Below are 50,867 nucleotides of genomic sequence, written 5' to 3'. Positions count from 1 at the left end.
GCCGGTCGGCGGCGGGCCCGGCGGAGATCGCCTGGGACCCGGCGCGCGGCGCGCTCGATCCCGCCGGGCTGGAGGATCTCGCGGCCCTCGTGCACCTGGGCGGCGCCGGCATCGCCGAGGGGCGCTGGACTCCGGCGCGCAAGCGCCTGCTGCGGGAGAGCCGCCTCGCCAGCACGGCCCTGCTCGCCGAGACTCTCGCGCGCCTGGCCCGGCCGCCGCGCGCGTTTCTCTGCGCCTCGGCGGTGGGCATCTACGGCGACGCCGGAGAGACGCCGGTCGACGAGGGGAGTCCACCCGGCCGGGGTTTCCTCGCCGAACTCGCGCGCGACTGGGAGGCCGCTTGCGCGCCGGCCCGCGCGGCGGGAATCCGCGTGGTCAACCTGCGCCTGGGCACCGTGCTCGCCCGGGAGGGTGGCGCCCTCGCGCGGCTCGCGCCGCTCGCCCGCCTGGGGCTCGGCGGGCCGCTGGGCAGCGGGCGGCAGTACCTGAGCTGGATCGCACTCGAGGACCTCGTCGCCGCCCTGCGCTTCTGCCTGGAGCGGGAGGACATCGCCGGTCCGGTGAATCTCGTCGCGCCGGACCCGCGCCGGCAGGTCGACTTCGCGCGGGCCCTGGGGCGGACGCTGGGGCGGCCGGCGCTCGTGCCGGCGCCGGGCTTCGCGCTCCGGCTGCTCCTCGGCGAGATGGCCGGGGAGCTGCTGCTCACGGGAGCCGCCGTGCGGCCGGCCCGCCTGGAGGCGGCCGGCTTCCGGTGGCGCTGGCCGCGCCTGGAAGGCGCCCTCGCCGACCTGCTGGGCCGCCCCTGACGCCGCCGGCGTCGCGCGGGCGCCGGGTTGGCGCCGCCGTGGGCAGCCCCTGAGCCCGCCACTGAGGGAATCACGCTAACTAATTGTCATCATGGTAGTTACCTTGGCTTACCCGTTGGTACGCTGGCTGCTCGCGCGCCGGCTGAGGTCTCGCCGTGCATCCCACTCCCGAGCAACTGGAGCTGGCCCACAGGCTCCTGTATCGCCCCGAGCGCCTGGCGGCCTTGGCCGGGGCCGGCGGCACGGGCGCGGACTGGCTGGCTGCCCTGCGCGCCGAAGACGCAGCCAGCGACCTGCCCTCGCCCGGCGCGCTGGCCGCCCAGAGAGCCTGCTGCCGCAGCCTGGACATCCGCGCCGTGCCCTTCGAGGCGGCGACCTACCCGGCGGCCCTGCGCCTGCTGCGCGAGCCGCCGCCGCTGCTCTTCTACAGGGGCCGGCTGCCGGCGGCGGCGGAGAGCCTGCTCGCTGTCGTCGGCAGTCGGCGCGCGAGCGCCGCCGGTCTCGAGATGGCGCGGCGCCTCGGCCGCGCCGCGGCGGCGGCGGGGCATCCCGTCGTCAGCGGCCTCGCGCGGGGCATCGACCAGGCCGCGCAGCGCGGTAGTCTGGAGCTGGGGCCGAGCTGGGCCGTGCTCGGCTGCGGGCTCGACCGGATCTACCCGCCCGAGGCGCGCAGCCTCGCCGAGGCCCTGGTCGCCGCCGGCCCCCTGCTCAGCGAGTTCCCGCCCGGCACGCCGCCCCTGCCCTTCCACTTTCCGCGCCGCAATCGCCTGATCGCCGCTCTCGGCGTGGGGCTGCTCGTCGTCGAGGCGGGGGCGGCCAGCGGCGCCTTGCACACCGCTCGCGAGAGCCAGGGCCTGGGGCGCGAGCTGGGCGCCGTGCCGGCGAATCCGCTGAACCCCTCGGCCGCAGGCAGCAACCGGTTGCTCGCCGAAGGCTGCCAGCTCATTCTCGGTCCGGAGGACCTGCCGCGCCTCTGGGGCGAGGCGGGCGCCGCGCCGGCGGGCGCGGGGACGGCGCCGGAGGCCTGGACGCCCGAGCGCTGCGGGCGCGAGGGCCTCCTCGACGCCGAGCGCCTTTCCGCGCGCGCCGGCTGGCTGCTGACGGAGACGCTCGCCCGGCTCGCCGAGTGGGAGCGCGAGGGCAGCATCGAGCGCCTGGCGGGCGGGCGCTTCCGCCTGGTCGCGGTTGCGGGGGAGGAAGCGGGGGGCTAGACTGCCGCCGCCATGCGCCTGAAGCACCGCATCGAAGCCGCGCTGGTCCGCGGCGGTCTCAGCCTGGGCAGTCTCTTCCCCTGGGGCTGGATCAGCGCCGAGGGCGCGGCGCTCGGCCAGCTCGCCTGGTGGCTGGGTATCCGCCGCGGCGTGACCCTGGCCAACCTGCGCCTCGCCCTCGGCGACGAGCGCAGCGAGCGCGAGCGCCGGCGCATCGGCGCCGCCTGCTACCGCCAGTTCGGGCGCAGCTATCTGGAGTACTTCGCACTGCCCGCCTTCCGGCGCCGCCGCCTGCTGGCGCGAATCGACTACGAGGGCCTCGACGAGCTCGCCGCCGCCCGGGCGGCCGGCAAGGGCGTGCTCTTCCTCGCCGCGCACTTCGGCAACTGGGAGCTGCTCGCCCTCGCGACGCAGGCGCGCGGCGTGCCCGTCCACCTGCTCGTGGGGGACCTCGCGAACCCGGCCGTCGACGCGGCGATGAACGACCTGCGCCGCTCGCTCGGCTTTTCTGTCGAGCACCGCGGCATGGGCCTGCGCGGGGTGATGAAGGCCCTGCGCGCGGGCGGCGGCATCGGTGTCCAGGGCGACCAGGAGGCGCGCTGGCCCGGCATCCTCGTGCCCTTCTTCGGGCGCGAGAGCCTGACGCATCCGGGCACGGCCTTCCTCAGCCTGAAGACGGGCGCGCCGATCGTCCCCAGCTACCTGCTGCGCGAAGGCCGGCGCTTCCGCGTCGTCTACGAGGCGCCGCTCTGGCCGGCGGGCGAGGCGGACGCCGACGCCGTCGCCCGCCTGACCGCCGCGCACACGGCGCGCTGGGAAGCGATCATCCGCCGCCATCCCGAGCACTGGTTCTGGCTGCACCGGCGCTGGAAGCGCGCCCCGCGCGGGGAGGATGGCCTGCCGCGTCGCGCGGCGAGCCCGGGCGCCGCGGCCTAGGCGCGGCCCGTCTCGGGACCGAAGCCCACCGTCGGCGGCTGCACCGCCGGTTCGGGCAAGGCGCCGTGCAGTTCCTCGAAGCGCTGCACGTGCTGGGCGAGGCCGCGCAGGAGGGCCTTCACGTTGGCCGGCGCCATGATCACGCGCGCGCTCACCGTGGCCTTGGGCCGGCCCGGCATCAGCCGCGCGAAGTCGAGGATGAACTCGTTGCTCGACTGATTGATCAGGGTGATGTTCGCGTAGTGCTCGGTCGCGGACTCGAGATCGATCTCGATGCGCTTGACGGGGCCGGTCGTCTTCGTCGGCTCGCTCATGACGTCCTCTCGGTGCGGGGTGGCAGGGGCCGGGCGGCCCACCGCGCGGGGATGAAAGCACGCGCGCTGGGCCCGCGCCAGCCCCTTTCTTGACACCCCCTGGGGCCGATGATAGCTTGCGCCGCAGCCGCGCCCGCGCCGCCCGCCACCGACGCCATTCCCGAGGCCGACATGGAGCCCGTCACCCCCAGCCTGGATCGCCTGCGCCGACTGCTGGACGCCATGCAGGGTCTGCCCGTGCTCGTCCTCGGCGACCTGATGCTGGACCGCTACCTCAAGGGCAGCGTCGAGCGGATCAGTCCCGAGGCGCCCGTGCCCGTGGTCGCCGTGCGCGAGCGCGAGCAGCGCCTGGGCGGGGCGGCCAACGTGGCGCGCAACCTGGCCGCTCTGGGGGGCGCGCCGCGCCTCGTCGGTCTGCGCGGCGCGGACGAGGCGGGCGCTGAGCTGGTCGCAGCCCTCGCGGCCGCCGGCATCCCCGCCGAGGACCTCGTCGTCGAGTCCGGCCGGCCGACGACGGTCAAGACGCGCATCCTCGGCGCCGGCCAGCAGATCTGCCGCGTGGACAGCGAGGAGCGCCGTCCGGCGACGGGCGAGGCGCTCGCCGCCCTCGAGGCCCGCGCCTGCGCGCTGCTGGGCGAGGCGCGCGCCCTCGTGCTCTCGGACTACGGCAAGGGTGTGCTCGTCGACGCGCTCGTCACGGCCCTCGTCGCGGCGGCGCGCGCGCGCGGCGTGCCGGTGATCGTCGATCCGAAGGAGGGGCACTTCGCCGCCTATCGCGGCGTCGACCTCGTGACGCCGAACAAGGCCGAGGCGGGCGGCTCCTTCGGCCTGCCCATCCGCAGCGAGGCCGACCTGGAGCGCGTCGGCGCCGGCCTCATGGCGCGCCTGGAGCTGAAGGCGCTGATGATCACGCTCGGGGAGGGGGGCATTGCCCTCTTCACGGCGGCCGGTCCGTCCCGCCGTTTCCCGGCCAAGGCGCGGCGGGTCTTCGACGTCACGGGCGCCGGCGACACGGTGGTGGCCACGCTCGCACTCGCCCTGGCGGCGGGCGCCAGCCTCGAGGAGGGCGCCGTGCTCGCCAACCACGCGGCGGGCGTCGTCGTCGGCGAGGTCGGCACCGCGGCGGTGACGCCCGGCGAGCTGCTCGCCGCCCTCCTCGACGACGCCCTGCGCGAGGCCGGGGCGCCGGAGAGCGAGGCCCCCGTCCTCGGCCGCGCCGCGGCGGTGGCCTGGGCCGAGCAGGCGCGGGCGCGCGGGCAGCGGGTCGTCTTCACCAACGGCTGCTTCGACGTGCTGCACGCCGGACACCGGGCGCTGCTCGCCGAGGCGGCGGCGCAGGGCGAGCGGCTGATCGTCGGCCTGAACAGCGACGCTTCCGTGCGGCGGCTCAAGGGCCCGACCCGGCCCGTGAACGGCGAGGCGGATCGCGCGGCGCTGCTCGCGCACCTGCGCTCGGTGGACGCCGTGACCCTCTTCGACGAGGACACGCCGCTCGCGCTCATCGAAGCGCTGCGCCCGGACGTGCTGGTCAAGGGCGGCGAGTACGCGGAAGCCGAGATCGTCGGCGCCACCGCGGTGAAGGGCTGGGGCGGGCGCGTGCACCGGGCGGGCATGCTGACGGGCTACTCGAGCACGGCGACGATCGCGAAACAGAAGGACGGCCAGGCGCGCGGCTCAGGCTAGCCGCCGCGCGGGTCCCAACGCAGGAGCGACGAGTGAAGATCCACGAGTACCGGGCCAAGGAGCTCTTCCGGCGCCAGGGCATCCCCGTGCCCGACGGCTTCGTCGTGGGCACGCCGGAGGAGGCCAAGGAGCGCGCGCGCGAGCTCGGCGGGCCGGTCGTCATCAAGGCCCAGGTCCTGGTCGGCGGCCGCGGCAAGGCGGGCGGCGTCAAGCTGGCCAGGCAGCACGACGAGGTGCGCGACAAGGCCGACCAGATCCTCGGCATGGAGATCAAGGGCCTCACCGTGCGTCGCCTGCTCGTGACGCGGGCGGTGGACATCGCCCAGGAGTACTACCTCGGCATCGTCCAGGACCGCGCGGCGCAGCGGGCGACCTTGATGGTCTCCGCCGCGGGCGGCGTCGACATCGAGGAGGTGGCGGCGAAGACGCCGGAGCAGATCATCAAGCTGCGCCTCGATCCGGTCGCCGGCCTCAGCCCGCACGAGGCGCGGCACGTGGCCTTCCAGGTCGCCTCGGGTCGCATCGCGCTGCGGATGGCCGACGTGCTGACGCGCCTCTGGCAGGCCTACGCCGACAGCGACGCCACGCTGGCGGAGATCAACCCCCTCGTCGTCACGCCCACGGGCGAGGTCTGGGCCGTCGACGGCAAGATGGTCCTGGACGACAACGCCCTCTACCGCCAGAGCGAGATCGCCGGCTGGCGCGATCCCGCCGAGGCGACGCCCGAGGAGGACGAGGCCCGCCTGGCCGGTCTCAGCTTCGTCAAGCTCGAAGGGGACGTCGGCTGCCTCGTCAACGGCGCCGGCCTCGCGATGGCGACGATGGACCTCGTCGCCCACTACGGCGGCCAGCCGGCGAACTTCCTCGACATCGGCGGCAGCTCGCACCCGGACAAGGTGGTGCGCGCCCTGGACATCATCACCCGCGACCGCAACGTGAAGGCGATCCTCTTCAACATCTTCGGCGGCATCACCCGCTGCGACGACGTCGCGCGCGGCATCATCGAGGCGAAGGCGAAGACGGGCATCCACCTGCCCATCGTCGTGCGTCTGGTCGGCACGAACGAGGACGAGGCGCGGCGCCTCCTCGCCGAGACGGATCTGGTCGCCGCCGAGAGCATGGACGAGGCGGTGCAGAAGGCGATCGCCCTCGCCAAGGGGGCTGCGGCATGAGCATCTTCGTGGACCAGGCGACGCGCCTGATCGTGCAGGGGATCACCGGCCGCGACGGGGGCTTCCACACCGAGCAGATGCAGGCCTACGGCACCCGGGTCGTCGGCGGCGTCACGCCGGGCAAGGGCGGCCAGCAGGCCTGCGGCGTCCCCGTCTTCGACACCGTCAGCGAGGCCGTGCGCGCGACGGGCGCCAACGCGAGCGTCATCTTCGTGCCGGCGAACGTGGCCGCCGACGCCATCCTCGAGGCGGTGGCGGGGGGCATCCGAACCGTCGTCTGCATCACCGAGGGCATTCCGGTGCGCGACATGAACGCGGTGATGCCGCGCGTGCGCGCGGCGGGCGTGCGGCTCATCGGCCCCAACTGCCCGGGCCTGATCTCGCCGGGCCAGTGCAAGGTGGGCATCCTGCCCGGCAACATCGTCAGGCCGGGCAAGGTGGGCCTCGTCAGCCGCTCGGGCACCCTGACCTACGAGGTGGTCTACCACCTGACCGCGGCCGGGCTCGGCCAGTCGACCTGCATCGGCATCGGCGGCGACCCGGTGATCGGCACGAACTTCATCGACTGCCTGGCCGCCTTCCAGGCCGATCCGGCCACCGCAGCCGTCGTCATGATCGGCGAGATCGGCGGCACGGACGAGGAGGAGGCCGCCGCCCACATCAAGGAGAAGGTGACGCTGCCGGTCGTCGCCTTCATCGCCGGTCGCACGGCGCCGCCCGGCAAGCGGATGGGCCACGCGGGCGCCATCATCGCCGGGGGCTCGGGCACCGCGGCCGACAAGATCGCCAGCCTGCGCGCGGCGGGTGTGCCCGTGGCCGAGATCCCCAGCCAGATCGTGCCGCTGCTGGCCGCTCAATACAAACCCTGACCCCTGCCCGCGAGGAGAATCCGTGAGCCAGACCTATCTAATGATCAAGCCCGAGCTGGTGGCGGCCCAGACCATCGGCGAGATCCTCGCCATGCTCACCGCCAACCGCTTCCGGATCACGGGCCTGGAGCTGAAGCGCCTGACGGCCGCACAGGTGGGGGCCTTCTACGCCGAGCACCAGGGCAAGGCCTTCTACGGGGACCTCGTCGCCTACATCACGAGCGGACCCATCGTGGCGGTCCGACTCGAGAAAGACAATGCGGTCAAGGACTTACGTCTTCTAGTCGGGGCCACGAACCCGGCCGAGGCGGCGCCGGGCACGATCCGCTACCTCTATGGCCAGAGCCTGCAGACCAACGGCGTGCACGCCAGCGACTCGGACGCCTCGGCGGCGCGGGAGCTGGGCATCGTCTTCGGCGGCTGAACCGGCCTGCGGGGCAAGGCCTTGACAATGGGGGAGTTGCGGACTAAGATGCGCCATCTTGCCCGGACCGGCAGGCGCCCGTGAGAATCCTGCTCAGCGGCATCAGGGAACACCGCGAGGAGTTCCGCTTCACCGCGCCCCTGTGCCTGGAAGACCTGGGCGACCGCGCGGGCGAAGGCGAAGCCGAGTTGCGGGTGACCGTGGATCCGGCCGGGCAGCGCTGGACGGTGCGCGGCGAGGTGGAAGCGCGCTTCCCCTTTCGCTGTGACCGCTGCGATCGGCCCTTCACCGGCCGGCTGACGGGCGACTTCCAGCTTCTGGTGCTGGCGGCGGCTACCCCGGATCTCGACCCCGAGGAGTCCGACGAGGTCGTGGTCCTGCCCGCGGGCAGCCAGGAGTTGGATCTGACGGGTCCGCTGCGCGAAGCGCTCTGGCTGGATCTGCCGATCCAGCTCAGCTGCGAGGCGGCAGGCGCCGGTCCCTGCCCCGGCCCGCCGGGCGCCGCGACCGGCGAGGGCCGCGCGGATGAGGAGCGGGACCCCCGCTGGGGGCCGCTCGCGGAACTGAAGCGGCGTCTGGAAGCCGAGCGCGAAGGCGAGGCGCTTCCCGGCGACGACACCGGAAAGGACTGAACGATGGGTCTCCCCAAGAAGCGCAAGAGCCGCTCGCGCTCGCGCATGACGCGGGCCGTCTGGCTCGCCGCCGCGCGCACGCCCAGCCTGGTGCGCTGCAAGCACTGCAGTCAGATGAAGCCCAGCCACCGGATCTGCCCGAACTGCGGCTGGTACGCGGGCCGCCAGGTGCAGACGGTCGAGGCGGACTAGGCGGCGTGAAGCTCGCCCTGGATGTGATGGGAGGCGATCACGGGCCGGCGGTGCTGGTTCGCGGCGCCCTCCGCGCCCGGCGCGAGCTGGAGCCGGCGCCGACGCTGCGGCTCTACGGCGAGCCGACAGCCATCGCCGAAATCCTGAGGTCGGCGGGCGAGTCGGCGGACAGTTTCGAGATCGTGCCCACCAGCGAGTCCATCGAGATGCACGAGTCGCCGGCCACGGCGGTGCGGCGCAAGAAGGACTCGCCGATCGTGCGCGGCATGCAGGACCTCAAGGCCGGCGCCGTGGACGGCATTGTGAGCGCCGGCTCGACGGGCGCGATGGTGGCCGGGGCGATGCTCTACCTCGGCGCGCTGCCGGGCGTGCTGCGGCCGGCCATCGCCACCTGGTTCCCGAGCAAGGCGGGCGGCTGCGTCCTGCTCGACGTGGGCGCCAACTCCGACAACAAGCCCGAGCACCTCGCGCAGTTCGGCGTCATGGGGCGGCTCTTCGCCGAGGCCGTGCTACGCCGCGAGAATCCGCGCGTCGGCCTGCTCAACATCGGCGAGGAAGCGAGCAAGGGCAGCGAACTCTACACGCGGGCCCATGAGCTGCTCGGCCGCGCGCCCGTCGACTTCGTCGGCAACGTGGAGGGCGCCGGCATCCTCGCGGGCGAGGCCGACGTGATCGTTTGCGACGGCTTCACCGGCAATGTCGTCCTCAAGCTCGCCGAGAGCATGGTCGGCTACACGACGCGCCTGCTGATGGGCCGGATGAAAGAGACCGTGCTCACCAGCTTCGCCGGCAAGCTCGGCGTCCTCCTGGCCCGCGGCGGCCTGCGCGAGGGCGAGCGGCGCATCCGCAAGGACCTCGACTACGCCGAGCACGGCGGCGCGCCCCTGATGGGCGTGGCCGGCACGGTCATCATCAGCCACGGCAAGAGCAACGAGCTGGCGATCATGAACGCCCTGCGCACGGCGCTGCGTTTCCAGGAACTGCACACCGCCGAGCGCACGCAGGGGCTGCTGGGCAAGCTCCAGGGGGAGAGCCTTGGCGCCTAGACTCAGCGCGCAACTCGTCGGCACCGGCAGCGCGGTGCCTGAACGCGTCCTCGGTAACGAGGAGCTGAGCCGCCTGGTCGAGACCAGCGACGAGTGGATCACCACGCGCACCGGCATCAAGACGCGCCACATCGCGGCCGATCACGAACGCAACAGCGACTTCGCCGCCCTCGCCTGCGAGCGCGCCCTCGCGGACGCCGGCTGCCCGGCCGAGACGGTGGATTACGTCTTCGTCGGCACGGTGACGGGCGATCTCATCTTTCCGAGCACGGCCTGCCTCGTGCAGGCGAAGATCGGGGCCCACAACGCGGCGGCCTGGGACCTCTCCGCCGCCTGCAGCGGCTTCCTCTTCGGGCTCGAGCAGGCCGCCGCCCTGCTCGAGACGGGCCGCGGCAGGCGGGCGCTGGTCGTCGGTTCGGAGCTGCTCAGCCGCCTCACCAACTGGCAGGACCGCGCGACCTGCGTGCTCTTCGGCGACGGGGCCGGCGCCGTCCTCCTCGAAGCACGGCCGGTCGACGGCCGCGGCATCCTCGCCAGCGTCAGCCGGAGCGACGGTCGCCTCGCCGAGCTCCTGAACGCTCCCCAGGGCGGCAGCGCGGAGCCGCCGACGCCGGCGATCATCGCGGCGCGGACGAACAAGATCCAGATGAAGGGCAACGAGGTCTTCAAGCACGCCGTGCGCAACATGGCCGCCGCCGCGCAGCAGACCCTCGCGGCCGCCGGTCTGAGCGCGGCGGACCTCGCGCTCTTCATCCCGCACCAGGCGAACATGCGCATCATCGACGCGATCGGCGAGCGGCTGGCGATCCCCGCCGAGCGGGTCTACGTCAACATCGCGGAGTACGGCAACACGAGCGCGGCCTCGATCCCGATCGCGTTGGACGAGGCGCGGCGGTCAGGCCGCATCGGTCCCGGGGACTACGTGCTGATGGCGACCTTCGGCGGCGGCCTCACCTGGGGCGCCACGCTGATGAAGCTGTGAGGGAGGGCACCGTGCGCAGACCGCTCCTGTTCCCCGGGCAGGCCTCGCAGTTCGTGGGCATGGGCCGGGAGCTGAACGACGAGGACCCCGAGAGCGCCCGCTTCTTCGCCGAGGCCGAGGGCGTGACGGGCCTGCCCCTGCGCGACCTCTGTTTCGCGGGGCCGCTGGAGCGCCTCACCGAGACGCGCCACGCGCAGCCGGCCATCCTGATGGTCAGTCTCGCCTGCCACGCCTATCTCGCCCGCCGCGGCCTCGCGCCCTCGGTGGTGGCAGGCCACAGCCTGGGCGAGTACAGCGCCCTCGTCGCGGCCGGCGTGCTGGCGCCCCTGGACGCCCTGCGCCTGGTCGCCCTGCGCGGGCGCTTGATGTTCGCCAGCGGCGAGGCCGTGCCCGGCACGATGGCCGCCGTGCTCGGCCTCACGCGCGAGGCGGTCGCGCGCTGCTGCGCCGAGGCGGCCGCGGGCGAAGTGCTCGCGCTCGCCAACCTGAACAGCCCGGACCAGCTCGTGATCAGCGGCGCCGTCGCCGCGGTCGAGCGCGGCATGGCGGCCTGCAGTGCGGCGGGGGCGCAGAAGGTGGTCCCGCTCACGGTGAGCGGCGCCTTTCACTCCGCCCTGATGGCGCCGGCGGCAGCGGCGCTCGGCGAGGCCCTGCGCGCGACACCCTTCGCGGATGCGCAGTCGCCAGTGATCCCCAACGTCACGGCCCAGCCGGAGACCCGCGGCGAGCGCCTGCGCGCTCTGCTCAGCGAGCAGCTGACACGTCCCGTGCTCTGGTCGGACTCCATGCTGGCGCTGCGCCGGCTCGACGGCGCGGATCCCCTGGAGATCGGTCCGGGCAAGGTGCTCATGGGCCTCATGCGCAAGATCGACCGCGAGACGCGCGTGACGGCGCTGGGCGACAAGGCCGCGCTGGACGCCTGGCTGGCCGGCGCGAGCGCCGGCGCGGCCTAGGTCGAGGAGGGGGCATGGACAGCGGCATTGCGGGCAAGCTCGCCCTCGTGACCGGGGGTTCGCGCGGCATCGGCCGGGCCATCGTCGTCGCCCTGCGCGGCGAGGGCTGTCGCGTCGCGCTCGTCGCCAGCAGCGAGGAACGCGGCCGGGCAGCGGCCGCCGAGCTCGGCGGCGGGCCCGACCTCGGCGGCTACGGCGGCGACATCGGCGACGGCGAGGCGGTGGCCGCGCTCGTCGCGCGCATCCGCGAGGAGATGGGCGAGGTCGACTTCCTCGTCAACAACGCCGGCCTCACCCAGGACAACCTGCTCGCGCGGATGAAGGCCGCGGAGTGGGAGCGCGTGCTGGCCGTCAATCTCGGCGGCGCCTTCCACTTCGCGCGGGCGCTGGCGCGGCCCTTCCTGAAGCGAGGCGGGCGCATCGTCAACATCACGAGCGTGGTCGGCCAGATCGGCAATGCGGGCCAGGCCAACTACGCGGCGAGCAAGGCCGGCCTGATCGGGCTGACGAAGAGCCTGGCCAAGGAGCTGGCGCCGCGCGGGGTGACCGTGAACGCGGTGGCGCCGGGCTTCATCCGCACGGACATGACGGCGACGCTCAGCGCAGAGGTGCAGAAGCAGCTCCTCGCCGGGATTCCGCTCGCCAGTCTGGGCGAACCGGAGGACGTGGCCGCTGCCGTGCTCTTCCTGCTCGGCCCCGGCGGGCGCTACATCACGGGGCAGGTCATCGCCGTCAACGGCGGCATGGCGATGTGAGGTTTTGCATTTGACAGGGGGATGGCGATCCCCTAAGCAGTTGGCAATTCCAGACGGGGGGCGGAGGCTCCCCGCGGACCCGAGGAGGTTCGTCCCATGGCTTCGATCGCAGAGCGCGTCCACCAGATCATCGAGAAGGAACTGGGCGTCAATCCGGAGCAGATCACGCCGAGCGCCTCCTTCATCGAGGACCTGGGCGCCGATTCCCTCGACACCGTCGAGCTGGTGATGGCCTTCGAGGAGGAATTCGGCATGGAGATCTCCGACGAGGACGCCGAGAAGCTGACGAACGTGCAGGCGGTGATCGACTATCTCACGGCCGCCCTGCCCGAGGCCTAGTCCCGCCGCCGCCCGCCGCCCGAGCGGCGGGAAGCCGCGGACCGGAGGGGATGTCGCATGGACCGCCGCGTCGTCATCACGGGCCTGGGCCTGATCAGCCCGGTCGGCAAGGACCGCGAGGCCACCTGGCAGGGGCTGCTGGCCGGCCGTTCGGGCATCGGACGGATCACGGCCTTCGACACCGAGGGCTACGCGTCCCGCCTGGGCGCCGAAGTCAAGGACTTCGACCCCGGCGAGATCGTCGAGCCCAAGGAGCGCAAGAAGACCGACCGCTACGCGCAGTTCGCGCTCGTGGCCGCCGAGGAGGCGATGGCCCAGGCCGGGCTGCTCGCCGAGCCACCGGCCGGCGAGCGCATGGGCGTCATCATCGGCTCTGGCATCGGCGGCATGCTCACCTTCGAGGAGGAGCACAGCACCCTCATCGCGAAGGGCCCGCGCCGCGTGAGCCCCTTCTTCATCCCGATGATGATCGGCGACATCGCCACCGGTCTCGTCTCGATGCGCTACGGCCTGCGGGGGCCCAACTTCGGCGTCGTCAGCGCCTGCGCGACGGGCGCGCACGCGATCGCCGACGCGGCGCTGCAGATCCGCGCGGGCCGTGCGGACCTGATGCTGGCCGGCGGCGCCGAGGCGACGATCTCGCCGATGGCCCTGGCCGGCTTCGGCAACATGAAGGCCCTCTCGACGCGCAACGAGGAGCCCGGGAAGGCCTGCCGCCCCTTCGACGCCGAGCGCGACGGCTTCGTGATGGGCGAGGGCGCGGGCGTCCTCGTGCTCGAGGACTACGCGCACGCCAAGGCGCGCGGCGTGCGCATCTTCGCCGAGCTGCTCGGCGCCGGGCTCACGGCGGACGCGCACCACATCACGGCGCCCGACCCCGAGGGCCGCGGCGCGACGCAGGCGATGCGCCTGGCGCTCGCCGAGGCCGGCCTGCCGGGGGCGAGCGTCGGCTACGTCAACGCGCACGGGACGAGCACGCCCTACAACGACCGCATCGAGACGCTGGCGATCAGGACGGCGTTCGGCGCCCACGCCGAGCGGCTCAAGATCAGCAGCACGAAATCGATGACGGGCCACCTGCTCGGCGCGGCCGGCGGGCTCGAGGCGGGGATCACGGTCCTCGCGCTGGAGCGCGGCGAGATTCCGCCGACCGTCAACTACGAGCACCCCGATCCCGACTGCGACCTCGACTACACGCCCAACCGCGCCGTCAAGCAGGCGGTGGAGACGGCGATCAGCACCTCGCTCGGCTTCGGCGGCCACAACATCGTGCTCCTGCTGGGGCGGGCGCCCGGCGAGCGCTAGGGGCGCCCGGTTCCCGCCGGCCGGAACGGCAAGGAAGGCCCGCCATTCGCGCCTGGTTCCGCAAGCTCTTCCCGGGGAAGCTCCCGCCCACGCTCGAGGAGGCCGATCGCGCGCCCCTCGCCGCCTTCCAGGAGCGCCTCGGCTACCGCTTCAAGGATCCCGCGCTGCTGCTGCTCGCCCTCACCCACCGCTCCTGGGCCTTCCAGGAGGGGATGGAGCGCGAGGCGAGCAACGAGCGCCTGGAGTTCCTCGGTGACGCGGTGCTCGGACTGGCGATCAACGTCGCCCTCGTCGCCGAATTCCCGGAGGAGAACGAGGGCACCCTGACCAAGCTCAAGAGCCTGCTCGCGAGCCGCGTGGTGCTGGCCAGCGTCGCCGGCGACCTCGGCCTGGGCGCCGTGCTGCGCCTGAGCGCCAACGAGGAGGAGACGGGCGGCCGCACGCGCGACTCGATTCTCGCCGACGCCTTCGAGGCCGTCCTCGGCGCGGTCTACCTGGACGGCGGCCTGCTCCCGGCCCGCAAGCTGGTTGCCTCCCGCGTGCTCGCCCGCAAGGAGGAGTTCCTGGCCGACGACAGCCACCGCAACTTCAAGTCCCTGCTCCAGGAGCGCGTGCAGTCGGTCTACAAGCTGCCGCCGCGCTACCGCGTCGAAGCGACCTGGGGGCCGGACCATTCCAAGGACTTCGAGGTGGAGGTGCTCGTGCAGGGGCAGGTCGTGGGCCGGGGCAGTGGCCGCAGCAAGAAGGACGCGGAGCAGGACGCGGCCCGGGCCGCGCTCGCCCGCCTCGGCGAGGGCGAGGCGGGCTTCCCCGAGTTGCCGCCGGCGGCGACGGAGTCCGGGGAATTCTCTTGACGGCGCCTGCGGCGCTTCGACAAGCTTTTGCGAGGTCGCGCCGGCGGGAGGACGGCCGGCCAGCGTCGAAGTGAGATCAGCGTGAACAGAGCCACACTCCGCCAGCACGTCCTCGTTCTGGACGCCGGCTATCAGCCCGTGAACATCGTCAGCGCGCGGCGCGCCCTGGTGCTCCTGGTGAGCGGGCGGGCGGTGGCGGTGGAGGAGTCCGCCCTCGTCGTGCGCTCGGCGGCGGCCGAGTGGCGCCTGCCGCGCATCATCCGCCTCTTCATCGCCATCGCGCACCGGGTCTACAAGGTGGTGCGCGTGCAGCTCAACCGGCGCAACCTCTACGCGCGGGACCGCTGCAGCTGCCAGTACTGCGGTGGCACGGCGGGGCCCTTCACGATCGACCACGTCGTTCCGCGCAGCCGCCAGACGCCGGAGTTCCCCCGGGGCGGCGCGACGAGCTGGGAGAACTGCGTGACCTGCTGCGTGAGCTGCAACCACCGCAAGGGCAACCGCCTGCCGGCCGAGGCCGGGATGCGCCTGCTCGCGGCGCCGCGCGAGCCGCGCTGGCTGCCGCCCCTGCTCTTCCGGCGCTTCCTCGGCGACGCGATGCACCAGAGCTGGGAAGCCTACCTCTACCAGCGATGAGGGTCGCACGCCGGCGGTGGACCGCCGCCGCGGTTGCCGCGGCGCTCCTGGCCGAACCGTCCGGCCGCGGGTCCCTCCGCGCGCAGGACCTGGTGCGCTTCCAGATCTGGACCGCCGACTCGCTCGCCCTCGTCGGCGGCTACCTGCGCACGCCCTCCGGCGCGCAGCCGCGGCCCATCGCCCTGCTCCTGCACGATCGCGGCGTCGCGGGTGGCTCCCTGGCGAGCCTCGGCGGGACCTTCCAGGCCCTCGGCGTCGAGGTCCTCCTGCCCGACCTCCGGGGCGAAGGCCAGAGTCGGGTCAGCGTTGCCGGGCCCGTGCCGCCAGCCCCGCGCTGGGATGGGCCCGCCCGCGCCCTCCTCGCTCGCGATCTCGAGGCCCTCTTCGCCTTCGTCGATCAGCAGCCGGGTCTGGCCGGCCGCCCCTGGCTGCTGGCCGCCGAGGGCGAAGCAACGGCGCTGGCGCTCGAGCTGCTCGCGGGGCCCCGGGGCGGCCGCTTCGCGGGCGCCCTGCTGCTGTCGCCCCTGGCGCCGGCCGATCTCGACTCCCAGGCCGCCCGCGCGCCGCAGCCCGTCCTGCTCGCGGTCTGCGACCAGGACGCCGAGTCCCTCGCCGCGGCGCGAGCCCTCGCGGCAGCGCAGCCGGGCCCGGCCCGGCGCTTGGAGCGGCTCGACTGCCGCAGCCGCGGCGCGTGGCTCCTCGCGGCGCGGCCGGCGCTGCCGGCCGAGTTCCTCCGCTGGCTGGCAGGCGAGCAACCCTAGCGCGGCGCGGGGGCCGCCGGTCCCGCAGCGACGAAGTCGGCCAGAGCCTCGGCGAGGGAGGCCAGGCGTCCGACGAGGATCCGCTCGGGGCGATCGTGCACCGTGTTGTAGTCGGCGTGGAAGCCGCCGAAGAGGAAGTGCGCCGGGACGCCGGCCTCCACGAAGGCGCGGTGATCGCCACCGAGGGCGAACATTGGGCCCTCGCCCCGCTGCACCTGGAAGCCCCGGGCGGCCAGGGCTGCGTCCAGGGCACTGTCGCCGGACGCCGAGGTCCAGTGGATCATCAGGCGTGGGTTGGCGGCGGCCGGATCGCGGAGCTGACGGTAGCTCATCGCGCCGGCGCGGCCCACGGAGTCGAGATTGATCGCGAGCGCGGGCGGGTCCCAGCGCGCGAGGTAGGCCTTGGCGCCGAGCATGCCGAGCTCCTCGGCATCGGTGAATAGGAAGCGGACCTCGGCCGCCAGGGGCCGGCCGGCGAGCAGGCGCGCGACTTCGAGGAGGACGGCCACCCCGCTCGCGTTGTCGTCGGCGCCCGGGAAGACGCCCTCGGGACCCTCGCCGAGATGGTCGTGGTGGGCGCAGAGCAGCACGACGGGCGCCGTCTCCGCCGGCGCCGCCGAGGCGCGCAGGCGCCCGGGGGGAGTGACGCCCCGGTGAGCGAGAGCCTGCCCGCCGGGCAGCGCGAGCCGCCAGCCGATCGGCTGGGCGGTCGCGCCGGCGAAGACGCCGGGCGCGGCCGGACCGTCGGCGAAGGCGAGCAGGGGCGCCGGCGCTTCGCCCGCGAGGGCGTAGACCCGCGGGTCGCGGCCCTGGCTGCGCGCCCGATGCCGGGCCAGGATGCCGGCGGAATCGGCCGGGTGCGGCACGAGCAGCAGGCCGAGGGCGCCCGCGGCCCGCACCTCTTCCAGGAGGGCGTTTGGTGAGAAGCTCTCGGCGCCGGCCGAGGCGGCCGGACCCTGGCGCACGACGAGGGCGCCGCGCGCGGTGAGCGGGAGCGGCCCGCCGGCGGGCCAGGGCGCGAGCCGGACAGCGCCGAGGGGGGCGCCAGGTGCGGAGGGGCTGAGCTGAAGCGGCGTCACCTTGCCTTCCGGATCGAGCAGGCGGCCGCGCAGGCTGTCCAGCGCCAGGCCCTGGACGGCGAAGGGGGCCGCGTAGGTCTCGGCTCCCGGCAGCGGCTCCAGGCCGAGCGCGACCAGGCGCGCCGTCAGCGCGCGGCGCGCGGCCTCGATGCCCGGGCTGCCGCTGCGGCGACCGGCGCAGGCGGGCGCGCAGAGTTCGTCGAGGGTGGCGCGCAGACGAAGCGTGTCGGCGGCGAGCGGCTGGGCCGCCGAGGGGCGGGCGGCGAGGGCGCCGAGCAGGGCGAGGCTGAGCGCGAGGCGGCGGGCGGGGGCGGCAGGCGGCTGGACCATGGCGCGGCTCCGGCTGGGGTGGATCCCGAATGCCTAGCGCAAGGCGGGCGCGCCCGCAAGTGGTGAAAATCCCCCTTGCTCGGAGCGCGGACGGGCAATAGACTGCTTGGGTCCCCACGGCTCCGAAAACGATGGTACGGCGCGCGTTTGCGCGCCCGGCAACGAGGTGGATGGCGATGCGGCCGAGTCTCCTCTGGCGGCGCCCCGGTCTGACGGGGGCTTTCGTCCTGTTCGCGCTGCTCCTGGCGCTCGGCGCCTGCTCCGACGACGAGTCGAAGGGGCCCACGGGCGCGGGCGGCACGGGGCTCGCGCCCCTCAGCGCGAACTTCCTGCCCCTCGCCGCCGGCGAGTGGTGGAACTTCGTCCGCAAGGAGGAGGGGGTCTTCAGCCCCGACACCACGCTCGACTACTTCGATCCCCGCCTGCCGTCGGGCAACACCCGCTGGGAGTGCAGCGCGGGCGGCGCCGGGGGCGACCTCGCCCTCCTGGGGCGCACGACCGGGCGGGCGGATCTCGGCGGCCAGCTCCGGCACGAGCTGACCGTGTACCTCGATGCGACCAGCGGCGGCTACGATGTCGTCGGCGAAGGGGGCGCCACCGACAGCAGCTTCGCCTTCGGCGAGGGCCTGCCCTACGCGTGGATTCGCTTCGGCACGCTGCGCTGGGAGGCCTTGCTCGCCGACTACAGCGACGAGAGCATGCCGGTGGACTACGCCGGCGATGAAGTCGGCAAGGTCCTCGTCAACGAGGCGGTCGGCTTCGACTATCCGCGCCGCCTCTACGACGGCACCAACCAGCCCGGCAACACGCCCTGGGATCCCTCGGACGTCGATCACGACACCTACGTCGACGGCATCGCTGCCGTGCGCATCGTCGGCGAGGTCATCGCCGCGGAGAATTTCGCCTACGCTTCGGTCGGCGCCGAGGTGGACTCGCTCTTTCCCGATCTCGCGGACACGGTGATTCCGAGCTGCCGCTGGGTGCGCGTCAGCCTCGAGGCGGATCTCCACCTGAGCAACCAGCGCAATCCGAACACCGAGCCCGGCGAGAGCGCGATCCCGGAGGAGTACATTCCCGAGCGCGCCCGCACGCGCATCGCCCGCCGCGACCTCGGGCTCTACCTCCTCGCCCCCGATCTCGGCCCCGTCGTCGTGATCACCTTCCGGGATCTCGACAAGACGGTGAAGGTGGGGGATCCGGACGAGCCGGACCTGGTCTTCCAGCCCGACCTCGCCCAGTTCGACTACCTGCTGGACAGCAGCCTGCTCGACTAGTCCCCGGACCCGCTCGCCAGCGGTAGGGGCCTGAAGGGCGAAGGGCCGCGGACGATGTCCGCGGCCTTCGCGTTGAAGGCCGCCCAGTTCGCCGCGCCCTTCTCCGGCGAGCACGGCATCGGCATCCGGGTGCATGGGGCGCTTCTAGCGCGGCAGGGGGGGGGCCAGATCCGCTTCTTGTTTACTCCGGTCGCAGGACTCGCTATGCTCCCCTGCTTGCCAGCGCGGAAGGGGTGCGGACATGGCGATCTCGGAGCGCAGGGACCTGGTACCGGCGGCGGCGATCCTCGCCCTCGGTCTCGTCGTCGGCCTCGCCCTGGCAGGGCGCTTCATCGGCGGCGGGGTCGCGCGCTTTCGCTCCGAGACGCGAACGGTGACCGTCAAGGGACTGGTCGAGAAAGAGGTCAAGGCCGACCAGGCGACCTGGACCCTCTACTTCCGGCGCGCCGGCGCGGACCTCAAGGAAGCCCACGCCCGCATCAGCGCCGACCGGGAAGCCGCTGTCGCCTTCCTGGTTGCGCAGGGCTTTCCCTCCGAGGCGATCAGCCGTCAGGGCACGCGGATCATCGACAAGCTGGCTCGCGAGTACGGCGAGAACCAGGCCGGCGATCGCTTCCGCTACGTGCTGACCAGCTCCGTCCAGGTGACGACGCCGGATGTCGACCGCATCGCGAAGGCGGTCGGGGCGACGGAGAGCCTCGTCGCGTCGGGCGTCGTCCTGGACGGCGAGCAAGGAGGCTTCGCCAATCCGCGCTACGCCGTCACCGCCTTCGGCGCCCTGCGGCCACAGCTCCTCGCCGAGGCGACCGCCAACGCCCGCGAGACGGCGCGCCAGTTCGCGGCCGACGCGGGGGCCGCGGTGGGCCGCATTCGCACGGCGAACCAGGGCGCGATCCAGATCTTCGGCAGCGACGGCAACGACGAGTCGGCGCCCTACAGCCCGACGAGCACGCCGCTCAAGAAGATCCGCGTGGTCAGCACCTTCGAGTTCGAGCTGCGCTGAGGCGCGCGGTGGGCGAGGCCTGCAGCTTCTGCGGCAGCCGCGAGTCAGCGGCCTTCTGCCAGCTGGCCGGCCTGGATCCGGGCCAGGATCGGGCCGCGATTTCCGTCAGCCGCTACGGGGATCGGCAGACCGTCTTCCAGGAAGGGAATCCGGCGCTGGCCGTCTTCTGCGTGCGCTCGGGCATCGTCAAGCTGAGCAAGACCAGCGCGACGGGCGATCCCCTGATCATCCGCCTGCTCGGGCGGGGCCGCCTGCTCGGCTATCGGCCGCTGCTGAGCGGGGAGCCCTTCGCCGCCAGCGCCGAGGCGGTGGGCGAGCTCGAGCTCTGCACCATCCCCGGCGACTACTTCCATCGGCTCCTCGCGCAGTCGCCCGGCTTCTGCGCCCGCCTGCTCGCCCTGATGGCCAGGGAGCTGCGCGTCTCCGAGGAGCTGCTGCTGGCCCTCGCCCACGAAAACGTGCGCACGCGGACCGTGCGGCAGCTCCTGGCCTTCCTGGCCGACACGGGGATGGGCCTGGAGAGCGGCGCGGCGGTCACCGTGCCCCTCTTGCGCCGCGAGCTGGCGCAGATGGTCGGCACGAGCCCGGAGACGCTCTCGCGCGTCCTGCATCGGCTCGCCCGAGAAGGCGCGCTGCGTCTGACGCGCTCGGGGATCTGGGTGCAGAACCCACGCCGCCTGCGGGCGATTCTCGGCGATCGGGCCTAGAGCAGGAGGGCGGCCTCCAGGCGCAGGCTGCCGCCGAGTTCGTGGAAGAGATAGGCGGCGTCGAACTGGAAGCGACGGCCGCCCTCGAGGCCGGCGCCCAGACCGAGGCCGGCGCTGAGGAAGCGCTGCTCCTGGGTCGCGAGGCGCTGGCTCAGCCCCCCGCGCAGCGCGAGCACCGCATGCGGCCGCCACTCGACGCCGAGGGCCGCCTTGTGCGCGCGCTCGGCCTCGAGGGCGACTTCGAGGTCTGCGGCGAGGCTGAGGGCGCCCGCGTCGACGCCGAGGCCCGCGCGCAGCGTCGGCGGCACGCCCTCGTGATAGGCGCCCAGGCCGCTGCTCTGCCAGCGCAGGTCGCTGGCGAGTTCCTCCACGAAGAGCCCGTAGCGGGCGCTGCCGCGCCGGAGCTGGAGACCCAGGTCGATGGCGCCCCCGTAGGCGCTGCCCTCGATGCCCGGTAGATCGCCCTCCGGTCCGAAGGCGGCGTGGCGCAGCTTGAGCGCCAGCCCGAGCGCGAGCGCGCCGAAGCGGCCGTCGCCGAGGGGACGGCCGCCGGCAATCAGCAGCGTGTTCTCGCGCAGGAGCGCGTCGCCGCTCGACAGCAGGCCGAGGCCGAAGCCGGCGCCGCCGAGGCGGCGCGCCGCGGCGAGGTAGTAGGTCGGCACGAGGCCGAACTGCTCGGTCTGCAGCGCGGAGAGCTCGGGCCGGACGAGGCCGCCGAGCCCTGCGGGATTGCCGCTGAGATCCGCGGCGCGGCCGAAGCCGGCCGCCGCGGCGCCGCCCATGCCCATCGCGCGGGCGCTGAGGCCGATGTCGGCGAAGGCGCCGGGCAGGGCGCTCTGGCCGGCGCGCGCGGCCGGCGCGAGCGCAAGCAGGAAAGCGAACGCGGCGACGCCGCGCCGCAAGGTTCCGTAGGCGAGCATGGCGTGGGGCCTCCTCGTCATTTCACCAGGACGACCTGCAGGATGCGCTCGGCTGCCTCGCCGCCGTCCTCGACGCGGATGCGCAGCAGGTAGCGGCCGTTCCGGGCCAGCTCGCCGGCCTGTGTGAGGCCGTCCCAAGCGAGCCTGTGCTCGACGCCGACGGCCAGGGCCTGCCTGCGCAGGAGTCGGCACACGGGGTCGCCGAGCAGGTTGAAGACCTCCACGTCGACGAGGGGTGCGGCCATCGTTTGGCTGCTCACCGTGAAGCGCAGCTCGAGGGGAGCGAGGGCCGGACTGAAGGGATTCGCGGAGAGTCGAGCCTCGCCGACCCCGAGGGGCGCGTTGGCGACGAGCAGAGCGTAATCGGAGAAGTGCGCCAGCGCGCGGCTGAGCCCCTGGGTGCCCTTCGTGCCCGGCAGCGCCGTCCACGCGAGGCCGCTCGGGTCCCACCAGCCCAGCGCGAGGCGCTCGTTGAACAGCGGATTGGGAACGGGCAGCGTTAGAGTCGGCTGCGCGCTGTCCGCGAACGCGAGCCCGCTGGGGAGGAAGCGGTAGAGCTCGCCCTCAACACGATAGCTCCCGGCGCGCCGCTTGAGCGGCGTCGGCGTCTCGCGCCGCAGGCCGATGCGGGTCGCCTGGCCGAGAGCGCCCGCAGGCACGCGCAGGCGCAGGCCGGCGCCGTCGTCCAGCGCGCGCGCCGTCTGCGGTGTCAGGCGGGCGCCGACGGTGACCGCGCGTGCGGCCCCGAGACCGCTGGCCGCATGCCGAGCGCGCAGCGTGGCGGTGCCCAGGAAGTCGGCGCGCGCCGCGAAACGGCCGCTGGCCGTATCGAAGGTGCCGGCGCCAGGCGGCTCCAGGCTCCAGATGAGCGGGTAGTCCAGCGACTCGCCGTCGGCAGCCCGCTGCGCGCCCTGGTAGATCGCGCTCTGGCCGCCCTCGAGCTCCTCGAGGCCGCTGATCGCGAGGCTCGCGAGCGGAGTCGGCACCAACTCGAAGTCATAGGGACCGAGCACCTGGCCTTCGTCGACGCGCACGCTCTGCTGGCGCGGGAGCGTCAGGCAGCCGTCGACGCGGCAGACCAGCAGGAAGTCTCCGGGCGGCAGCGCCTCGAGGCTGTACTCGCCCAGGGCGCTCAGCGCGAGCGCGCGCAGGGGACCGCCCTCGGCGGGGATGGCCTGCAGCGCGCTGCCGAGCGGCAGCCGGCCGCTGCCCGGAGTGTCGGCGACGAGGCTGCCGTAGACGGTCGCGCCGGCCGGCTCGAGGCTGAGGGCGAGCGGCGCGCCGTCGGGCGCGAGGCCGGCGACGCTGAGTGCCGCCCAGCCGGGCCCGTCGGCGTGCAGGGTGTAGAGCGAAGCGCGCGGCAGGGCGCCGATCGCAAAGGCGCCCCCGGCATCGCTGCGCGTTTCGGCGTAGACCCCGGCGCCGTCGACCGCGCTCACGAGGGCGCCGGCGACGGGCGCGCCGTCAGTCGCGCTGGTCAGGCTGCCGCGCAGCCGGCCATCGTCCGGGACGAGCCGCAGCAGGAGCGGCTCGCCCCCCGGCAGGAGGTCTCGCAGCGGGTTGCCGCCGAGGACGGAGTGGCCGGCCAGGCTGAGATAGAGATCCAGCGGCGCGAGCGGGTCCAGGCCGCCGAGCGCGAAGTCGCCGTTCGCCGCGCTGAGCGTCTGGGCGACGAGCGCCGCGCCCGCCCGGAGCTGCAGGCTGGCGCCGCCCAGGCCGGCGCCCGCGGAATCGAGCACGCGCCCCGCGAGCGTGCCGAGCAGGCGCTCGAGGGCAAGGGACAGCGCAGCGTCCTCTTCCTCGGCGAGCGCGAGGCTCTGGCTGAGCGGCGCGTACCCGAGCTTGCTGGCGCTGAGGGTCGAGGCGCCGGCCAGGAGACGCGGCAGCAGGAAGGCGCCAGTCGCGTCGCTGAGCGCCGACCCGCTCGCGGCGCCGCTCACCGTGAGGAGGACCCCGGCCAGCGGCGCGCCTTCGCCATCCCGGATGCTGCCGGCGAGGCGCGCGAAGCGCGCGTCGAGGACGATGTCCAGGCTGCTCGCGCCGTCCGGCAGGGCGAGCGCGCTGCTGTAGGGCGCGTAGCCCGGGGCGCCGACGCTGAGGGTCGCCGGGCCCGTCGCGCAGGCGAAGGCATACCGGCCGGCGGCGTCCGTCAGGCACTGCAGGCTGTCGCCTGCGCTCGGCCGCAGCGCGATGCGCAGCCCCGCCAGGGCGAGGCCGCTCTCGTCGCGCACGCAGCCGCCAAGCGCTGCGGCCTGGGGGCTGAGCGCGAAGTCGCCGCTCCAGGCGCTGCCATCGGCGAGCAAGGGAGTCTGCGCGGTGGCGGTGGCGTGCCCGCTCTTCAGCGCGCTCAGCGCCCAGTTCTGGCCGCCCGGCAGGAGCAGGGCCCAGCTGCCGTCGGCCGCGCTGCTGGTCGTGAAGTCGCCCTGGGCGGAGGCGGCCGCCAGCAGCGCGCCGCCGAGTGCGGCGCCGCTGCCCGCGACCACCACGCGTCCGGCGAGCCGCGCCCCGGCGGGCGTGAGGAGGAGGTCCTGTCCCGGCAGGGTCTGCCCGGCGGCCAGCGTGAGGGCGAGGGGCGCGCCGGCGATGAAGCAGCTCTTGCTCGCACTGAGGGTGTAGGCGCCCGGCGGAGCGCTGATCGCGAAGTCGCCAGCGGCGCCGCTCGTGCGCTCGGCGGTGAACGCCGGGCCCGCGAGCTGCAGCAGGGCCCCGGCCACCGGCGCTCCCTCCGCCAACACGCGGCCACTCACCGTGGCGGCGCCGGGCGTGAGGGCGAGCGCAACCCCGTTCACGGTCTGCCCCAACGCCAGGCTCAGGAGCACCGCCGCGCTCGTGTAGCCCGTGCGGAAGGCCTCGAGCCGGTGTTCCCCAGCAGCGAGGGTGAGGCTGAAGCCGCCGTCCCAGGCACTGGTGGCGGTGGCCGCCCCGGCGCTGACCGTGGCCCCCGCCAGCGGCTGGGTCCCGTCCGTGACCTGGCCGCTGACGGCGCAGGGATCGGCGACCAGCAGAAGGGCGAGGCCGCTCTGCTCCGCGCCGGCGGCGAGGGTGAGCTGCAGGGGCGCGGCGCCGCTGTAGCCGGCCTTGCTTGCCGTCAGCGTCCAGGTACCAGCCGGCAGGCTGAGCAGCCAGGCGCCCTGCGCGTTCGCGGTGACGGCCCGCGGCAGTCCGCTCGCCGGCGTTGCCGTGACGAGCGCGCCGCCGACGACACCCGCGGCCCCGCGCGTGTAGCCGCTGAGGATGGCCGCCTGGGCGTCCAGGCCGAGCGGGGGCGCGAGGCTCAGCTGCTGGCCAGGCGCGAGGCTGATCGGGCGCGGCGCCGGCGGAACGTAGCCGGGCTTGCTCGCCGTCAGCGTCCAGCTGCCGGCAGCGAGGTTGAACTGGAAGTTGCCGTCGGCGCCCGTGAGCGCGCTCTGGCTCCCCTCCGCGCCGGCGACGGTCACCGTGGCAGCGAGGATCGGCTGGCCGCCGGTGTTCCGCACGCTGCCGGCGAGCGAGCAGGCACTGGGGGCGAGGTGCAGCGGCGCCGGCAGCGTCTGGTAGGCGCCGGCCTGCGCGCTGAGGAGCAGGCTGTCGGCGCTCTGGTAGCCCGCGGCGGTGGCGCGCAGGCCCCACTGGCCGGGGGTCACGCCGAGCGAGAAGGCGCCACCGGCCGTGCTCGTGGCCAGGCGCAGCTCGCCCGTCTGCAGGTTGCGCGCGCGAACCTGGGCATGGGCGAAGGGCTGGCCGGCAGTGTCGCGCACGCCGCCGGCCAGGGTGGCCGGGCTCGCGGGCAGCACGAGCACCCGCTCGCAGGTGCCGTTCGCGTCGAGGGAGAACTCGGCGCTGGCGGTCTCGTGGCCGCCCTTGCTGGCCTCGACGCGGTAGGCCCCGGCGACGAGCTCCTCCTCCCAGCCGCCGCTGCTGCCGGTGATCACCGGCAGCGCGCTGCCGCCGCCGCCCAGCGGGGTGAGGACGACCTGCACGTAGGGGAGGGGCTGGCCGTGGCCGTCCTGCGTGTAGAGCGTCACCTGACCCATGGCGACGCGGTAGTGGAACTCGCGCGGGCTGCTCGCGGCGCCCTGGCCCGTGGCGTCGAGCGCGTAGACCTTCCAGCGGTAGCGCGAGTCGACGAGGAGATCGGCGGCCGGCAGGCTGAGCTGGGTCTGGCTCGTCACCTGTTCGAAGACGCTCACCGCGCCCTCGTTGCCGTCTTCGTCGACGATGCGGGTGAGGGTGAACTGGTAGTGCGACGCGCCCGTTGCGACAGTCCAGGCGAACTCGAGGGCCGGGGCGGCGAGGCTGTCGCCGGCCGCCGGCGCGAGCAGCTCCGGCGCCGCGAGACCGGCGCGCAGCGCGATGCGGAAGGCCGCCACCCCGGCCTGGCGGGTGCTCGTCAGGGCCGGGTTGTTGCCGTAGTTGTTGAGGACGAGCCAGTTGTACTCGGGTCCGGCGACCAGGGGCGGCGCATTGCCATTCGGGGCCGTGAAGACGCCGCTGGGATCGGCGGCGCCGTAGGCGATGGCGGTGCTCGGGGTGATCGCCTGCCAGATCAAGGAGGCGCCGACGATCACCGGGTCGCCCTCGGCGTTCTCCTCGATGAGGATCTCCTGGTCGCTGAAGAGCACGTGATAGTAAGGAACGCCGAGCACGGGCTCCCAGCGCAGCTGGACGCCCCCGGGCTCGAGCTCGCTGCCGTTGCCCGGGGCGATCAGGTTGGGCGCCGTCGCGGACTCGACGATGAGCGTGAAGGGCAGGCTGCTGCTCTCGCCGTCGAGGCTGACCAGGCGCGCGGCCCAGACACCCGCGCCCAGACCGAGGGCCGCGGGCACGAAGGCCAGGCGCCCCGGACCGCCAGCCGCGCCGGCCAGGGGCGACAGGGCATCCGGCGCGGGTCCCAGCTCCAGCTGGCAGCGCAGGGCTTCGGACCAGGCGATGATCACGCTGTCGGTCTGCGCGAGGAGACCCTGGGGCAGGCTCGTCGGGTGGAGGTCGCCGGCTGCGGCGGGCGCGGCGGCCGCGAGCGCGAGGCAGGCGGCGAGGCAGGCGGTGCGCGAGCTGGGCATGGGCATCTCCGGCGGTCCTAGAGGAGCAACGCGGCGCTGAGCCGCAGAGAGGGCAGGGGCGCGGCGCCGAGCGCAGCGTCCAGGCGCAGGTGCTGGCCGAAGCGGCAGCCGCCGCCGATGCCGAGCAGCGGCAGGGGCAGCGGGTCGAGGCTCTCCGTCTCGCCGTCGAGGCTGAGGCGGGGCCGCACGAGCAGCACGCCGGCCGACAGGGCCAGCGGCCCGGTCGCGAGGCCGAGCTTGGCGAGGCCGGCGGGCCGCAGACTTCCGGCGGCGTCGAGGTAGGCGACGCGCAGGTCGCCCTGGAAGAGGCTGCCGTCCAGGGTCAGCGTGAGCGGACCGAGGAAGCCGGCGAGGCCGAGGCTGAGGCTGCTCGGCAGCTCGACGGCGATCGCGTCGTCCACCGGGCTCGCGACGGCCACCGTCTCGGTCGGCCGGGAGAGCGAGAGCTGGCTGGGATCGATGCCGCCGTCCGCGTAGGCGGCGAGGCGGCGCAGCGAGAGCGCGGCCTCGCCGGCGAGCGTGAGCGAGGGCGTGCGCTGGTAGACGAGGCCGATGGCCAGCCGCGAGAAGGGCCGCCAACCCAGGCCGCCGCGCAGGGTCCAGCCCTGGCCGGCGTAGTCGCCCGTGAGCTCTTGATCCAGGGAGTTCTCCCAGGGGTCCTCCGGATCGCCGAAGCTGAACTCGCGGCCGTTGGTCGCCATGACGCCCTCGGTGTCGGCGAGGGCGTCCACGCGCGCGCTCAGCGCCAGCCAGTCGAGGCCGGCGCCCAGCCAGAAGCCGGGCGCGAGTTCGCTGCCGACGGCGAGACTGTAGCGGCGGGCGTGGAGGGCGAGGCGCAGGGCGGCGTCGAGATCCGCGCGCAGGGCGACGATCTCCGTCTCCTCGCCCACGGTCTTCTCGATGTCGGCCCAGGCCTGGATGCCGGTGGCGAGCAGGTCGAGGTCCAGCCGGAAGGGCGCGTCGATGGCGAGGGCGAGCGCGCCGTGGCGACCGGGCAGCGCGAGACCGGCCGCGCTGAGGCCGCCCGGGTGCCGGACCGCCGCCTCGCCGCGGCTCGCGACGAGAAGGCCGTCTTCGGCCATCTGGTCGGCGAGCAGCGCGTTCGTCTCGTCGCGGAGCCGCTCGTCGAGGTCGAGGCGGGCGCCCAGGTCCAGCTCGAGGGGGGGCGCGAGATCCGCCGCGAAGAGCGGGCGGCGCAGCATGCCGAGCAGAGCCGGGTTGTGGAGCTGGCGTCCCGGCCCGGGATAGACGGGGGCCACGCTGCCCAGTTGGCTCGCGATCCCCGGCCCGAGCAGGGCGAGGCTGGCCGCGCCGACTTCGAGGCGGTACCGACCGCCCTCGAGGCGCTGGATTTTTGCAAGACCGCCATCATCTTGCGCCGTGGCCGGCGCCGCGAGGGCCGAAAGGATCGAGAGCGCTGAGGCGGCGAGGCGGGCGCTGCGGATCATCGGGAAAGGCTCCTTCCTGTCTTCCCGTCCTGTGTTGCAAGTTCGTCTCCGTCAGGCGGGCCGGAAGTGCTAGAGTGGCGCGCCCGCCGCGAAGGGAGTTCCCGGGATGAGGGTGCCCCAGCTCGATCTGCCCGCCCAGTACGCGGCCCTGCGCGAGGACATCCGCGCGCGCGTCGACGCGCTCTTCGCTGCGCAGAGCTTCATCCTCGGCGCTGCGGTGAGCGACTTCGAGGCCGCGATGGCGGAGTTCCTCGGCGTGCCGGCCACGGTGGGCGTCGCCAGCGGCAGCGAGGCGCTGATCATCGCGCTCGCGGTGCTCGACATCGGTCCCGGCGACGAGGTGCTGCTGCCGGCCTTCACTTTCTTCGCCACCGCCGGCGCGGTCGTGCAGCGCGGGGCGACGCCCGTCTTCGTCGACGTCGACGAGGACTTCCTCATGGATCCCGCGGACGCCCAGGCGCTGATCACGCCGCGCACGAAGGCGGCGATCGGCGTCCACCTCTACGGCCGGCAGATGGACTGGCGGCCCTGGCGCGCCCTGGCCGCCGCTCAGGGGCTGCGGCTGATCGAGGACGCCGCCCAGTCGGTGGGTGCGCGCGACGCCCTCGGCGCGAGCGGCAGTCTCGGTGACATCGGCGCCTTCTCCTTCTTTCCGAGCAAGAACCTGGGCGGCGCCGGCGACGGCGGCCTGCTCGCAGGCCCGGATGCCGCGCTGCTCGAGCGCGCCCGCCGCTACCGAAACCACGGCGAGACCCGGCGCTACCACCACGCGGAAGTCGGCGTGAACGGGCGCCTGGATGCCCTGCAGGCAACGGTGCTGCACGCGAAACTCCCGCATCTGCCGGAGTGGAACCGCGAGCGGCGCGCGATCGCGCGCCGCTACGCCGAGGGCATCGCCGCGCGCGGCCTCGCCGATCGCCTGCGCGCGCCCCGCCTGCCCGCGCCCGACAGCGAGGAGCACGTCTTCCACCAGTTCACGCTGCGGGTGCTGGACGGCACGCGCGACGCCCTGCTCGCGCACCTGCAGGCGGCGGGCATCGGCGCCGCCGTCTATTACCCCGTGCCCCTGCACCGGCAGCCCTGCTTCGCGGGGCTCGCCGGCGCGCGGCGGCCGCTGCCGGTGACGGAGCGCCTCGCGCGCGAGGTCCTCTCCCTGCCGATCTATCCGGAGCTGGGGGCGGCGCGGGAGCAGCGCGTGCTGGACAGCCTGGCCGCGTTCTACGGACGGGGCTAGCCGCGCTTGATCATCTCCCGCGCCTCGCGGACGATCTCCGGGCGCACGCCGCTGCTTCCGCGAGCGAGAGCGCTCAGCTCGTGGTGGGAGATGTAGCGGGGGCCGAAGAAGGGGCGCAGCGCCGAGAGCGGGATCCCGGTGGGATTCTCGAGCAGGGCGATCGGTACGCCGCGGTTGGCCGCGCCGGAGTGCAGGCGCCGTTCGCGGGCGATGCGCAGCAGGATCTTCAGGCTGCGGCTGGCGCGGGCGATGATCGCCACGGTGCCGTTGCGCGCGCACCACTTCGGGTTGTCGAGGATGGTCTCGCAGAAGGCGTCGTCCTGGACGCGGCTGCGCAGCAGCGCGAGCGGCGAGTCGGGCGCTCGCCAGGCTGCGGGGCTCGCCGGGCGGCCGTCGGGGCTCACCCAGTCGGCCCAGAGCAGGGCGTCGAGGTCGACCCAGTAGAGGCCCTCGGTCTGCAGCACGGCCGGGCCGCGAAAGAGTTCGGCGGGCGGGCGCGCGTCGAGACCCAGACGCCGCTGTCGCCAGCGCAGGGGCAGCAGCAGCGCGGCGTAGATCGTCTTGCGATAGCGGCGGCCGCCGAGCGTGCGCAGGAGCCCGACCCAGGCCGCCGGTTCGTTGCCCACCATCTCCGTCTCGCTCATCCAGCGCACCCAGCCGGCGACCAGGCGCGCGGGCAGGCGCTCCTCGCCGGCGAGGCTGCGCTGCCAGCCGGCGAGTTCCTCCTCGCCGAGGAACTGCTCGAGCGGGTGGCGGAGGCCGCGCGCACCCTGCGCGACGAGGTTCTGCAGGTCGCCCTGCCACTCGTCGAGCGCGACGACGAGGGGCAGCAGGCGCGCGAGCGCCGCCGGATCGTACTCGCCGACCTGATCGACGAGGCGGGCGCCGCGCAGGCTGGCCGCACGGCCCTCGAGGGCGATCAGATCCGCGTAGGGCGAGGGCAGAGGCGGCGTCAGCGTCTCGGCGCGGGCGAGAAAGCCGACCAGGGACTGACGGAGCGGGCCGAGGACGTCCGGGAACTCTGCCGGCGCGTGGCGCGCGAGCAGGCCCTGCAGGGCTTCGAGCCAGGCGAGCTCCTCGTCGCTGCGCGGGGGTTGACTGAAGAGGAGGCGCCGGCCGAGGCGCTCCGTGTGGCGCAGCGAGGCAATGCGCTCCGGATAGAGGAAGCTGCGCGGCCGGCCGCAGAGGAAGCTGAAGAGCAGGCGCAGGCCGCCCTGGTCCTCGCGCTGCGCGGCGCCGATCACCGCCTCGAGGCTGCGCTGGCGGCTGGCGCGCTCCTGGCTCGCGAGCAGTTCCCAGAGACCCTGGCGGCGGCGGAGGAAGTGCTCCTCGTCGGCCAGGCGGGCGAGCGCGCCGTCCAGAGGCGGCGCATCGGGTGCCCAGCGATCGAGGTCCGCGACCAGCGCGCGCTCCTCGGCATCCGGCGTGCGCCCGAGGCGGGTGTCATTCGCGAGTTGCTCGAGGAGCATCGGCACCCTCACGCGGCAGGATCAGGCAGCCCGGGCCGCCGCGCGCCATGACGCGGCCGCTCGCAGGCCGAACTTGCAAGGATGGGTCCGAAGCGCGGCTAGGCCTCGGCGGCGCCGAGATACTGGAGACGGTGCAGGCGGGCATAGAGGCCGCCCAGGGCGAGCAGGGCATCGTGCCGGCCGCTCTCGACGATGCGCCCGCGCTGGACGACGAGGATGCGGTCGGCTCCGCGCACGGTCGAGAGCCGGTGCGCGACCACCACGCTCGTGCGCCCGGCGAGCAGGCGTTCGAGGCCGCGCTGCAGGAGCGCTTCCGTCTCCGTGTCGACGGCGCTCGTCGCCTCGTCGAGGATGAGCAGGGCGGGATCGTGGGCGAGCGCGCGGGCGAAGGCGATCAGCTGCTTCTGGCCGGTGGAGAGGCCGCCGCCCCCCGCGAGGAGGGGGGTCGCGAAGCCCTGCGGCAGGCGCTCGATGAAGTCGAGCGCACCGACCGCCGCGACCGCTTCGCGCAGGCGGCGATCGTCGATGGCCGGATTGCCCAGGCGGATGTTCTCGGCGATGCTGCCCGGGAAGAGGAAGATCTCCTGCTGGACGAGCGCGACCTGAGCGCGCAGCAGGGCGTCCGGCAGCGCGGCGAGGTCGATGCCGTCGAGGCGGATGCGCCCTGCCTGCGGCCGGTAGAAGCGCAGCAGCAAGCCGAGGAGGCTGGACTTGCCGCCGCCCGTCGGTCCGACGAGGGCGATGCGCTCGCCGGGCGCGACTGTGAAGTCGATGTCCTGCAGCACGGGGCGCTCGGGGTCGTAACCGAAGCGGACCCGCTCGAAGCGGATCTCTCCGCGCAGGCGGGAGGGGGCCGCGACCGCGGCGGGGACCGCCGGCTCGGGCTCCGTGTCGAGCAGCCGGAAGATGCGCTCGCTGGAGGCCATCGCCGCCTGCATGATGTTGAACTTCTCGCTCAGGTCGCTGATCGGCTGGAAGAAGCGCCGCGCGTAGAGGATGAAGGCGGCCAGGTCGCCGAGGCTGAGCGCGCCCCCGGCCGCGTACCAGGCGCCACCGACGCCGAGGCTGAGCGTGATCGAGAGCACGGCGACCAGCTCCACCAGCGGGTAGAAGAGCCCGAAGTTGAAGACGCTGTCCAGGTGGGCGCGGGTATGGGCGCGGTTGAGGGTCTCGAACTGCGCCGCGGTGCGCGGCTCGCGGCCGTAGGCCTGGACGACCTCGATCCCGCTGAGCTGCTCCTGGAGGAAGGCGTTCAGCGCGGCCACGCGCTGCTGGACGTCGCGGAAGTTGCGGCGCAGGCGGCCGCGGAAGTAGAGCGTGATCAGGGCGAGCAGCGGCAGGAGGGCGAAGGTGATCAGCGCGAGGCGCACGTTGAGGGCGAGCAGGTAGCCGAGGATCACGGCGAGCGTGAGCAAGTCGCCGATGATCGCCACGAGGCCGGAGCTGAACATCTCGTTGAGCAGCTCGACGTCGCTCGTCAGGCGCGTCATCAGGCGGCCGACCGGATTGCGGTCGAAGAAGCGCACGGGCAGGCGCTGGACGTGCGCGAAGAGCTGCAGGCGCAGGTCGAGCATGAAGCGCTGGCCAAGGCGGCCGACCGGATTGCGGTCGAAGAAGCGCACGGGCAGGCGCTGGACGTGCGCGAAGAGCTGCAGGCGCAGGTCGAGCATGAAGCGCTGGCCGAGGCGGGCGACGATGAGCGTCTGCCAGTAGCCGAGGCCGAACTCGGCGACCTGGAGGAGAGCGAAGAGCAGCGCGAGCTGGAGAAGGCGGCCGCCGTCGCCGCCGACGATGCCCTGATCGATGCCGAGCTTGACGAGGTAGGGGCCGGCCAGCCCGGCCAGCGAGGCGGCGACGAGCAGCAGCACCCCGAGCAGGACCTGGAGCCGGTAGGGCCGCAGGTAGCCCAGGGCGCGGCGCATCAGGTGCGCGTCGTAGACCTGCTGCGGGGCCTGATCGGGCTGGCCGAACTCGGGTGCGCTCATGCCAGCTCGCCCTCCGCGCGCAGGCCGTCCAGCTCGTCCTCGAGGAGCTGCCGCTCGTGGAGGCGGGCGTAGAGCCCGCCGGTGGCGAGCAGGCCGGCGTGGTCGCCGCGCTCGACGATCCGCCCGCCCTCGAGGACGAGAATCTGATCGCAGTGGCGCACCGTCGATACGCGGTGACTGACGAGGATCAGCGAGCGCGCGCCGGCCGTCTGGCGGAGGGCTGTGAGGATGCGCTCCTCGGTCTGCGTGTCGACGCTGGCGAAGGGAGCGTCGAGGATGAGCAGGGGCGCCTCGCGCAGGAGCGCGCGCGCCAGGCTGACCCGCTGCTGCTGACCGCCGGAGAGGGTCACGCCGCGCTCGCCGATCGGCGTGTCCCAGCCCTGGGGAAAGCCGGCGATCTCCTCGAGCACCGCCGCTGCCGCTGCCGCGCGGTCGCGCGCCGCCGGGGGGATCGCCAGGTCGCCCTGGCGGACGTTGGCGTCGAGGCTCTCGCTGAAGAGCAGCGGTTCCTGCCCGGCCCAGGCGATCGAGGCGCGCAGCTGGGCGAGCGGCAGCCCGGTGATGTCCCGGCCGGCGAGGAAGACCGTGCCGGGCGGCGGATCGACGAGGCGCGGCAGCAGGCGAAGCAGGGTCGTCTTGCCGCTGCCCGTCGGCCCGACGATGCCCAGGCTGCCGCCGGCCGGCAGGCGGAAGCTGAGGTCCCGCAGCACGGGCCGGCCGCCGAGCGCGAGACTGAGCCCGCGCACATCGAGATCGCCGCGCAAGGGTGCGTCGCCGGCGGCCGGGGGCGGCCCCTGGATCGCCGGCTCGCGGTCGAGCACGGCGAGCAAGCGCTGCCAGGAGGCACTGCCGCGCTGGATGATGCCGGTCACCCAGCCGAGGGCGGCCATCGGCCAGCTCAGGCGCAGCATGTACTGGATGAAGGCCACCAGGTCGCCCAGGCTGAGCCGCTGGGCCGCCACCGCTCGCCCGCCGTAGAGCAGGATGAGCACGATCGAGAGCCCGCTCAGCAGCTTCAGCGAGGGCATGAAGAGCGCCATCATCCGGTAGAGGCGCAGGTTGGCCTCGGTGTAGGCGATGCCCTCAGCGCGGAAGCGGGCCTGCTCGCTCGCCTCGCGGCCGAAGGCCTTGATGACGCGGATGCCGGCGAGCGCCTCCTGGGCGCGCGTGCTGAGGCGCCCGAACTGCTCCTGGATCGCGGTATAGCCGTGGTGGAAGCGGCTGCTGATGAAGTAGATCATCACGCTGAGCAGGGGCAGGGGACTGAGGCCGAGCAGCGTGAGGCGCCAGTCCGTGGCCACCATGAGCGCGAGGGTCATCACGAGCGCCGCCGCGGTGTTCAGCGTGTACATGATGCCGGGGCCCAGGAGCATCCGCACGTTGCCGATGTCGCTGCTGCTGCGCGCCATCAGGTCGCCGACGGACTGCTGCTGGTGGTAGGGCGGGTCGAGGCGGAGGAGCTGGGCGAAGAAGTCGCGGCGCAGCTCGTACTCGATGTCCCGGCTGATGCCGATGAGCAGCCAGCGCATGCCGAACATGAAGGCGCCCCCCAGGAGCGAGAGCGCGGTGAGCTGGAGCACGCTGCGACTGAGAAACCCGGGCGGCAACGCGCCCCCCGCGAGCTGCGCCTGGCGGAGGCCGTCGACGATCCGCCCGACGAGCCAGGGCACGGCGGTGGCGGCGGCGTTCGCCAGGAGCAGGCAGACGAGGCCGAGGGCGAAGCGTCCCTTGTGGCGGGCCAGGTAGGGGCGCAGGCGGATGAGGAGTCGGATCCCACACCTCCGGGCGAGGGCACAGTCTAGGTGGGCGCGCCCCGCGGGGCAAGGCGGCAGCCGGCGCGCTTTTTGAATGGACAGCACTGCGGACGCAGCCTATGTTGTCTTCGCTAACTAAAGCGTCCAATAGGAGTTGCCATGTTCGCTGCGATCGGACAGATGGAGATCATCCTCATCGTGCTGGCCATCCTGCTCCTCTTCGGCGGCCGGAAGATCCCCGAGCTGGCCCGCGGACTCGGTTCCGGCATCCGGGAGTTCCAGCAGGGGATGCGCGGCGAGGCGAAGGGCGACGCCAAGGGACAGGGCCAGACGCCGGCGAAGAGCGGCAAGCCGGACGACGATGCCCCGAAGGACTCGGCCTGAGCGCAGGCGCTCGCCGGGCCTGACCGCAGTCCTCCTGCTCGGGCTGTGCTGTCTGGCGGGCGCCGCGGAGGCGGCGCCCCTGGCGCGCGGCGGCGCGCTCAGCGGGCGCTACCGGGCGGGCGTGGGCGCCCTCCACCGAGGCGGTCGCTTCGCGTTGCGGGCGCTGGATGCGCAGCGGGTCTCCCTGCGTCTGGAACTGCCCGACCAGCCGCTGCTGGCCCGGCGCCAGTACCTGGTCAAGGAGGGCGGGGCACTGCTGAGCTGGAGCGAGCCCCTGGGGGGCGGCGAACTGCTCCCGGCGGCCAGCCCCTGGCGCGAACTGCTGGCGGCGCTGCCCGCGGCAGCCTGGACGGCGCTGCTGCTGGGGGACGGTGAGGCGCTGAGCGCCTGCCTGGAACCCGGCTCCGGGGCGCCCGACCCCGGGGAGGCGCGCCGGCGGGGGCGCCTCGCGGGCCGCGAGGCGACTGTCCGCCTGCGCGGCGGCCGCCTCCTGGCGCTGCGCTGGTCCTCGCCGCAGGGCGAGCTGCGCTTCAGCTGGCAGGAGCTGGCCGGCGGGGGTGGCTGGCTGCTCAGGGTGCGCGGCGCCCAGGCGGGCTGGTTGAGGATCACCGCGCGGCGGCCGCGCGAGGGGGGCGTGGACAGCGCGGACTGGCTCTTTCTCGACGCGACCGGGAACCGGGCCCGGGAGGCGGGCGTTCCAGCCGCCCATCCCTGAGGTCGCGGAGCGTCGAGATGCAGATCAGGCAACGGCAGGAGGCGCACGGCGTGCTCAGCGACGAGGAGCTCATCCTCGCCGTCCAGGCGGGAGACAAGCGGGCTTTCGACGAGCTCGTGGGCCGCTTCAAGCGCCGTCTCTACAACTTCGTCCTGCGGATGGTCGCGGACCCGGAGTTGGCCGAGGAGATCACCCAGGACGCCTTGGTGCGCGCCTACATCCACGCGGACAAGTACCGCACCATCGCCAAGTTCAGCACCTGGCTCTACACGATCGCAATCAACCTGGTGCGCAACCATGCGCGGCGCAAGAAGCGCAGCCCGATCCTGCGCATTCCGCTGATCGGCCAGGGCGAGGACAAGGTCGAAATGGAGGCGCCCGATCCCGGCGAGCTGCAGGACCGCGGCTTGGAGCGACGGGAGGAGAGCCGCAGCATCTCCGAGATCATGGTCAAGATCCCCGCGCACTACCGGGAACCCTTCATCCTGCGCGAGGTTCACGACCTCAGTTACGAAGAGATCGCCGCCGCGACCGGCCTCAAGCTCGGCACGGTGCGCAGTCGCATCAATCGGGCCCGCTCCCACTTCCGCCGCCACTGGCTGGCCCGCTTTCCCGAAGAGGACCCGCAACACGCCGCCGATGGAGGAGGCCCCCTGCGATGACCTGCAAGCGCGCTCAAGCGCTGATCTCCCTCTTCCTGGACGATCAGCTCACGCCCGCGGATCAAACCCGACTGAATCGTCACCTGGCGGACTGCCTGGATTGCGCGGCCTACCTGCGCGATCTGCAGGCGGGGCTCGGCGCCCTGCGCGCAGAGCCGCTGGTCGAGCCGTCCGTCAACTTCGACTGGAATCTCCGGCGCAAGCTGCAGCAGGCCCAGTTCGAGAGCTGGCGCTACGCCGAGGACGCTGAGGGCTCCCGCTTCTGGCCGCGCTTCCTGCTCTCGGCGGCCGCTGCGCTGCTGCTCGCCCTCGGCGGCGGCTACACCGCCTACCGGATCGCCCAGGCCCCCGCCGAGCCGCCGGCGCCTGTCGCGGTCAGCCCGCGCCCGACAGCGCTGGCGAACCGCGAGCTCGGAATCCCGTCGCATCCGCAGCCCTTCCCGGGCGCGCAGCTCGAGCAGCCCGGCTTCCAGACCGTCGGCGGCCGGGAGGCGCGGCCCCTGGGCGGCGAAGGGCGCGGCGCGATCGAGGCGGCCCCGCCGCTGCAGGTGGTCGCCAGTCCGCGCGCGCAGATGGCGATGGACAGCCTGGCCAGCGCGGGGCGCAGCGACAGCCTGCGCTAGTTCGGCGCGCGCCCTCGCCGAGCGGACGCCGCCCTTCGGGGCGGCGTCTTCTGTTTGACCCCACCGGGCGCGCACCCTATGCTGCGAGCATGGCAGCGTCCCGCCGCGCGCAGCGCCTCACTCTGCTTGCCGTCCTCCCGCTCGCGCTCGGTTGTAGCGAGCGCAAGCTGGTGCCTGCCGTTGGCCCCTACTCGGACGTCTTCCTCTTCACGGAGCGGGGCTTGCGCGGCGAGCTGCTGGGCGGCTTCATCGACACCCTGACCCATCCTGTCCAGTACGTCTTCGAGGAGGAGAACGAGTTCGACGTCTTCCTCCGCGACCAGGCCCAGTTCCCCAAGAACCGGGACCGCAAGAACATCCTGCTCTTCGTGCGGGTCGACCAGCCCGGGGGCCTGCTCGCGCAGGTGCAGAAGCTCCTGGGCAAGGACGCCCTCGAACGGGCACGGCGGGAGGGACACGTCGTCTACTACAAGGAGGACTTCTTCGCTCGCGATCAGGACGTCTACTTCCTGCTCGCCGGCGGCGCGGCAGGCGAAGAGGTCCTCCTCTCGCGCATGGCGACTTCCCTTCGCGACCGGCTGCGCGAGTCGACGCGGGCGCGGATGCGGGAGAACCTGCTGCGCGGGCGCGAGAACAAGGGCGGCGCCAAGTACCTGATGCAGCGCTACGGCTTCAGCCTGCGCTTCCCGAGCGATTACCACCTGCTGCAGGAGCGGCCCGAGCTCGGCGCGATCGAGATCCACTGCGAGGCGCCCAGTCGCGTGCTCGGCGTTTTCTGGGACAACGACTTCGGCGGCGCGCCCACGCTGGCCGACACCCTGCGCCTGCTGGCCTTTCGCGGCGACGTCGCCGACAGCCTCTATGGGGGGGACTATCTGCTCGCCGGCAGCTACCGCTTCACTGCGGTCGAGCAGGCGGGCCGGCCCGCGCTGCGCCTGGAGGGCGTCTGGCAGAACGAGCGGGACATGACCGGCGGCGCCTTCGTGACCTACTTCTTCTGGGACGAGCGACGCCAGCGCCTGCTCGCCCTCGATCTCCTCCTCTACGCCCCGGGCATGGCCAAGCACCCCTACATGCGGGAGCTGGAGGCCCTGGGCACCACCTTCGCCTTCTGATGCGCAGCCTGCGCCTGGATCTCGGTGAGCGCAGCTACCCGATCCACATCGGCCGCGCGCTGCCGCCGGGGCTGCTCACCGATGCGCTGGCTGGCCGGCCGGCCGTTGCGCTCGTCGACAGCGAGGTGGCCCGCTTGCAGGCGCCGGCCCTGGCGAGACTGCTCGGGGGACTGCCGCGGCTGATCGTGCCGTCGGGCGAGGCGAGCAAGTCGCTGGCCCGCCGGGAAGCGCTCGCGCGCGAGCGCCTTGCCCTGGGGCTCGGGCGTGACGGTGCGCTGGTCGCGGTGGGCGGCGGGGTCTGCGGGGATCTCTGCGGCTTCCTGGCCGCCTGCTACCTGCGCGGCATCCCCTTCGTGCAGGTGCCGACCACCCTGCTCGCCCAGGCCGACGCCAGCGTCGGCGGCAAGGTCGCCGTGAACCTGCCCGGCGCGAAGAACAGCCTGGGTGCCTTTCACCAACCCGTGGCCGTGCTCGCGGATCTGGACTTCCTGGGCAGCCTGCCGCGGCGCGAGCTCTCGGCGGGCCTGGCGGAGATCGCGAAGATCGCCGCGGTGCGCGATCGCGACCTGCTCGCCGAGTTGGAGCGCGGCGGGGTCGCCCTCCTGGCTGCGGACGCGCCGGCGCTCGTGGGCATCCTCGGACGCGCCTGCGCCCTCAAGGCGGAGGTCGTCGCCGACGACGAGCGGGAAGCGGGACGGCGGGCGATCCTCAACTTCGGCCACACGATCGGACACGGACTGGAGGGCTTGTCGCCGCGGCCCGATCTCCTGCACGGCGAGGCCGTCGCGATCGGGATGCTGGCGGCCCTGCGCCTGGGCGCCGCCCTCGGCCTCGCGGGTCGCGCGGAGGAGCAGCGCCTGGCGGCCCTGCTCCGCGCCTGGAAGCTGCCGCTGCGGCCGCCGGCCCCCGTGGCGATCGACTCGCTCCTGGCGGCCATGGGTAGCGACAAGAAGCGGCGCCGGGGGGCGTTGCGCTTCGTCCTGCTCGAGGGCTGGGGGCAGCCACGGCGAGACGTCGAGCTGCCGGGGCCGCTGCTCGCGCAGACGCTGGCCGCGTTCCTGGCCGACGCGGAGTGACCACAATTGCGTTGACCGCCTGCCGAGGCTCTGCTAGCGTCGATTGCCCAGGAGGAGTTCTCTAGTGCAAGTGGTTATTCAATAAGGGGTTTCAGGTGTCAGCTCCAGTGGGACAACAGGAGGCGCTCCCCAGCGACTTGAGCCGCGCGCTGCGTCGGCGGCACGCCGCGGGGGAGAGCGAGCTCTTCGTCCCCCTGGCCGAGCTGGCGCGCCGCGAGGGGCGCAGCCAGGAGTCCCTCGCGCTCCTGGAGGCCGGGCTCCGGGAGTGGCCGCGCCGCGTGTCCGGCTGGGTCGCGCTGGCGCGCCTGAAGGCCCAGCTCGGCCGGATGGACGAGGCGCTCGGGCACTACCGCGAGCTCCTCGAAGGTCTGGATCCCCACAACTTGCCTGCCCTGCGCGCTCTCGCCGGCGCGGCGCTGGCGCGGGGCGAGCTGGCGAGCGCGGGCAGCTACCTCCAGCGCTGGCGAGCGGAGGATCCCGAGGATCCCGAACTGGGGGATCTCTGCGAGGAGCTGGCGGCGCTGAGGGGTGGCTGGCTTGGCGCGGGTGGGGCCGAGCAGACCGCGACGGAAGGGCTCCTCGCCGTCGAGCTCGGCAGCGCGGCGGCCGGCTACCTGGCCGCGCCGTCGCCGGCCGACGGCCAGGCCTGGGCGGCCGCCTCGGCGGGCCGAAAGGGGAGCTAGTGCCGCGCTTCCTCGTGCTGCAGGGCCCGAATCTCAACCTGCTGGGCCGGCGGGAGCCCGCGGTCTACGGCTCTCGTGACCTGGCGACGCTCGAGCGCGAGCTCGGCGAGTGGGCCGCGGCGCGCGGCCTGGAAGTGGCCTGCCGGCAGTCCAATCACGAGGGGGAGTTGATCGCGGCCCTGCAGAGTGCCGCGAGCGACTGCGCGGGCGTCGTCTTCAACCCTGGCGGCTTCAGCCACAGCAGCGTCGCCCTGCGCGACTGCCTCGCCGCTCTCGCGCTGCCGGTGGTGGAAGTCCATCTGACGAACCTCCATGCCCGCGAGCCCTGGCGCCAGCATTCGCTCACCGGCGGGGCGGCGCGCGGCGTCATCAGCGGACTAGGCGAGGCGGGCTACCGGCTCGCCCTCCTCTACCTGGCCGGCGGCCTCGCGAACGGCGCGCGCTGAGCGCGCCCGGCGAGCGACCGCCCCAGCCCGACGAGGTGCGCATGCGCGTCGACGAAATCCAGCAGCTGATCCGGCTGCTCGAGGAGAACGAGGACATCGGCGAGATCGAACTCTCCACCTCGCCGCTGGGCTGGCGGCGGCTGCGCGTCGCCCGGCGCCACCTGAGCGTGGCGGCGGCGGCCCTGCCACCGCCGCCAGCCACCGAGAGGGGGCCCGCGAGCCCCGAGGCGGCGGCGACCGTGGCGGCGGATCTCCACACGCTCAAGGCGCCGATGGTGGGGACCTTCTTCCGCTCGCCGAGTCCCGAAGCGGAGCCCTTCGTCAGCGAGGGCAGCAAGGTCAGTCCGGGCGCAGTGCTGTGCATCATCGAGGCGATGAAGCTGATGAACGAGATCGAGTCGGACGTGGCCGGGACGATTCGGGAGATCCTCGTGGAGAACGGCCAAGCCGTGGAATTCGGCCAGCCGCTCTTCCTCATCGAGCGGCGCTGATCCTGCCTTCGGCTGCCCCGTCGCTCCCGAGCAGGGCGGCCGCTTCTCCGGCGTGAACGGGACGGGTTCTTGCTATCGATTCGTTTCGGGCGCGAGCTGCCCGAAGCGGAGGACGGCATGGAACTCACTCAGATGCTCCAGGAGATGGTCGAGCGCCGCGCGAGCGATCTGCACCTCAAGGTCGGCCGCCCGCCGGGCTACCGCATCAACGGCGAGCTCTTCTTTGCAGGAGACGAGCCGCTGCTGCTCGAAGACACCGTCGCCCTCTATCGGCAGGCGCTCGACGAGGCCCAGCGCGAGGCCTTCGAGCGCGACCACGAGGTGGACTTCGCGCTCAGCATGCCGGGCCTCGGCCGGTTCCGCGGGAACATCTTCCTCCAGCGGGGCAGCATCGCGATGGTGTTCCGGCACATTCCGACCGCAGTGCCCCAGATCGAGGATCTTCACCTGCCCGAGGTCATCCAGCGCCTGGCGATGGCGCCGCGCGGCCTCGTGCTCGTCACCGGCATGACCGGCAGCGGCAAGAGCACGACGATGGCGGCGATGGTGCGCCGCATCCTCGACACGAAGCCGGTCAGCGTGATGACCGTCGAGGATCCCGCCGAGTTCCTGCACGCGGACAGCATCGGCATGGTCACGCAGCGCGAGGTGGGCGGCGACACGCTGTCCTTCGCCTCGGCGCTCAAGCACGTGCTCCGGCAGGACCCGGACGTGCTGGTCATCGGCGAGATCCGCGACGCGGCGACGATGCGGGTCGCCTTGACGGCCGCCGACACCGGCCACCTCGTGCTCTCGACCCTGCACACCACCGACGCGCTGCAGACCGTCAACCGCATGCTGTCGCTCTTCCCCCCGGATCAGCACAGCGAAATCCGCCACCTGCTCTCGCACAACCTGGAGGGCATCATCGGCCTGCGCCTGATCCCAACCAAGGACGGCAGCGGCCGCCTGCCGGCCTGCGAGGTGCTCGTCGGCTGCGCGACGACCCGCGAGTACCTGCAGGATCCCAAGAAGATGGGCTCGATCCGCGATTTCATGACCGAAGGCGCGTCGGTCTACGGCACCTGCACCTTCGACATGTCGCTGCTCCAGCTCGTCCAAGCGGGGAAGATCCGCCTCGAGGAGGCCCTCAGTAGCGCTACCTACCCCGACGAGATCCGCCTGAAGATGGCGGGGATCGAGGGGTCGGAGAATCTCCTCGACACCTGGATCGGCCGCGAGAGCGAAAGCCACATGGGCAGCTAGACCGCGCCGGCAAAGGCTTCTGGACACTCCCTGCGCCCTGTGCTATTCCCAGACCGGGCGCGGGCAGACCGCGCCCTTGCTGAAGGGGCGGGCATGATCAAGAAGCTCGTGGTGGCCAACCGCGGCGAGATCGCGCTGCGCATCATGCGCGCCTGTGAGGAGCTGGGCATCGAGACCGTCGCCCTCCACTCGGAGGCCGACGTCGACAGCCTCCACGTCAAGTTCGCCCACGAGACCGTCTGCATCGGTCCTGCCGCCTCGAGCCGCAGCTACCTGAACATCCACAACATCATCAGCGCCGCCGCCGTGACGGGCGCGGACGCCGTGCACCCGGGCTACGGCTTCCTGGCCGAGAACGCGCATTTCGCCGAGGTCTGCCAGTCGCACGGGCTCATCTTCGTCGGGCCCGACCCGGAGATGATCCGGCGCATGGGCGACAAGGCCCTCGCGCGCGAGACGATGATCGCCGCCGGGGTGCCCGTGGTGCCGGGCAGCGAGGGGCTGGTCGAGGACGAGGTGAAGGCCCTCCAGATCGCCCGCGAGATCGGCTTCCCAGTCATGATCAAGGCCAGCGCGGGCGGTGGCGGCAAGGGCATGCGCGCGGCCGCCGACGAGGAGGAGCTGCGCCGCGCCTTCAGCGCCGCCCAGGGCGAGGCGGAGGCCTCCTTCGGGCGCGGCGACGTCTATCTGGAGAAGCTGGTCCTGCGGCCGCGCCACGTCGAGATCCAGGTCATCGGCGACAAGCACGGGCGCATCGTCCACCTCGGCGAGCGCGACTGCTCCATCCAGAGGCGCCATCAGAAGCTGATCGAGGAGTCCCCTTCGCCGGCCATGGATCCGGCGCTGCGCGAGCGCATGGGCCGCGCGGCCGTGCGCGCCGCCACGACGGTGGGCTACCACTCGGCGGGCACGGTCGAGTTCCTGCTCGAGCCCGGCGGCCGCTTCTACTTCATGGAGATGAACACGCGCATCCAGGTCGAGCATCCGGTGACCGAGATGGTGACCGGCCTGGACCTGCTCAAGGAGCAGATCCGCGTCGCGGCGGGCGAGCCGCTCAGCTTCCGCCAGGAGGACGTCGTCCTCAAGGGCCACGCCATCGAGTGCCGGATCAACGCGGAGGATCCCGAGCGCGACTTCGCGCCGGCGCCGGGCACGGTGACCAGCTTCCACGCGCCGGGGGGGCCGGGAGTGCGCGTCGACACGCACGTCTACAGCGGCTACCGCATTCCGCCCTTCTACGACTCGATGATCGCCAAACTGATCACCTACGGCGCCGATCGGGACGAGGCGATCCGCCGCATGCGCCGCGCGCTGGACGAGTGCGTGATCGAGGGCGTGCCCTCCACGCTGGGCTTCCACGCGCGCATCATGCAGCATCCGCGCTACCTGAGCGGCGAGTTCAGCACGCACTTCCTCGAGGAGGAGGACTGGCGCAGCGCCGGGCGCTGAGCCGGTCCGCAGCAGGATGGCCAGGGCGCAGCGACATTGGGTCCGGGGCCTCGTCGCCCTTCTCGCCGCCACCCTCCTGCTGGGGGCGCTGGCAGGGCCGCCGCCCGGCGACTGGCCCGGCCAGACCTGGGGCGAGCGCCTGCTCGACACCCAGCATCCCTTCGGCATCGTCGGCGCCCTGCTCGCGGGCGCGCAGCGCTTCCTGCTCGGCGCGCTCGGCGCCTGGCTCCTGGGTCCCTACCTGCTGCTCGCCGGCCTCGCCGACTTCGCCGGTCGCCCGCGGCGCTCCCTGCTAATTCCCTGGTCAGCCGTCGCCCTGCTGGCGCTGCTCTGGCTGGGTGCGCCGGCGGCCGGCGGCCCCAGCGCGGCCCGCCAAGGTTGGCTGGGCGAGCTGCTGAGCGAAGGCATCAGTCGCCTCCTCGGCCCGACGGGCACGAGCGTCTGCCTCGCGCTCCTGAGCGCGATCGGGCTCGTCATCCTGCTGCCCGCTGCCTGGGTCCGTGGGCCGGCGCGCTTGCTCTTCGGCTGGCTGCCGCGCGCCCTCCTGCGGGCGGCGCGCGCTGTGGGCCTGGGACTGGGCGCCGGCGGCCGCGGCGTGGCTGTCGGCTTGCGCCGTGGCGGCGCGCGGCTGGCGGCGGCCCGGGCGCGCCGGCGGGCGCAGGCTGCCGAAGCGGCGGCCGCTCGCGCCGAGGCCGCTGCCGCGGTGGCCGCCGAGACGCCGCCACGCCCGCCGCTGGCAGTCGCCGCGCCGCCGCCGGCGGCGCCGGCGGCGCCGGGCGGAGGGGCAGCGGCTGCCGCGGCGCCGGCCCTCGCCGCGAGCGCGGAGCGAGCACCCAGGCCGAAGCCCGCGCCGCGGCGCCCGCGGGGCGCCGGCGCGCCGCTGCCCGCGCTCACGCTGCTCGCGCCCGCCGCGGGCCAGGGCGATCCCGCGGACCGCCGTTTCGCCGAGGAGCGGGCCCGCTTGCTCGTCGACAAGCTGGCCAGCTTCAACATCGGCGGCCGCGTCAGCGCGATGAGCCAGGGGCCGGTGGTCACGACCTACGAGTTCGAGCCGGACGCGGGCGTCAAGGTGAGCCAGATCGTCAGCCGGCGCGAGGATCTCGCCCTCGCGCTGCGCAGCAAGGAGCTGCGCATGGTGGCGCCGATCCCCGGCAAGGCGGCGGTGGGCATCGAGCTGCCGAATCCGCGGCCGCGCGTGATCCGCCTGCGCGAGGTGCTGGAGGCGGCCGAGCCGCAGGGCGCGGGCGGCGAGCTGGCGCTTGCCCTGGGCGTCGACGTCGACGGCCGCGCCGTCTGGACCGATCTCGCCGAGATGCCCCACCTGCTCGTCGCCGGCGCGACGGGCACGGGCAAGAGCGTGTGCATCAACAGCATCCTCCTCAGCCTGCTGCTCGCGCACACCCCGGAGACGCTGCGCCTCTTTCTCGTCGACCCCAAGATGCTCGAGCTGTCCGTCTACAACGAGATCCCGCACCTGCTGCACCCGGTGATCACCGACAACCGCGTGGCGCTGTCGGCCCTCAACTGGCTCGTGGGGGAGATGGAGCGGCGCTACCTGCTGCTCAAGCCCGTCGGCGTGCGCAGCATCGGCGAGTACAACGCCAAGGTGCGCGCCGGCGAGGTCACGGACGCCGAAGGCCGCCGCGTCGAGGAGACGCTGCCCTTCCTGGTCGGCGTGGTCGAGGAGTTCGCCGACCTGATGATGACCCTCGGCAAGGACGTGCAGCCGCCCATCGTGCGCCTCGCGCAGATGGCGCGCGCGGTGGGCATCCACCTGATCCTCGCCACCCAGCGGCCGAGCGTCGACATCATCGACGGCGTCATCAAGGCGAACTTCCCGAGCCGCATCGCCTTCAAGGTCTTCAGCCGCTTCGACTCGAAGACCATCCTCGACGCCGTGGGCGCTGAAACGCTCATCGGCCGCGGCGACATGCTCTTCAAGCACGGGCGGCAGCCCTTCCCGCGCCGCCTGCACGGCGCCTTCGTCGAGACGGCCGAGGTCGAGCGGGTCGTCGCCCACTGGCGCGCGGTGGGCGGCGAGCCCGGGCACATCGACCTCGAGCAGCGCCGCGAGGGCGGGCTCGACTTCGAGGGTGAGGACGAGCTCTTCGGCGACGCCAAGCGCACGGTGATCCTCGCCGGCTTCGGCAGCACGACGATGCTCCAGCGGCGCCTGCGCGTGGGCTACACGCGCGCCAGCCGCCTGATGGACATGCTCGAGGACGCCGGGATCGTCGGGCCCCACACGGGCAGCAAGGCGCGGGAGCTGCTCGTGGGGCCCGAAGCCCTCGCTCCCGAGGACCGGGAGGCGCGCCCGTGAGCGCGGGTCGGCGCGTCTATCTCGAGTCCCTCGGCTGCAGCAAGACCCTCGTCGACAGCGAGGCCGCGCTGGGCCTGCTCCTGGGCCGCGGATTCCGGCACGAGCCGAGTCCGGCGGCCGCCGAGCTGCTGCTGCTCAACACCTGCTCCTTCATCGAGAGCGCGCGCGAGCAGTCGATCGAGCGCATCCTCGAGTTGGCCCGGCTCAAGGGCGAGACCGGCGCCAAGCTCGCCGTGATCGGCTGCCTGCCCCAGCGCTACGCGGACGAGCTGCGCGCCGAGATCCCCGAGATCGACCTGCTGGCCGGCGTCGGCCAGCAGGACCGCCTGGCGGCGGCCCTGAGCGCTCTCTTCACGGACGCGGAGAGCGACGGCGGCGACTCCCTGACGCCCGCGGCGCCGCGCATCAGCTTCGCGGGCTTCGCGGAGCGGCCCCTGCTGACACCGCCGCACCTCGCCTACGTCAAGGTCGGCGAGGGCTGCAGCCGCCGCTGCAGCTTCTGCGCGATTCCGGGCATCCGCGGGCGCTTCCAGAGCCGCCCGCCGGAGGCGATCGCAGCCGAGGTGCGCGCCCTGGCCGCGCGCGGTGTGCGGGAGATCAACCTCATCAGCCAGGACACCGGCTTCTACGGGCGCGACGGCGGCACCGCCGGTCTGTTCGCCCTCGTCGAGCGGCTCTCCCGCGTGGAGGCCCTCACCTGGATCCGCGTCTTCTACCTGCACCCGACGCTGGTCGAGGTGCCGGATCTGTTGGCGCTCTTCGCGCTGCCCCGCGTCGTGCCCTACCTGGACATGCCCATCCAGCACGCCAGCGACCGCATGCTGGGCCTGATGCGCCGCGGGCACGACCAGGCTCGCCTGCGCAGCCTCTACGGCGCCCTGAGGCAAGAGCGCCCCGATCTCACCCTGCGCAGCACGGTGCTCGTCGGGCACCCCGGCGAGACGGAGGCCGACCTCGCCGCGCTGCTCGACTTCCTCGCCGAGCTGCCCTTCGACCACCTCGGCGTCTTCGGCTACAGCCGCGAAGCGGGCACGGCCGCTCCGAGGCTCGGCGCCGCCGTGCCGGCCGAGCGGATCGCCGAGCGCGTGGAAGCCGTCCAGCTCGGGCAGATGGCGCACAGCGAGGAGCGGGCGCAGCGCTGGCTCGGCCGGCGCGCTCTGGCGGTGGTGGAAGCCCTGGCCGGCCGGGGAGAGGGCCTGAGCCCGGAGCGGAGCCTCGACCCCCTGGGCAGCGCTCCTTTCGCCGGCGCGCGGGCCGCCCTGCGCACGGCCCGGGAAGCCTACGAGGTGGACGGCCACCTCTTCCTCGAGGACGACGCGGAACTCGATCTCGGGCAGTGGGTTGAGGTCGAGGTCATCGGCGCCGACGTCTACGATCTGCTCGGCCGCCGGACGGGGGGCGCTTTGCCTTGACACTGCCGCGGGCGCTTCCTATACCCAACGGGACTCCAGCCGCCGGAGAAGCCATGCGCGCCACTCGCCCCGCTGCGCCCAGGGCGCTCGTCTGCCTGCTCGCCCTCGTCCCGCTGCTCGCCAGCGCCGCGCCCGCCGCGGAGCCGACGCCCCTGCGCGTCGACGGAACGCCGACCAACCTCGGTCTCGCCCACAGCATGGCGGCCGAGGTGGCGGCGGCCAGCCTGGCCGAACTCGGCGCCCGCGCCGGGGATTGCCTCTTCATCGCGCCGGCGGCCGAGCACGCGGGCAACGGTCTCCTGGAGCTGGCGCTCACCGAGGCGGCGCGCCGCCAGGGCATCGCGCCGGCGCCGGGGCCCGGGGACTGCGCCCGCCACCTCGAGTTCCGCATTCTCGATCTGCGCATCGCCTACACGGGCGTCGATCGCAGCGCGCTGTGGACGCGCAAGGAAATCGAGCGCCACGGGGCCTGCATCGTCGCCTGCCGCCTGCTGGACGCGACGGCGGGCAGCGAACTGGCCGCGACGCAGCGCGAGGTGCTGATGGCCGACCGTTTCCCCTACGCCCTCCGCGAGCTGGTCGCCTCGCCGAGCTACCCTTTCACGGCGCCGGAGCTGAAGGAGCGCGACTGGTCGAAGTCGGCGGAGCCCTTCGTCGTCACCGGCATGGTGGCGGCCCTCGTCTACCTCTTCTTCAGCAACCAGAGCAGCGAATGATGGCGAGAGTCGGCTCCGCCGCGGGGCGGCGCCTTGGCCGGAGCGGGCGCGCCGTGGTCGCCGGCCTCGCCGCCGGCGCGCTCCTGGCGGGGACCGGCTGCAGCGGCGGCGAGATCCGCTCGCACCTGCGCGACGGTCGCGAGCACTACACGGCGGGCCGCTACGAGGAGGCGCAGCTGGAGGGGCTCTACGTCCTCCTGCGCGCGCCCGAGCATCCCGAAGCGCTCGAGCTCGTGGCGAGCAGCCTGCTGGCCCTGGACCGCGACAGCGAGGCCGAGGGCTACTTCCGGACGCTGATCGGCCTCGAGCCGGCGCGGGCGACGACGGCCACCGCGCTCTTCGACCAGCGCGCCCGGGTCGACTTCGCCGCCGGTCAGAAGAGTCGCGCGGCGCGGCGCTGGGCAGCCGCCCTGGCCTTCTCGCCCCGGCTCGATCTCGGGCCCTACGCCTTCTTCATGGCCGAGCACGCCTACGCCAGGCGCGACTGGCCCGTCGCGATGACGCTCTACGGCCAGGCGATCGCCGCCTACCCGGACAGCAGCGCGGCGCAGGACGCGGTCCACCCCTACGCGGTGAGCTTGCACCAGCTCGCGCACGATCTGCAGGCGCTGGACGTCCTCGAGCCCTTCCTGCGCCGAGAGCCGCGGCATCGCCTGCGCCACGAGGCGGTCTGGCTCTATCAGGAACTCCTCATCGAGCAGGCGCGGGCGGCGAACGGGCGGATGGACTACGAGCGGGCGGTCGCCTACCTTCGCCGCGCCCTGGGCTTCGGCGAGAACCCACCCCTGCGGGCGGAAGCCCTGCTCGAGCTGGGCGCCAGCTACGAGAGCCTGCGCGAGTACCAGGAGGCGGTTGCCTGCTACCGCAAAGTCATCGACGAGAGCAATACCCAGACGGGACGGGTCTACGACCGCGCGATCGAGCGTCTGGCGACCCTCGAGAAGGCGAGGCTGCGGTGAGGCGAGCGGGGCGGCTGCTCGGGGGCGCGACGCTCCTGGCGGGCAGTCTGGCGCTCGCCTGCTCCGCGGGGCGCGAGCTGAGTCGCAAAGAGCGCGCGGATCGCTCCTTCGCGCGCCGGGACTGGCCGGCGGCGATCCAGGACTACCAGCTCTACCTCGAGGAGAGCGGGCTCGGCGCGGAGGCGATGGACGCGCACTTCCAACTCGGCCGCGCCTACTTCGAGAACGGTGACTATCCGACGGCCGCGGTCGAGTTCGAGGTCTTCCAGCGCGACTACCCGCGCAGCGATTCCCTCGCGGCGGCGGCCTTCTACGAGGCGCTCGCCTGGGTCCGCCAGTCGCCGCCCTACGACCGCGACGCGACGCCGACGCTCAAGGCGATCCAGATGCTGGCGGACTTCCTGCTCGATTACCCGCAGAGCGAGCAGGCGGCCTGGGCGCAGCGCTCCCTGGAGGCGCTGCGGGCGAAGCTCGCGAAGAAGAGCCTGGCGATCGCCCAGCTCTACGAGCGCATGGAGCGGCCGCAGGCGGCGGTCCTCTACTACGAGAAACTCCTGCGCGAGCAGCCGGAGAGCCAGCAAGCGGAAACGGCGCTACTCGCCCTCATCCGCCTGCGCCTGGCCCAGGGGGAGCGGGCGGAGGCCGAGCGCCTGGTCGCCCGCATCCAGGCCGAGCGACCGGACAGCGAGCTGGCCCGGCGCGCGCAGGCCCTGCTGGGTCCCTGAGCGATGAGCGCCCCGGCGCGCGAGCGAGTGGGGCTCCTCGGCGGCAGCTTCGATCCGCCGCACGAAGGACACCTCTGGCTGGCCCGCCGCGCCCGCGCGCTCTGGCAGCTCGACGCCGTCTGGCTGCTGCCGGCCTACCAGCCGCCGCACAAGACGCCCACCGCTGTCTCGCCCTATCCGCAGCGGGCCGCGATGGCGCGCCTGCTCGCCGCGGCCGAGCCCTGGCTCCGGCTCGAGGACATCGAGGCAGAGCGCGGCGGGCCGAGCTACACGCTGGACACCGTGCGGGCGCTCAAGGCGCGCGACGGGGCACGCTGCCACTTCTTCCTCATCCTCGGTGCCGACGCCCTGGCCGAGCTCCACAGCTGGCGCGAGCCCGCGCAGCTCTGCGCCGAGATCGAGCTGCTGGTCGTCGCGCGGCCCGGGGAGACGCCCGCAGCTGCCTGGCCGCACCGCCTGGGCAGCGGCGAGACGCACCCGGCTCAGAGCCGCACGATCCGCGCCGCCATCGCGGCGGGGCGGCCGGCGCCCTGGCTGCCCCCGGCGGTCGCGGCCTACATCGAGCGCGCGGGCCTCTACCGGCCCCAGGAGGCGGGGTGAAGCTGCTCCTGATCGATGGCCATGCCCTGGCCTTCCGCAGCTACTTCGCGCTGATCCGCAGCCCGCTGACCAACAGCGCCGGCGAGAACACGAGCGCGGAGTTCGGCTTCCTGCGCAGCCTGCTCGCGCTGCGGCGCGAGCAGGCCCCGGACGCCATCCTCGTCGCCTTCGACCCACCCGGGGGGAGTTTCCGGCACGCGCGCTATCCCGCGTACAAGGCGCAGCGGGCGGCGACGCCGGTCGAGTTGCGCGCGAGCGTCGAGCAGCTCAAGCGCTTCCTGCCGCTGGCCGGGATCGCCTTCGAGATCCGCCCGGGCTACGAGGCGGACGACCTGATCGCGAGCGCGGCGCGCCGGGCGGCGGCCGCGGGCTGGCAGGTGCGCATCGCCTCGGGCGACAAGGACCTCTGCCAGCTCGTCGACGAGCGCATCCACCTGCTGCGTCCGGCCAGCGGCGCCAGGCCGGCGCGCGAGCTGGGGCCGGCCGAGGTGGCCGAGGAGTTCGGCGTGCCCCCGGCGCGGATCCGCGACTTCCTCAGTCTCACCGGCGACAGCGCGGACAACGTGCCCGGCGTGCCGGGCATCGGCGACAAGGGGAGCGCCAAGCTGCTCGCGGAGTTCCCGTCGCTGGATGCGCTCTACGCCAACCTGGCGGCGATCGGCGCGCCCGCGCTGCGGCGCAAGCTCGAGGCCGGGCGGGAGCAGGCCTATCTCGCCCGGGAGTTGATCGGGCTCGTCGAGGACCTGCCGCTGCCGGCCCCGGAGACCGCCTGGCGCCCCGGGGCCCCCGATCGCCAGGCCGTGCAGGCCTGGCTCGTCGATCGCGGCTTCCAGAGCCTGATCGCGGAGTTCCTCGGCGAGAGCCGGGCGACGCCGCTCGCCAGCTACCGCTGCGTGGAAGACGCCGGGGAGCTGGCCGCCCTCGGCGCGCGGCTGGCCGCGGCAGCGCGCTTCGCCGTCGACACGGAGACGACCGGACTCGATCCGCTCGCCGCCGACCTGGTCGGGATCAGCGTGGCGCTCGCCCCGGGCGAGGCCAGCTACCTGCCGGTGGCCGGCCGCTGCGCCGGGACCGGTCTGGGCCTCGCCGATCTGCAGGCGGCGCTGGCGCCTGCCCTGGCGAGCGGGGGCTGCG

General features: G+C 73.6%; 48 protein-coding genes and 1 pseudogene. 42 read left to right on the top strand and 7 right to left on the bottom strand.

The genetic code is table 11. From position 1 onward, the window contains the following. The 3 genes from FJ251_01020 to FJ251_01010 all read left to right on the top strand — a co-directional run. The coding region (locus FJ251_01020) for a TIGR01777 family protein (GenBank protein MBM4116319.1) at positions 1-806 on the top strand (806 nt) is incomplete at its 5' end. Positions 807-961: 155 nt separating this feature from the next. Continuing rightward, positions 962-2,017 carry a DNA-processing protein DprA gene (locus FJ251_01015; protein MBM4116318.1) on the top strand — a complete coding sequence of 352 codons (1,056 nt, stop codon included), beginning with the start codon at positions 962-964 and terminating at the stop codon, positions 2,015-2,017. Positions 2,018-2,029: 12 nt separating this feature from the next. Further along, positions 2,030-2,953 (top strand): lysophospholipid acyltransferase family protein, encoded by a 924-nt coding sequence (locus FJ251_01010; protein ID MBM4116317.1) that lies wholly within the window; start codon positions 2,030-2,032, stop codon positions 2,951-2,953. Here the strand turns inward: FJ251_01010 and FJ251_01005 are convergent. After that, the gene (locus tag FJ251_01005) at positions 2,950-3,267 is read right to left on the bottom strand and encodes a DUF3467 domain-containing protein (GenBank protein ID MBM4116316.1); all 318 of its coding nucleotides are present in this window, start codon (positions 3,265-3,267) and stop codon (positions 2,950-2,952) included. The genes FJ251_01010 and FJ251_01005 overlap by 4 nt on opposite strands. Positions 3,268-3,489: 222 nt before the next feature. Here FJ251_01005 and rfaE1 point away from each other — a divergent pair, with 222 nt between their 5' ends. The 15 genes from rfaE1 (at position 3,490) to FJ251_00930 (ending at position 15,870) form a co-directional block, all read left to right on the top strand. Further along, a complete protein-coding gene (gene rfaE1 / locus FJ251_01000) occupies positions 3,490-4,950 on the top strand; it encodes a D-glycero-beta-D-manno-heptose-7-phosphate kinase (protein ID MBM4116315.1) in 1,461 nt (486 codons plus the stop codon). A 32-nt stretch (positions 4,951-4,982) separates the two neighbouring features. After that, entirely contained in the window at positions 4,983-6,122 is a 1,140-nt protein-coding gene (sucC, locus tag FJ251_00995) for an ADP-forming succinate--CoA ligase subunit beta (GenBank protein MBM4116314.1), read from the top strand. Then, positions 6,119-6,991: a succinate--CoA ligase subunit alpha gene (gene sucD / locus FJ251_00990; protein MBM4116313.1), complete on the top strand. Its 873-nt coding sequence runs from the start codon at positions 6,119-6,121 to the stop codon at positions 6,989-6,991. Before sucC ends, sucD begins: the two co-directional genes overlap by 4 nt. A gap of 40 nt (positions 6,992-7,031) precedes the next feature. Further along, entirely contained in the window at positions 7,032-7,415 is a 384-nt protein-coding gene (locus FJ251_00985) for a nucleoside-diphosphate kinase (GenBank protein MBM4116312.1), read from the top strand. A gap of 80 nt (positions 7,416-7,495) precedes the next feature. After that, entirely contained in the window at positions 7,496-8,047 is a 552-nt protein-coding gene (locus FJ251_00980) for a DUF177 domain-containing protein (protein MBM4116311.1), read from the top strand. Between the two features lie 3 nt (positions 8,048-8,050). Beyond that, complete coding sequence (locus FJ251_00975) at positions 8,051-8,239, top strand: 50S ribosomal protein L32 (protein MBM4116310.1); 189 nt, start codon at positions 8,051-8,053, stop codon at positions 8,237-8,239. Between the two features lie 5 nt (positions 8,240-8,244). Further along, a complete protein-coding gene (plsX, locus tag FJ251_00970; protein MBM4116309.1) occupies positions 8,245-9,285 on the top strand; it encodes a phosphate acyltransferase PlsX in 1,041 nt (346 codons plus the stop codon). Beyond that, the gene (locus FJ251_00965) at positions 9,275-10,267 is read left to right on the top strand and encodes a ketoacyl-ACP synthase III (protein ID MBM4116308.1); all 993 of its coding nucleotides are present in this window, start codon (positions 9,275-9,277) and stop codon (positions 10,265-10,267) included. Before plsX ends, FJ251_00965 begins: the two co-directional genes overlap by 11 nt. Positions 10,268-10,278: 11 nt before the next feature. Then, the gene (fabD, locus tag FJ251_00960; protein ID MBM4116307.1) at positions 10,279-11,220 is read left to right on the top strand and encodes an ACP S-malonyltransferase; all 942 of its coding nucleotides are present in this window, start codon (positions 10,279-10,281) and stop codon (positions 11,218-11,220) included. Between the two features lie 14 nt (positions 11,221-11,234). Then, a complete protein-coding gene (locus FJ251_00955; GenBank protein MBM4116306.1) occupies positions 11,235-11,975 on the top strand; it encodes an SDR family oxidoreductase in 741 nt (246 codons plus the stop codon). Positions 11,976-12,071: 96 nt separating this feature from the next. Further along, the gene (acpP, locus tag FJ251_00950) at positions 12,072-12,314 is read left to right on the top strand and encodes an acyl carrier protein (protein MBM4116305.1); all 243 of its coding nucleotides are present in this window, start codon (positions 12,072-12,074) and stop codon (positions 12,312-12,314) included. Between the two features lie 57 nt (positions 12,315-12,371). Next, positions 12,372-13,619 carry a beta-ketoacyl-ACP synthase II gene (gene fabF / locus FJ251_00945; protein ID MBM4116304.1) on the top strand — a complete coding sequence of 416 codons (1,248 nt, stop codon included), beginning with the start codon at positions 12,372-12,374 and terminating at the stop codon, positions 13,617-13,619. Beyond that, positions 13,493-14,473 (top strand): ribonuclease III, encoded by a 981-nt coding sequence (rnc, locus tag FJ251_00940; GenBank protein MBM4116303.1) that lies wholly within the window; start codon positions 13,493-13,495, stop codon positions 14,471-14,473. The genes fabF and rnc overlap by 127 nt, the downstream gene beginning before the upstream one ends. 6 nt (positions 14,474-14,479) lie before the next feature. Beyond that, on the top strand, positions 14,480-15,109 hold the full coding sequence (locus FJ251_00935; protein ID MBM4116302.1) for an HNH endonuclease: 630 nt from the start codon (positions 14,480-14,482) through the stop codon (positions 15,107-15,109). 92 nt (positions 15,110-15,201) lie between these two features. Continuing rightward, positions 15,202-15,870 (top strand): hypothetical protein, encoded by a 669-nt coding sequence (locus FJ251_00930; GenBank protein MBM4116301.1) that lies wholly within the window; start codon positions 15,202-15,204, stop codon positions 15,868-15,870. Here FJ251_00930 and FJ251_00925 read toward each other — a convergent pair. Continuing rightward, on the bottom strand, positions 15,867-16,736 hold the full coding sequence (locus FJ251_00925; GenBank protein MBM4116300.1) for a Zn-dependent exopeptidase M28: 870 nt from the start codon (positions 16,734-16,736) through the stop codon (positions 15,867-15,869). The two genes, FJ251_00930 and FJ251_00925, sit on opposite strands and share 4 nt — an antisense overlap. Here FJ251_00925 and FJ251_00920 point away from each other — a divergent pair. From FJ251_00920 to FJ251_00900, 5 genes and pseudogenes are all read left to right on the top strand, one after another. Further along, positions 16,708-16,938 carry a hypothetical protein gene (locus tag FJ251_00920; protein MBM4116299.1) on the top strand — a complete coding sequence of 77 codons (231 nt, stop codon included), beginning with the start codon at positions 16,708-16,710 and terminating at the stop codon, positions 16,936-16,938. The two genes, FJ251_00925 and FJ251_00920, sit on opposite strands and share 29 nt — an antisense overlap. Before the next feature lie 511 nt (positions 16,939-17,449). Next, positions 17,450-18,553 (top strand): hypothetical protein, encoded by a 1,104-nt coding sequence (locus FJ251_00915; GenBank protein ID MBM4116298.1) that lies wholly within the window; start codon positions 17,450-17,452, stop codon positions 18,551-18,553. Positions 18,554-18,794: 241 nt separating this feature from the next. Further along, on the top strand, positions 18,795-19,556 hold the full coding sequence (locus FJ251_00910) for an SIMPL domain-containing protein (GenBank protein ID MBM4116297.1): 762 nt from the start codon (positions 18,795-18,797) through the stop codon (positions 19,554-19,556). Next, positions 19,553-19,924, top strand: a pseudogene (locus FJ251_00905) (Crp/Fnr family transcriptional regulator). The gene FJ251_00910 and the pseudogene FJ251_00905 overlap by 4 nt, the downstream one beginning before the upstream one ends. A 33-nt stretch (positions 19,925-19,957) precedes the next feature. Continuing rightward, positions 19,958-20,263 carry a winged helix-turn-helix domain-containing protein gene (locus tag FJ251_00900; protein ID MBM4116296.1) on the top strand — a complete coding sequence of 102 codons (306 nt, stop codon included), beginning with the start codon at positions 19,958-19,960 and terminating at the stop codon, positions 20,261-20,263. On the opposite strand, the gene FJ251_00895 is transcribed toward FJ251_00900, so the two are convergent. Beyond that, positions 20,260-21,183: a hypothetical protein gene (locus FJ251_00895; protein ID MBM4116295.1), complete on the bottom strand. Its 924-nt coding sequence runs from the start codon at positions 21,181-21,183 to the stop codon at positions 20,260-20,262. The genes FJ251_00900 and FJ251_00895 overlap by 4 nt on opposite strands. A gap of 17 nt (positions 21,184-21,200) precedes the next feature. Further along, positions 21,201-26,228, bottom strand: coding sequence for a carboxypeptidase regulatory-like domain-containing protein (locus FJ251_00890; GenBank protein ID MBM4116294.1), 5,028 nt, complete (start codon positions 26,226-26,228; stop codon positions 21,201-21,203). A gap of 1,548 nt (positions 26,229-27,776) precedes the next feature. Between FJ251_00890 and FJ251_00885 the strand changes: the two genes are divergently transcribed. Next, a complete protein-coding gene (locus FJ251_00885) occupies positions 27,777-28,904 on the top strand; it encodes a DegT/DnrJ/EryC1/StrS family aminotransferase (GenBank protein MBM4116293.1) in 1,128 nt (375 codons plus the stop codon). Here FJ251_00885 and FJ251_00880 read toward each other — a convergent pair. The 3 genes from FJ251_00880 to FJ251_00870 form a co-directional block, all read right to left on the bottom strand. Continuing rightward, a complete protein-coding gene (locus FJ251_00880) occupies positions 28,901-30,373 on the bottom strand; it encodes a hypothetical protein (GenBank protein ID MBM4116292.1) in 1,473 nt (490 codons plus the stop codon). The genes FJ251_00885 and FJ251_00880 overlap by 4 nt on opposite strands. A gap of 98 nt (positions 30,374-30,471) precedes the next feature. After that, complete coding sequence (locus FJ251_00875; protein ID MBM4116291.1) at positions 30,472-32,358, bottom strand: ABC transporter ATP-binding protein; 1,887 nt, start codon at positions 32,356-32,358, stop codon at positions 30,472-30,474. Next, on the bottom strand, positions 32,355-34,217 hold the full coding sequence (locus FJ251_00870; GenBank protein ID MBM4116290.1) for an ABC transporter ATP-binding protein: 1,863 nt from the start codon (positions 34,215-34,217) through the stop codon (positions 32,355-32,357). Before FJ251_00870 ends, FJ251_00875 begins: the two co-directional genes overlap by 4 nt. Before the next feature lie 54 nt (positions 34,218-34,271). Between FJ251_00870 and FJ251_00865 the strand changes: the two genes are divergently transcribed. The 18 genes from FJ251_00865 to FJ251_00780 all read left to right on the top strand — a co-directional run. After that, positions 34,272-34,496: a twin-arginine translocase TatA/TatE family subunit gene (locus tag FJ251_00865; protein MBM4116289.1), complete on the top strand. Its 225-nt coding sequence runs from the start codon at positions 34,272-34,274 to the stop codon at positions 34,494-34,496. After that, the gene (locus FJ251_00860) at positions 34,474-35,211 is read left to right on the top strand and encodes a hypothetical protein (GenBank protein ID MBM4116288.1); all 738 of its coding nucleotides are present in this window, start codon (positions 34,474-34,476) and stop codon (positions 35,209-35,211) included. The genes FJ251_00865 and FJ251_00860 overlap by 23 nt, the downstream gene beginning before the upstream one ends. A 17-nt stretch (positions 35,212-35,228) precedes the next feature. Next, complete coding sequence (locus FJ251_00855) at positions 35,229-35,873, top strand: sigma-70 family RNA polymerase sigma factor (GenBank protein ID MBM4116287.1); 645 nt, start codon at positions 35,229-35,231, stop codon at positions 35,871-35,873. Beyond that, a complete protein-coding gene (locus FJ251_00850) occupies positions 35,870-36,496 on the top strand; it encodes a hypothetical protein (protein MBM4116286.1) in 627 nt (208 codons plus the stop codon). The genes FJ251_00855 and FJ251_00850 overlap by 4 nt, the downstream gene beginning before the upstream one ends. Before the next feature lie 89 nt (positions 36,497-36,585). Next, on the top strand, positions 36,586-37,611 hold the full coding sequence (locus tag FJ251_00845) for a DUF4837 family protein (protein ID MBM4116285.1): 1,026 nt from the start codon (positions 36,586-36,588) through the stop codon (positions 37,609-37,611). Next, positions 37,611-38,687, top strand: coding sequence for a 3-dehydroquinate synthase (gene aroB, locus FJ251_00840; GenBank protein ID MBM4116284.1), 1,077 nt, complete (start codon positions 37,611-37,613; stop codon positions 38,685-38,687). The genes FJ251_00845 and aroB overlap by 1 nt, the downstream gene beginning before the upstream one ends. A gap of 95 nt (positions 38,688-38,782) precedes the next feature. Next, positions 38,783-39,370 (top strand): tetratricopeptide repeat protein, encoded by a 588-nt coding sequence (locus FJ251_00835; protein ID MBM4116283.1) that lies wholly within the window; start codon positions 38,783-38,785, stop codon positions 39,368-39,370. After that, positions 39,370-39,816 carry a type II 3-dehydroquinate dehydratase gene (gene aroQ / locus FJ251_00830; protein ID MBM4116282.1) on the top strand — a complete coding sequence of 149 codons (447 nt, stop codon included), beginning with the start codon at positions 39,370-39,372 and terminating at the stop codon, positions 39,814-39,816. Before FJ251_00835 ends, aroQ begins: the two co-directional genes overlap by 1 nt. A 41-nt stretch (positions 39,817-39,857) precedes the next feature. Beyond that, positions 39,858-40,307 carry an acetyl-CoA carboxylase biotin carboxyl carrier protein gene (gene accB, locus FJ251_00825; GenBank protein MBM4116281.1) on the top strand — a complete coding sequence of 150 codons (450 nt, stop codon included), beginning with the start codon at positions 39,858-39,860 and terminating at the stop codon, positions 40,305-40,307. A 117-nt stretch (positions 40,308-40,424) separates the two neighbouring features. Next, a complete protein-coding gene (locus tag FJ251_00820; protein ID MBM4116280.1) occupies positions 40,425-41,552 on the top strand; it encodes a PilT/PilU family type 4a pilus ATPase in 1,128 nt (375 codons plus the stop codon). 93 nt (positions 41,553-41,645) lie between these two features. Continuing rightward, on the top strand, positions 41,646-43,001 hold the full coding sequence (gene accC / locus FJ251_00815) for an acetyl-CoA carboxylase biotin carboxylase subunit (GenBank protein MBM4116279.1): 1,356 nt from the start codon (positions 41,646-41,648) through the stop codon (positions 42,999-43,001). A gap of 16 nt (positions 43,002-43,017) precedes the next feature. Then, positions 43,018-45,321, top strand: coding sequence for a DNA translocase FtsK (locus FJ251_00810; GenBank protein MBM4116278.1), 2,304 nt, complete (start codon positions 43,018-43,020; stop codon positions 45,319-45,321). Beyond that, entirely contained in the window at positions 45,318-46,733 is a 1,416-nt protein-coding gene (rimO, locus tag FJ251_00805; protein MBM4116277.1) for a 30S ribosomal protein S12 methylthiotransferase RimO, read from the top strand. Before FJ251_00810 ends, rimO begins: the two co-directional genes overlap by 4 nt. Positions 46,734-46,786: 53 nt before the next feature. Beyond that, entirely contained in the window at positions 46,787-47,449 is a 663-nt protein-coding gene (locus FJ251_00800; protein ID MBM4116276.1) for a hypothetical protein, read from the top strand. Beyond that, positions 47,449-48,408 (top strand): tetratricopeptide repeat protein, encoded by a 960-nt coding sequence (locus FJ251_00795; protein MBM4116275.1) that lies wholly within the window; start codon positions 47,449-47,451, stop codon positions 48,406-48,408. Before FJ251_00800 ends, FJ251_00795 begins: the two co-directional genes overlap by 1 nt. Continuing rightward, a complete protein-coding gene (bamD, locus tag FJ251_00790; GenBank protein ID MBM4116274.1) occupies positions 48,306-49,133 on the top strand; it encodes an outer membrane protein assembly factor BamD in 828 nt (275 codons plus the stop codon). The genes FJ251_00795 and bamD overlap by 103 nt, the downstream gene beginning before the upstream one ends. A 3-nt stretch (positions 49,134-49,136) precedes the next feature. Further along, entirely contained in the window at positions 49,137-49,733 is a 597-nt protein-coding gene (gene nadD, locus FJ251_00785; GenBank protein ID MBM4116273.1) for a nicotinate (nicotinamide) nucleotide adenylyltransferase, read from the top strand. Further along, positions 49,730-50,867, top strand: a 1,138-nt coding sequence (locus tag FJ251_00780; protein ID MBM4116272.1) for a DNA polymerase I, incomplete at its 3' end; no start/stop codon positions are given. The genes nadD and FJ251_00780, both read left to right, overlap by 4 nt.

The sequence above is a fragment of the bacterium genome (genome assembly GCA_016873475.1).
Classification (GTDB): Bacteria; Krumholzibacteriota; Krumholzibacteriia; order JACNKJ01; family JACNKJ01; genus VGXI01.
This window is presented reverse-complemented; position numbering and strand designations above follow the sequence as displayed.

What these genes read in the sequence shown, in the direction of transcription:
- accC (MBM4116279.1), top strand. Translation starts at nt 41,646, where the DNA reads ATGATCAAGAAGCTCGTGGTGGCCAACCGCGGCGAGATCGCGCTGCGC.
- FJ251_00845 (MBM4116285.1), top strand. Translation starts at nt 36,586, where the DNA reads ATGGCAGCGTCCCGCCGCGCGCAGCGCCTCACTCTGCTTGCCGTCCTC.
- nadD (MBM4116273.1), top strand. Translation starts at nt 49,137, where the DNA reads ATGAGCGCCCCGGCGCGCGAGCGAGTGGGGCTCCTCGGCGGCAGCTTC.
- rfaE1 (MBM4116315.1), top strand. Translation starts at nt 3,490, where the DNA reads ATGCAGGGTCTGCCCGTGCTCGTCCTCGGCGACCTGATGCTGGACCGC.
- FJ251_01005 (MBM4116316.1), bottom strand. Translation starts at nt 3,267, where the DNA reads ATGAGCGAGCCGACGAAGACGACCGGCCCCGTCAAGCGCATCGAGATC.
- FJ251_00850 (MBM4116286.1), top strand. Translation starts at nt 35,870, where the DNA reads ATGACCTGCAAGCGCGCTCAAGCGCTGATCTCCCTCTTCCTGGACGAT.
- FJ251_00895 (MBM4116295.1), bottom strand. Translation starts at nt 21,183, where the DNA reads ATGCTCGCCTACGGAACCTTGCGGCGCGGCGTCGCCGCGTTCGCTTTC.
- FJ251_00810 (MBM4116278.1), top strand. Translation starts at nt 43,018, where the DNA reads ATGGCCAGGGCGCAGCGACATTGGGTCCGGGGCCTCGTCGCCCTTCTC.
- FJ251_00800 (MBM4116276.1), top strand. Translation starts at nt 46,787, where the DNA reads ATGCGCGCCACTCGCCCCGCTGCGCCCAGGGCGCTCGTCTGCCTGCTC.
- accB (MBM4116281.1), top strand. Translation starts at nt 39,858, where the DNA reads ATGCGCGTCGACGAAATCCAGCAGCTGATCCGGCTGCTCGAGGAGAAC.
- FJ251_00795 (MBM4116275.1), top strand. Translation starts at nt 47,449, where the DNA reads ATGGCGAGAGTCGGCTCCGCCGCGGGGCGGCGCCTTGGCCGGAGCGGG.
- FJ251_00915 (MBM4116298.1), top strand. Translation starts at nt 17,450, where the DNA reads ATGGCGATGCGGCCGAGTCTCCTCTGGCGGCGCCCCGGTCTGACGGGG.
- FJ251_00880 (MBM4116292.1), bottom strand. Translation starts at nt 30,373, where the DNA reads ATGCTCCTCGAGCAACTCGCGAATGACACCCGCCTCGGGCGCACGCCG.
- FJ251_00860 (MBM4116288.1), top strand. Translation starts at nt 34,474, where the DNA reads ATGCCCCGAAGGACTCGGCCTGAGCGCAGGCGCTCGCCGGGCCTGACC.
- FJ251_00890 (MBM4116294.1), bottom strand. Translation starts at nt 26,228, where the DNA reads ATGCCCATGCCCAGCTCGCGCACCGCCTGCCTCGCCGCCTGCCTCGCG.
- FJ251_00875 (MBM4116291.1), bottom strand. Translation starts at nt 32,358, where the DNA reads ATGAGCGCACCCGAGTTCGGCCAGCCCGATCAGGCCCCGCAGCAGGTC.
- FJ251_00885 (MBM4116293.1), top strand. Translation starts at nt 27,777, where the DNA reads ATGAGGGTGCCCCAGCTCGATCTGCCCGCCCAGTACGCGGCCCTGCGC.
- fabF (MBM4116304.1), top strand. Translation starts at nt 12,372, where the DNA reads ATGGACCGCCGCGTCGTCATCACGGGCCTGGGCCTGATCAGCCCGGTC.
- FJ251_01010 (MBM4116317.1), top strand. Translation starts at nt 2,030, where the DNA reads ATGCGCCTGAAGCACCGCATCGAAGCCGCGCTGGTCCGCGGCGGTCTC.
- FJ251_00855 (MBM4116287.1), top strand. Translation starts at nt 35,229, where the DNA reads ATGCAGATCAGGCAACGGCAGGAGGCGCACGGCGTGCTCAGCGACGAG.
- FJ251_00865 (MBM4116289.1), top strand. Translation starts at nt 34,272, where the DNA reads ATGTTCGCTGCGATCGGACAGATGGAGATCATCCTCATCGTGCTGGCC.
- FJ251_00920 (MBM4116299.1), top strand. Translation starts at nt 16,708, where the DNA reads ATGCCGGCGGAATCGGCCGGGTGCGGCACGAGCAGCAGGCCGAGGGCG.
- aroB (MBM4116284.1), top strand. Translation starts at nt 37,611, where the DNA reads ATGCGCAGCCTGCGCCTGGATCTCGGTGAGCGCAGCTACCCGATCCAC.
- acpP (MBM4116305.1), top strand. Translation starts at nt 12,072, where the DNA reads ATGGCTTCGATCGCAGAGCGCGTCCACCAGATCATCGAGAAGGAACTG.
- FJ251_00910 (MBM4116297.1), top strand. Translation starts at nt 18,795, where the DNA reads ATGGCGATCTCGGAGCGCAGGGACCTGGTACCGGCGGCGGCGATCCTC.
- FJ251_00955 (MBM4116306.1), top strand. Translation starts at nt 11,235, where the DNA reads ATGGACAGCGGCATTGCGGGCAAGCTCGCCCTCGTGACCGGGGGTTCG.
- FJ251_00985 (MBM4116312.1), top strand. Translation starts at nt 7,032, where the DNA reads ATGATCAAGCCCGAGCTGGTGGCGGCCCAGACCATCGGCGAGATCCTC.
- sucD (MBM4116313.1), top strand. Translation starts at nt 6,119, where the DNA reads ATGAGCATCTTCGTGGACCAGGCGACGCGCCTGATCGTGCAGGGGATC.
- FJ251_00900 (MBM4116296.1), top strand. Translation starts at nt 19,958, where the DNA reads ATGGCCAGGGAGCTGCGCGTCTCCGAGGAGCTGCTGCTGGCCCTCGCC.
- FJ251_00975 (MBM4116310.1), top strand. Translation starts at nt 8,051, where the DNA reads ATGGGTCTCCCCAAGAAGCGCAAGAGCCGCTCGCGCTCGCGCATGACG.
- FJ251_00820 (MBM4116280.1), top strand. Translation starts at nt 40,425, where the DNA reads ATGGAACTCACTCAGATGCTCCAGGAGATGGTCGAGCGCCGCGCGAGC.